The 51785-nt window shown below is 62.6% G+C and carries 43 protein-coding genes (1 of these 43 only partly in view); 19 read left to right on the top strand and 24 right to left on the bottom strand.

Annotation, left to right across the window (positions count from 1 at the left end; all coding sequences use genetic code 11):
* Positions 1 to 323: 323 nt before the first annotated feature.
* The 4 genes from E4T66_RS11065 to E4T66_RS11050 are packed head-to-tail and all read right to left on the bottom strand — an operon-like array spanning position 324 to position 5821.
* A complete protein-coding gene (locus E4T66_RS11065) occupies positions 324 to 614 on the bottom strand; it encodes a hypothetical protein (RefSeq protein WP_136849071.1) in 291 nt (96 codons plus the stop codon).
* Positions 611 to 1252, bottom strand: a complete 642-nt coding sequence (locus tag E4T66_RS11060; RefSeq protein ID WP_136849070.1) for a tetratricopeptide repeat protein — start codon at positions 1250 to 1252, stop codon at positions 611 to 613. The genes E4T66_RS11065 and E4T66_RS11060 overlap by 4 nt, the downstream gene beginning before the upstream one ends.
* The gene (locus tag E4T66_RS11055; RefSeq protein ID WP_136849069.1) at positions 1236 to 4109 is read right to left on the bottom strand and encodes a tetratricopeptide repeat protein; all 2874 of its coding nucleotides are present in this window, start codon (positions 4107 to 4109) and stop codon (positions 1236 to 1238) included. The genes E4T66_RS11060 and E4T66_RS11055 overlap by 17 nt, the downstream gene beginning before the upstream one ends.
* The gene (locus E4T66_RS11050) at positions 4106 to 5821 is read right to left on the bottom strand and encodes a hypothetical protein (RefSeq protein WP_136849068.1); all 1716 of its coding nucleotides are present in this window, start codon (positions 5819 to 5821) and stop codon (positions 4106 to 4108) included. Before E4T66_RS11050 ends, E4T66_RS11055 begins: the two co-directional genes overlap by 4 nt.
* 630 nt (positions 5822 to 6451) lie before the next feature.
* Here E4T66_RS11050 and E4T66_RS11045 point away from each other — a divergent pair.
* Positions 6452 to 6673, top strand: a complete 222-nt coding sequence (locus E4T66_RS11045; protein WP_136849067.1) for a hypothetical protein — start codon at positions 6452 to 6454, stop codon at positions 6671 to 6673.
* Between the two features lie 87 nt (positions 6674 to 6760).
* Positions 6761 to 8299, top strand: coding sequence for an OmpA family protein (locus E4T66_RS11040; protein WP_136849066.1), 1539 nt, complete (start codon positions 6761 to 6763; stop codon positions 8297 to 8299).
* A 398-nt stretch (positions 8300 to 8697) separates the two neighbouring features.
* On the opposite strand, the gene E4T66_RS11035 is transcribed toward E4T66_RS11040, so the two are convergent.
* On the bottom strand, positions 8698 to 11733 hold the full coding sequence (locus E4T66_RS11035) for an Rne/Rng family ribonuclease (protein WP_136849065.1): 3036 nt from the start codon (positions 11731 to 11733) through the stop codon (positions 8698 to 8700).
* A gap of 268 nt (positions 11734 to 12001) precedes the next feature.
* Between E4T66_RS11035 and E4T66_RS11030 the strand changes: the two genes are divergently transcribed.
* Together E4T66_RS11030 and E4T66_RS11025 are read left to right on the top strand one after the other, a co-directional pair.
* Complete coding sequence (locus E4T66_RS11030) at positions 12002 to 12991, top strand: RluA family pseudouridine synthase (RefSeq protein ID WP_136849064.1); 990 nt, start codon at positions 12002 to 12004, stop codon at positions 12989 to 12991.
* Complete coding sequence (locus tag E4T66_RS11025; protein ID WP_248679631.1) at positions 12988 to 13680, top strand: HAD family hydrolase; 693 nt, start codon at positions 12988 to 12990, stop codon at positions 13678 to 13680. The genes E4T66_RS11030 and E4T66_RS11025 overlap by 4 nt, the downstream gene beginning before the upstream one ends.
* Here the strand turns inward: E4T66_RS11025 and E4T66_RS11020 are convergent.
* Entirely contained in the window at positions 13665 to 14264 is a 600-nt protein-coding gene (locus E4T66_RS11020; protein WP_136849063.1) for a Maf family protein, read from the bottom strand. The two genes, E4T66_RS11025 and E4T66_RS11020, sit on opposite strands and share 16 nt — an antisense overlap.
* 105 nt (positions 14265 to 14369) lie before the next feature.
* Here E4T66_RS11020 and E4T66_RS11015 point away from each other — a divergent pair, with 105 nt between their 5' ends.
* Genes E4T66_RS11015 through plsX form a run of 3 tightly spaced genes read left to right on the top strand, consistent with a single transcriptional unit; the run spans position 14370 to position 16180 of the window.
* Positions 14370 to 14906 (top strand): YceD family protein, encoded by a 537-nt coding sequence (locus E4T66_RS11015; RefSeq protein ID WP_169577570.1) that lies wholly within the window; start codon positions 14370 to 14372, stop codon positions 14904 to 14906.
* Positions 14907 to 14910: 4 nt separating this feature from the next.
* The gene (rpmF, locus tag E4T66_RS11010; protein WP_136849061.1) at positions 14911 to 15111 is read left to right on the top strand and encodes a 50S ribosomal protein L32; all 201 of its coding nucleotides are present in this window, start codon (positions 14911 to 14913) and stop codon (positions 15109 to 15111) included.
* A gap of 22 nt (positions 15112 to 15133) precedes the next feature.
* Complete coding sequence (plsX, locus tag E4T66_RS11005; protein WP_136849060.1) at positions 15134 to 16180, top strand: phosphate acyltransferase PlsX; 1047 nt, start codon at positions 15134 to 15136, stop codon at positions 16178 to 16180.
* 15 nt (positions 16181 to 16195) lie between these two features.
* Here the strand turns inward: plsX and E4T66_RS11000 are convergent, their stop codons facing one another.
* From E4T66_RS11000 to E4T66_RS10965, 8 genes are all read right to left on the bottom strand, one after another.
* Positions 16196 to 16921, bottom strand: coding sequence for a sulfite exporter TauE/SafE family protein (locus E4T66_RS11000; RefSeq protein WP_367396756.1), 726 nt, complete (start codon positions 16919 to 16921; stop codon positions 16196 to 16198).
* A 283-nt stretch (positions 16922 to 17204) separates the two neighbouring features.
* The gene (locus E4T66_RS10995) at positions 17205 to 19424 is read right to left on the bottom strand and encodes a heavy metal translocating P-type ATPase (RefSeq protein ID WP_136849059.1); all 2220 of its coding nucleotides are present in this window, start codon (positions 19422 to 19424) and stop codon (positions 17205 to 17207) included.
* Positions 19425 to 19455: 31 nt separating this feature from the next.
* A complete protein-coding gene (locus tag E4T66_RS10990; RefSeq protein WP_136849058.1) occupies positions 19456 to 22653 on the bottom strand; it encodes an efflux RND transporter permease subunit in 3198 nt (1065 codons plus the stop codon).
* 10 nt (positions 22654 to 22663) lie between these two features.
* Positions 22664 to 23791 carry an efflux RND transporter periplasmic adaptor subunit gene (locus E4T66_RS10985; RefSeq protein WP_169577569.1) on the bottom strand — a complete coding sequence of 376 codons (1128 nt, stop codon included), beginning with the start codon at positions 23789 to 23791 and terminating at the stop codon, positions 22664 to 22666.
* Between the two features lie 2 nt (positions 23792 to 23793).
* Positions 23794 to 25086: a TolC family protein gene (locus E4T66_RS10980; RefSeq protein WP_136849056.1), complete on the bottom strand. Its 1293-nt coding sequence runs from the start codon at positions 25084 to 25086 to the stop codon at positions 23794 to 23796.
* Between the two features lie 86 nt (positions 25087 to 25172).
* Positions 25173 to 25571 carry a hypothetical protein gene (locus E4T66_RS10975; RefSeq protein ID WP_136849055.1) on the bottom strand — a complete coding sequence of 133 codons (399 nt, stop codon included), beginning with the start codon at positions 25569 to 25571 and terminating at the stop codon, positions 25173 to 25175.
* Positions 25572 to 25664: 93 nt separating this feature from the next.
* Positions 25665 to 26273, bottom strand: coding sequence for a hypothetical protein (locus tag E4T66_RS10970; RefSeq protein WP_136849054.1), 609 nt, complete (start codon positions 26271 to 26273; stop codon positions 25665 to 25667).
* Positions 26274 to 26277: 4 nt separating this feature from the next.
* On the bottom strand, positions 26278 to 26715 hold the full coding sequence (locus tag E4T66_RS10965; RefSeq protein ID WP_136849053.1) for a helix-turn-helix domain-containing protein: 438 nt from the start codon (positions 26713 to 26715) through the stop codon (positions 26278 to 26280).
* Between the two features lie 45 nt (positions 26716 to 26760).
* Between E4T66_RS10965 and E4T66_RS10960 the strand changes: the two genes are divergently transcribed.
* From E4T66_RS10960 to istB, 3 genes are all read left to right on the top strand, one after another.
* Complete coding sequence (locus E4T66_RS10960) at positions 26761 to 27057, top strand: helix-turn-helix domain-containing protein (RefSeq protein WP_211242865.1); 297 nt, start codon at positions 26761 to 26763, stop codon at positions 27055 to 27057.
* A gap of 228 nt (positions 27058 to 27285) precedes the next feature.
* Complete coding sequence (gene istA, locus E4T66_RS10955) at positions 27286 to 28824, top strand: IS21 family transposase (protein ID WP_136849052.1); 1539 nt, start codon at positions 27286 to 27288, stop codon at positions 28822 to 28824.
* Between the two features lie 10 nt (positions 28825 to 28834).
* Entirely contained in the window at positions 28835 to 29575 is a 741-nt protein-coding gene (istB, locus tag E4T66_RS10950) for an IS21-like element helper ATPase IstB (RefSeq protein ID WP_136849051.1), read from the top strand.
* A gap of 328 nt (positions 29576 to 29903) precedes the next feature.
* Here the strand turns inward: istB and gspF are convergent, their stop codons facing one another.
* From gspF to gspC, 4 genes are read right to left on the bottom strand one after another with little or no spacing between them, the layout of a single operon-like run.
* Positions 29904 to 31121, bottom strand: coding sequence for a type II secretion system inner membrane protein GspF (gene gspF, locus E4T66_RS10945; protein WP_136849050.1), 1218 nt, complete (start codon positions 31119 to 31121; stop codon positions 29904 to 29906).
* A 28-nt stretch (positions 31122 to 31149) separates the two neighbouring features.
* On the bottom strand, positions 31150 to 32631 hold the full coding sequence (gene gspE / locus E4T66_RS10940) for a type II secretion system ATPase GspE (RefSeq protein WP_136849102.1): 1482 nt from the start codon (positions 32629 to 32631) through the stop codon (positions 31150 to 31152).
* Between the two features lie 10 nt (positions 32632 to 32641).
* Positions 32642 to 34759, bottom strand: a complete 2118-nt coding sequence (gene gspD / locus E4T66_RS10935; protein WP_248679627.1) for a type II secretion system secretin GspD — start codon at positions 34757 to 34759, stop codon at positions 32642 to 32644.
* 2 nt (positions 34760 to 34761) lie between these two features.
* On the bottom strand, positions 34762 to 35643 hold the full coding sequence (gspC, locus tag E4T66_RS10930) for a type II secretion system protein GspC (protein WP_136849049.1): 882 nt from the start codon (positions 35641 to 35643) through the stop codon (positions 34762 to 34764).
* Between the two features lie 104 nt (positions 35644 to 35747).
* Here gspC and E4T66_RS10925 point away from each other — a divergent pair, with 104 nt between their 5' ends.
* The 4 genes from E4T66_RS10925 to clpA all read left to right on the top strand — a co-directional run bounded on the left by E4T66_RS10925 (position 35748) and on the right by clpA (position 41968).
* Complete coding sequence (locus E4T66_RS10925; protein ID WP_136849048.1) at positions 35748 to 37973, top strand: CHASE2 domain-containing protein; 2226 nt, start codon at positions 35748 to 35750, stop codon at positions 37971 to 37973.
* A 33-nt stretch (positions 37974 to 38006) separates the two neighbouring features.
* Positions 38007 to 39173: an acyl-CoA dehydrogenase family protein gene (locus E4T66_RS10920; protein WP_136849047.1), complete on the top strand. Its 1167-nt coding sequence runs from the start codon at positions 38007 to 38009 to the stop codon at positions 39171 to 39173.
* 155 nt (positions 39174 to 39328) lie between these two features.
* Positions 39329 to 39664, top strand: a complete 336-nt coding sequence (gene clpS / locus E4T66_RS10915) for an ATP-dependent Clp protease adapter ClpS (RefSeq protein ID WP_136849046.1) — start codon at positions 39329 to 39331, stop codon at positions 39662 to 39664.
* 24 nt (positions 39665 to 39688) lie between these two features.
* Entirely contained in the window at positions 39689 to 41968 is a 2280-nt protein-coding gene (clpA, locus tag E4T66_RS10910) for an ATP-dependent Clp protease ATP-binding subunit ClpA (protein WP_136849045.1), read from the top strand.
* A gap of 90 nt (positions 41969 to 42058) precedes the next feature.
* Here the strand turns inward: clpA and infA are convergent, their stop codons facing one another.
* The 4 genes from infA to E4T66_RS10890 all read right to left on the bottom strand — a co-directional run bounded on the left by infA (position 42059) and on the right by E4T66_RS10890 (position 44221).
* Positions 42059 to 42277: a translation initiation factor IF-1 gene (infA, locus tag E4T66_RS10905; protein ID WP_136849044.1), complete on the bottom strand. Its 219-nt coding sequence runs from the start codon at positions 42275 to 42277 to the stop codon at positions 42059 to 42061.
* Positions 42278 to 42344: 67 nt separating this feature from the next.
* Positions 42345 to 43061: an arginyltransferase gene (locus E4T66_RS10900; protein ID WP_136849043.1), complete on the bottom strand. Its 717-nt coding sequence runs from the start codon at positions 43059 to 43061 to the stop codon at positions 42345 to 42347.
* Entirely contained in the window at positions 43058 to 43804 is a 747-nt protein-coding gene (gene aat / locus E4T66_RS10895; RefSeq protein ID WP_136849042.1) for a leucyl/phenylalanyl-tRNA--protein transferase, read from the bottom strand. The genes E4T66_RS10900 and aat overlap by 4 nt, the downstream gene beginning before the upstream one ends.
* 81 nt (positions 43805 to 43885) lie before the next feature.
* A complete protein-coding gene (locus tag E4T66_RS10890) occupies positions 43886 to 44221 on the bottom strand; it encodes a hypothetical protein (RefSeq protein ID WP_136849041.1) in 336 nt (111 codons plus the stop codon).
* Between the two features lie 153 nt (positions 44222 to 44374).
* Here E4T66_RS10890 and E4T66_RS10885 point away from each other — a divergent pair, with 153 nt between their 5' ends.
* The 4 genes from E4T66_RS10885 (at position 44375) to crcB (ending at position 49170) form a co-directional block, all read left to right on the top strand.
* The gene (locus tag E4T66_RS10885) at positions 44375 to 46735 is read left to right on the top strand and encodes a DNA translocase FtsK (protein WP_136849040.1); all 2361 of its coding nucleotides are present in this window, start codon (positions 44375 to 44377) and stop codon (positions 46733 to 46735) included.
* A gap of 91 nt (positions 46736 to 46826) precedes the next feature.
* Positions 46827 to 47465 (top strand): outer membrane lipoprotein periplasmic chaperone LolA, encoded by a 639-nt coding sequence (lolA, locus tag E4T66_RS10880; protein WP_136849039.1) that lies wholly within the window; start codon positions 46827 to 46829, stop codon positions 47463 to 47465.
* Positions 47466 to 47530: 65 nt separating this feature from the next.
* A complete protein-coding gene (locus tag E4T66_RS10875) occupies positions 47531 to 48790 on the top strand; it encodes a replication-associated recombination protein A (protein ID WP_136849100.1) in 1260 nt (419 codons plus the stop codon).
* Positions 48787 to 49170 carry a fluoride efflux transporter CrcB gene (gene crcB / locus E4T66_RS10870; RefSeq protein WP_136849038.1) on the top strand — a complete coding sequence of 128 codons (384 nt, stop codon included), beginning with the start codon at positions 48787 to 48789 and terminating at the stop codon, positions 49168 to 49170. The genes E4T66_RS10875 and crcB overlap by 4 nt, the downstream gene beginning before the upstream one ends.
* A gap of 7 nt (positions 49171 to 49177) precedes the next feature.
* On the opposite strand, the gene E4T66_RS10865 is transcribed toward crcB, so the two are convergent.
* Positions 49178 to 49780 (bottom strand): lysophospholipid acyltransferase family protein, encoded by a 603-nt coding sequence (locus tag E4T66_RS10865; protein WP_136849037.1) that lies wholly within the window; start codon positions 49778 to 49780, stop codon positions 49178 to 49180.
* Positions 49781 to 49820: 40 nt separating this feature from the next.
* On the opposite strand from E4T66_RS10865, the gene E4T66_RS10860 reads away from it, so the two are divergent.
* Complete coding sequence (locus E4T66_RS10860; protein ID WP_136849036.1) at positions 49821 to 50612, top strand: tryptophan 2,3-dioxygenase; 792 nt, start codon at positions 49821 to 49823, stop codon at positions 50610 to 50612.
* Here the strand turns inward: E4T66_RS10860 and E4T66_RS10855 are convergent.
* Positions 50607 to 51785, bottom strand: partial view of a transglutaminase TgpA family protein gene (locus E4T66_RS10855; RefSeq protein ID WP_136849035.1) — the 3' portion only. Its footprint extends 774 nt past the window's final position; 1179 of the gene's 1953 nt are visible here — the last part of the coding sequence; its start codon lies off the right edge, out of view — the gene reads right to left on this strand; it ends in the stop codon at positions 50607 to 50609. The two genes, E4T66_RS10860 and E4T66_RS10855, sit on opposite strands and share 6 nt — an antisense overlap.

Raw genomic sequence — 51785 nt, 5'->3', positions numbered from 1 at the left:
GCCATGCCAGCAATGTGGACGTCGATATCCTGCGGACCAGGCGCCTTTGCCCAATCCCGCAAACTTGTTTCGGATCACCCAAGCAACCCGTCACCTCACCATCGCAAACGCCGTGCCAAGGTCGTCTGCATGCACTTCATTCGCTGTTGCGATCCTTCGATACGTACACGCACACAGCTTCATTGCATCGCGGCCGCCCCAGGCGCGATGGCTGAGCGCTCGAGCAGCAACGCAGCCCGGGCCGATCCACGCTGGGGCAGTCGTTGTGCAAACGTGCAGGGTCTGCGCAATCCCGGTGCGTGGACATGCGCGGATAGTCTGTGTCAGCGACTGCGCTGCAGACGTTCACGGCGATACGCCAGCCGTGCGTCGTCGTAATCGACCAGGCGCTGGAATTCCATCGGGTCCAACTGCGCCAGCGGCGGTGCGTACAGTCCCGGTGGACGGTCAACATCTGATGCGGTTTCGTCCTGCCATGGCGTCAGGTACAGACCGACTGCCGTGTCCTGCTCGCCGACGATCGTCGTTCCGGGCGCGGTAGCGCTGTCCTGCGCGGCTGCGGGCTGCCATCCAGAGATCAGAGCGAGCGCAAAAAGAGCGAGTCGAGCGGTCATTTTCCAGCCCCGGTGCTGCTGGCCACCGCAGTGCCGACTTGCATCTCAAGCTCCTTGACCCAGGCGGTGACGATCAGATCGTCTCCGTGATCGTGTTCGAGGTAGGCGCGATAGTGCGTCAGGGCGTCGACCGGGCGTCGCAGCGAGACCTCGTACAGAATGCCGAGATTCAGATGCGCGTCAGCCTGCGAGGGCTGAGTCTTCAGTGCTTGCAGGTAGGCTTGTTCCGCCCGTCTGAAGTCGCCGGTTTCCCGATAGAGAATGCCCAGCCAGTTCAGTGCGACAGCATTGCCCGGATTGGCTGCAACCGCTTTCGAGAAATTCGCGACCGCCTGCTCCCGATCATGGCCCTGGGCGTACAGGATGCCCAGATTGGTCAAGGGGCCGGACATGTTGGGAAATGCCTGCGCCAGCGCCTCGAACGCCTGGCGCGCCTCATCCGGTTGCATGTCCTTCATCAAGGCCAATGCGGCCTTGAAACGCTGGTCGGCTTCGTCTGCCGATGCAGCGGGGAGCGTGGGGCTCTGCTTCGGCGGTTGCGGTCGCGGCGTCGAGCCCTGGCGCACGCCGGGGCCACTGCAGGCGCTGATTCCCAACGCGAGGCTCACGGCGACGATCAGTTCAAGCCGGCGATTCATAGATCATCTCCCGATGTTCGTTCTTGCCATACTTCGCCGGCACCAGCTCGGATAGCGCTGAGACGCTGCGGCGAATCCAGGGGTCCCACAGACCCTGACCAATGCGTTTGAGGTTGGCCTCATGCGCCTTGATTGCCTTCTCCTCGAACGGGTAGGCCTGTTCCTCAAGCAGTAGGTCGTACTGTTCGCGTTCCAGATCCGACAGATTGCGCGGTCGCTCGGATTGCATCAGTGCCTTGCCGAATTCGCGATACACCGTTCCGAGCTCGAAGGTTGCGGCCGTGGTGACGTCGGCGAACCCGAATGCCGCAGCCTGATCCAGCAGCGCGATGGCGGTTTCGGTCTCAGCCTTGCGCCGCGGAAGGCTGGCATCGATCGGTGCGCTCAGCCGGATCGCCTGTGCATCGCTGGCATGCATGCGGCCCAGGGCGAGTAGTGACGTCGCCGCCATCTCACGCGAGTGTTCGCTGCGCTCGGTGCCGGCGCCACGGTCGGCATCGACGATCGCTTGCAGCCAGCGCGTCTGTCGTGTGCGGTCGTGCTGATCGTCGCGTGCCATGTCAGCAAGGCGCTGCAACGCGTCCAGAGTCGGTGCCAGCGGGCGCGGGAACGTGATGACGTAGTACTCGAAGGCGTTGATCGCCTGCGCAACAGCGCCAGAGGCATCGAACTGCTGTGCGGCCAGCCATGCGGCGCTGCGTCGGGTGTCTGCGGTTTCGCTGGTGCGCTGGGCAATGCGCAGGAAGGCTTCGGCAGAGCGCGCCGGCTTGTTGTCCTTCTGGTAGGCCACGGCAAGCTTCTTGTCGACGTCAGCGATCAGCTCATGCTGGGGATTGCGCTGACGGAAGCCTTCAAGCGTCTGTTCGACAGCCGGCCAGTCTTCCAGGGTGACCAGTGCGGCGGCCGCGTCGTAGTCCGCGGTCGCACGGATCGGTGCGAACGGCACCAGGCGTCCGATGCGCAGGAAGGTGTCGGCAGCGGTGCGCTGGTCGCCTGCGGCGCGCGCGACTTCTGCCTGCCGATAGATCGAGGTGGCCAATCGCTCAGACATTGCGGGGCGCAGCGGGTCGTCCACGTCGACCTGCTGCAGTAGTGCCAGATAGGCGGTTTCGGCTTCCGGATACTGTTGCAGCGCATAGCGTGCGTCGGCGATGACGCTGAGCGCGCTGCGCTGCGACGCGGGGGAAGGCTGTGCCTGCAATACCTGTTCGGCGATTTCGATTGCGCGTTCGTAATCCTGCAGCTCGAACAGATTCTCGGCCGTGCGCGCCAGTGTCGCGGCGCGCTGCGCGTGTTCCGGGAAGTGCTCGGCAAAGCGCAGGCCCGCATCGATGGCCTGGTGCAGCGCCGGCTGACGCTTGCTGCTGCCCGCCTGCCGATCGGCCTCGGCGATCAGGCGCTGATAGGTCTGCACCGACGCATACCCGGCGTCCGCTGCGCCGCTGTAGTCGGGATAACCATACGCTGTCTGCGCGTACTGCTCTGCCGCATGCAGGATCTGGCCGCTGTCGAGCAATGTGTCTGCGTAGAGCAGATTGATCGATGCGATCTGCGGATCCTGCGGGAACCACTGCAGCAGGCGACGGTACGCTTCTGCAGCGCGTGCAAACTGCGTCTTGCGAGCGGCATCGTCTGTGGATGCCAGCTGTTGCGCCTGCGCCTGATAGTGTTTGCCCAGCGTTTCAAGGTCGATGCGTACGTGCGTCAGTACGTCTTCCGACGGTGTCCTTTCATGCCAGTAGGCTGCGCCCGGCGCATAGTCGTCAACATAGCGCTCGGTTGCCGCGATCACGCGCTCGGTGAACCCGCCGTCGGCGTAGGCGTCGATTGCGCGTCGCTGAAATGCGGGTGACAGTGCATGCTGCGGATGCTGGTCGATGAATGCTGTGAAGGTTTCGGCCGCATCGCTGTAGCGCTGTTTATCCAGCATCAGTCGGCCGAGCGCGTCATACAGCAGAACGGTGTAGCGTGGCTCGCTGCCCACTTGTTTCAGATAGTCATTGATCGCCACGCCGCCGCCGAGCGACGCGAACGACAGGCTCACGACCCGCAGCGTGTCGCTGGCGAAGCCGCCATCGGCTTGGCTCAGCGCCGTGGCGGTATCGTCGAGCTTGCCCTTGGGCAGTTCGCGATCGAGTACCGCCATGAACACCGGTAATGCGTCGCTGTACTTGCCCTGCTGGAACAATGCCCAGCCATATTTGTACTGCGCGATGTCGTGGAAGTGGTTGTCCGGGCCGAATGCGACCACCGTGGCGTAGGCCGTGGCCGCGTCCGCGTAGTTGCCTTTCGTGTACAGCAGCTCGGCGGCGCGGAACATGCCGTCGGCGGTACGCTCGGAATCGGGATAGCTCTGGCCCAGTTCGCGGAGCTGTGCCGTCGCGCGATCGTTGTCGCCCGACAGCTGATAGGCGCGCGCGAGCTGGTACATCACGCGATCGTTGTGAGGGTAGGTGGGAACGTCTTTGAGAATGCGCTGATATGCGGCGATGGCCTTGTTCAGCTCCACGCCGTCGGTATCGTCTCCGGCATCGGCAATCTGTACCCGCAGATCGGCAGAGCGCCGCAGCGCTTCGGCCAGGGTCATGGGATCCGGTGCGAGTTGCAGAAGCTCGTCGTACTGCGCCAGCGCAAGACGCGTGTCCGGAGTGACCGGATCGGAGGTCTGGACATTGACCATGCTGGGCGTCTTGGCGACCAGATACTTCAAGCCGAATGTCGACGTCAAATCCTTGTGGGCTGCAATCGAGCCCGCAGTCGACGGCGGCGTCTCCTTGATGGACAGCGTCTGACAGGCGCTCAGTCCGATGACGCAGAGTAGCGCTGCTGACCCTTCACGTAGCCGATTGTGTTTCATTGGTCGCCCCTCGTCGACAGAGGGCTCTCGTCGTCAAGATTCCGATCGTGTATGCGTGCCAAGGTGAACCGTGCCTCGATCTGGTACCGGCCGGTGTGCTGCTTGAGCTGGTCAAGTTGCGCAATCGCAACGCTCTCAAGCTGGCTGCGCTGCGTAACAGTGTCCTGATTGACCGTGGTGAGCAGCGCAGCAACGCGTGACTGCAATGCGGCAAGGTCAGGGGCATTGCGGGAGCCGGTTTCTTGCAGGAGGGAATGCAGGCGCCCTGCATGCAGATTCAGCAGCGCATCCGCTTCGCGCAGATGTCGATAGCGTTCGAAGGCATCGATGAACGAGCGCCGCGAGATCAGATGACGTACGTATGCGCTGTCGTCCGCGTACGAGAGATCCGCAAGGGACCAGCGCCAGCCGTTGTCGGCGTCGGAGACGCCGGCGTCGATCGCCTGTACCAGTGCACCGCTGCGCACATGCTCAATCGCGGTATCCAGCTCGGTACGTGCGGCGTCGAGCTGCTGGATAGCACGTTGCAGATAGTGTTCGGATTGTTCGTGCGCACCGAGATGTCCGAGTGCGTAGGGCACCACCAACAGGCCCTCCTGAACCGCTGGATCGATTGGGTCACGGCCGATCAATTCGGTCCACGTCGCCAGCGCGTCCTTCAGATCCTCGCCGCGGCTGCCCATGGCGACCGCCCAGGCGTTGCGGAACGGGGTAGTGCGCCTTGCTTCCGGCGTGTCTTCGACCAGAGACGGGAACAGTTGATCGCCGGGTTGAGTCGGAGGGGCGTTTGTGCCGGGGCTGGCTTTTGCAGTTGGTGCGATGTAGGCCCAACCCAGTCCAAGCAGCGCCTGATTGCCGTAGGGGCCGGGACTGCGCACCCGCGACAGCACCGGGATCGCGGCCTTTCCGCTGCGCTGCCGCAGCAATTCGTAGCCCAGCGTCAGATTGGCAAGGTCGCGCAGTCGTAGCGACGTTGAGTCGTTCTGCGTACTTTGACCGATGGCGTCCAGGGCGGCGCGTCCCTGCTCGGCGTCGCCCTGACGCATCTGTTCCACCGCTTGGTTGAAGCGAGTGATCTGCGATGGCGTGACGGTTTCTGGGGTTATTACCGCTGCGGCGGATGTTTCGAGGGGCGGAAGTCCGTCGAGTTCGATGCTGGCCGTCAGCGTGCGACCGATTGACTGCAGCAGGTGTGCCGCGCGCTGCTGCAGCGGGCCGCGATCCTGGATCTCGCGCACGCGGATCTGCGGGGGTTTGCGGAATCCTCCCTCGGTCAGGGTCAGTTCCAGCGTCAGCGGATCCGCTGATTTCTGGATGAATTGATCAACGCTCGTGACGATGCGAGGCGTCGTCGGGCGCGCATCCACTTTGCGTGAAATCAGAACAGCGCGCAGGCGATGCTGTCCGGGCGACAGCGCCGTCATCAGTGCGTGGTGCAGGTCCCGTGATGCGAGTGCATCCGACTCGGCGGCGCTGTATTCATAGGTCGTTGCGGGCAGATCGTCGATGCGAAGCTCAATCTTGCGCAGGAGAAGATCTTCGACTTCTGTTCCGACATATAGATTGAGGCCGACGACCTCGGCCTGATCCATGCGGCGTTCAAGTGCCAGAGCATCGCGAGTCACCGAGTTCACCGCCGCGTCGAGCGCACCCGGTTCCGCGGCGACAGCGAGCAGCGGAATGCCCAGCACCAGTGCGGAAGCGAGCAACATGCTTGCGCAACGCCGTGCCGGGCCAACCTGAATGTGTCTGAGCTGTTTTGCGTACACCATTGAACTCGTCGTACAAAAAAAATCCACCTGCGCCCGTCGGGGCCAAGGTGGACGTCCTTATCCGTTGCGGGCCGCCGTTGGCCTGCGGACTGCGTCGATCAATAGATGCCGCAGTCGCTGAAACGGTACATCGCAACCATCATGCCAGCCGCTCCAGGCTCGGCTCGCGAGCGGCAGCGTGACAAGGTCATCACACATGTGTGCCACGGCTTGGTGCCGAGGGGTGCGATGCGTACGCACCAAGATCGCGCGCAGTGCGGCTTTGCAGTGCTCTTCCTAAGGTGGTCGTGGCACTCGGATGGCTGCGCATGTGCGCGAGGCTTCACACGTCGATTCCTCGCTGTTGGTCGACGGCTGTCTACGCTGACGAGAGGATGTGCCCGAAGATGCCGCCATGATCAAGGCGGGATCTCGAGTATTGGCCGAACACCGGATGTCGCTGGCATGATGATTGCTGCTTCTGGCTGCAAGGCGGAACCAACGACGGTTCTGATCGGATGAAGACGTCCACCTCGCTCAATTTGAGCGCAGGTGGATTTTTTTTGCCTTCAGAAATTTTTGAGGTGCGCGATGCAAGCAAGTCATGGGACAGCGGTGTCGACCGCTGCAGCTGCCAAGGCAGAGATTTCAACAGTGCATGGCGACGCATCAGGCGTGTTTGAGGATGCCAATCCCAACAACCTCGGGTGGCTTGGCACCGCTCCGATCACTTTCGGCGACATCGTGCTGGGTGTCTGCGCTGTCGTCGGCACGCTGGTCGTCATCGTTGACGCCTGGAGCGCGTGGATCTGAGATGGCTGCGTCGCGAAATCGAGTATCGGCGATGTCTACGCGGTTGCACTGGATGACTGCCGAGGACGCATCATCAGGGAAATCACGATGAAAGATTTCGGTGTCTGTACGCTTGCCGTCGGCGCACTGAGCGTGGGACTTGCCCACGCGGCGCAGGCGTATGACATCGACGATCGAGCCTATATCGTGCCGATGTTTTCGTACGTGCTGGCCGATGATGCGCGTGATGCCGACGATGGAATTGGAGGCACCCTGGCGATCGGCAAGCCTGTTTCGCCGAACCTTGAGATCGAATTGCGCGGTAGCTATCTGCAGTACAGCGCACATGACAATCGGCCCCGGTTTCTAGGGCAGCCGATTGGTCCCAAGCCGGAGGACTTTGAAGTCACCGCAGGTGGCATTGGTGCCAGTTATTTCTTCGAGTCACCGGGGCGGGGCTTCTTCTTGCACGGTGACGCGATGGTGGGCGACAGCACCCTTTACAACGCCGGCATCGGATTCGATTGGGGCAGTGAGGTGCGCGTACGCTTCGAGGCGCTGTACCACTGGGATACGGATCAGGCTGACTTCGAGGAGCCGCAATTCAATCTGGGTTTCCGGATCCCGATCGGCAAGCATACGCAGACAACGCCGCCACCTGCTTCGGTGCGGGTCGTGCCGCCGGTTGCGCCGCCGCCACCGGCTGCGCAGTGTGGTGACGGCGTCGACAACGATAGCGATGGGAAGGTCGATTTTCCGGCTGATCCGGGCTGCACTTCGTCTGACGATAACGACGAGGCCGATCCGCCGTGTGAATTGCCGTCGCCCGGGCAGGCGATGAGCCTGGACGGCTGCAAGACCGGTGACACGATTGTCCTGCGTGGCGTCAATTTCGAATTCGACAAGGCCAACCTGACGGTCAACGCCAAGGCGCTGCTGGACCTGGTGGTTGATGCACTGATCAAGCGGCCGGATATCCAGGTTGAAATCGATGGGCACACCGACAGCAAGGGAAGTGATGCCTACAACCAGAAGTTGTCTGAGCGCCGCGCAATGTCGGTGATGCAGTATCTGGTTGAGCATGGCATCGCTGTAGACCGTTTGAGTTCGGCCGGCTTTGGCGAATCGATGCCCGTTGCAGACAACGCAACCGATCAGGGACGTGAGCTGAACCGGCGGGTTGAGCTCAAGGTTCTGCAGACCGGTGTCGGGGCTGCGCCGATGGAACCCGCCGTCGGCGAGGGCACCGCAATTCCGGCGCCCGTACTGGAGCCGATTGCGGGCGCGATGACGGTATCTCCGGCCGTGCCAGGAACGATGGCTGAGCCTGCAGTGGAATCTGCCGCGGTCGATTCTGAGCCTGCTGCCGGCGAACCAACGCCCACTCCGCCCGCGTCGACGTCCGGAGCCGCGGTGTCGATCGGGTTCATGGTATTCGAGCCGCCCAATCTGACGGTTGCTCCGGGAACGACCGTCACCTGGACGAACACCGATGGCTCTAATCATGTCGTCAAATTCGCTGACCAACAGAGTCCGCGGCTGCGCCACGAGGCGAGCTACAGCCGCCGCTTCGACACTCCCGGCGTATATCCCTACGAATGCGCAATTCACGGAAAGCGCATGTCGGGAAGCATCACCGTGCGCTAGGCGACCTGTGCGGTACCGATGACCAGACTCCCCCCTTCCCCGTCGGGTTCTATCGCACCGGCGGGGTCTCTTATTGCGCGGCGGTAATCGGTGGGGGCGTGAGCAACCGGGACGTTCGCGTTGCGAACTCGTACGACACCTGTCGGGTTTCCGAAGTCATCGCTATCGTCGCGGTGAGCGGGTATCCGGACCGATACCCGTGGGGCGGCGCGTGCAGCGTCTACGGTCGCTTGGCTGTTACGCGTTCAACACGGTGTGCAAACGCTGACAGCGCTGTGTGGATGCGGAGGTGTGGCTTGCCCGGTTGAATCGGGCCCAACGAAAACGGCCCGATCAATTTGATCGGGCCGTAAGCGTCATCGCTCAGTGCTTGCGCGCTGCTGCGTGTTGCGACTGGATCAATGCGACGTATCGGTGTCCTGCTTTCCGTTCACATCGTCCGGTGATGCCGGCGCCGGAGCGGGACGGGTCGCTTGCTCGAACAGTTTGAGATAGTCCGATGCCGGGGCTGTTGCGCGGAACTGCGGACGAGCCTCGTCGCTGCTCTGCGCCGGTTGTGCCGCTTCCGGCTCGGCTGCGACAGCGGCCTCGGACTGTGCCGGCGGCGGCGCAGGCTCAACCTCAGCTTCGGCAGCTGGATCCACGGGTGTCGTTTGCGGCGTGATGTCGTCTTCCGGTGATGACATCGCTGACACCGGTTCTACTGCCAGTGACGAATCGGTATCGGGACTCGGTTCGTCGGTGACGATCACTGCGCTGGATTCACGTGCCGGCGCGTCCTCGAGCATCACAGCGACAGGTTCCACCGAAGTGGCATCAACGACAGCAGCAGCCACCGGCTCGAATGGCGCCGGATTGGCGAATTCGGTCGGCGCTACGACGGAGGGTTCATCTGCCGGAAGCGCGGCTGGCATCGGCGCGGCTGTTACAGGCTCGGCGGCAGGTGCCGTGGACGCAACGTCGTGTGACACGGCGTCGATCTCGGCTGAATTGACCATGGCGTCAGCGGCTGGCGCTGCGGCAGCGGTGTCGCCTGGCGTCTGGACTGCCGCTTCCAGTGCGGCGGCAGCGGCCACGCCGACAGTCACGACGATCGCGTCTGCGTCGACGCTTTCAAGAGCAGGAGACTGCAGCGAATCCGTCGGCGCCTGCAGTGAGTCCGCAGCGCCGTCAGTTTCTCCGGGGCCTGCGGTGGCCTCGCGGTCGCGGCGACCACGCCCACGTCCGCCACGGCGACGCCGACGACCGCCGCCCTCGCGGCCTTCACCGGTGCCCGTGGGTCGACTGTTGTCGGGCATGCCAGCAGCAGGTGCTGCAGCTTCGAGGGTTTCCGCCTCCACTGGGACTGCTGCGACCGGCTTGGGAGCCTCTGCATCCCGACGCGGTTCTTCACGCTTCTGCTGCGGCCCCTGCTGGCGATCCGCTGGCGGATTGGCGCGATCATCGCGACGCGGCTGCTGGCGCTGCGGTTTCTGCGGCTGTCCGCCGGATTCACCGGCGCCATCGCGTGGCTTGGCGGGCTGCTGTTGCTGTGCTTTGTTTCCGCCCTGTGGCTGCGCGTCCCGACGTTTGTCGCCATCCCTGGCACCGTCACGGCGCTTGTCATTGCCGCCACGACGCTGATCCCGACGCTGGTCGCCGCGCTGGTCACCGCGACGATCTCCGCGGCCATTGCTGTTGTTGCGGCGCGCGTTCGACTTGTTCTGCAGCGATGGTTTGGGTTCTTCCGGCGTCTTGTCGTTGCCGAAGCCGAGCCAGCGCATCACTTTGGCCCAGAATCCTTCGCCGCTGGTGGTCGGGGCCATCACGGTTTCGCGAATCACGATTGGCGCGGGTGCGGATGGCAGGATCTGCTTGACTGCGGCTTCCGGCAGCGCACGGGGTGCTGCTGCCGGGCGCGAGGCTTCTTCGTGCGCCTCGGCATCAAAGTTCTGAGCCAGCGTGTAGCTGGTATCAGAGTTGTTGTCCTGATTCAGATGATCGGCGCGGACGCGCCGGATCTCGTAATGCGGCGTGTGCATCGTCGGATTGGGCACGACCGCGACATGGACGCGGCAGCGCGCCTCGATCTCGCGCACTGCGAGACGCTTTTCATTCAACAGGAAGGTGCCGACATCGACCGGAACCTGCGCAATGATGCGCCCGGTACGGTCCTTCATCGCCTCTTCCTCGATCAAACGCAGGATCGACAGCGACAGGCTTTCGACCGAGCGGATCTGACCGCGGCCGTTGCAGCGCGGGCAGGGGATCTGGGTATGTTCGCCCAGCGACGGGCGCAGACGCTGGCGTGACAGTTCCAGCAGGCCAAAGCGGGAAATGCGTCCGATCTGGATGCGGGCACGGTCCATTTCAACCGCGTTCTCCAGACGCTTTTCGACTTCGCGCTGGTTCTTGGTCGAATTCATGTCGATGAAATCGATCACGATCAGGCCGCCGTGGTCGCGCAGTCGCAGCTGGCGGGCCACTTCGTCGGCCGCTTCAAGATTGGTGTTGAACGCGGTGTCTTCGATGCTGCCGCCGCCGGTGGCTTTGGCGGAGTTGATGTCGACTGCCGTCAGCGCTTCGGTGTGATCGATCACGATCGAGCCGCCGGAGGGCAGGCGGATGGTGCGCTCGTGTGCCAGTTCGATCTGCGATTCGATCTGGAACCGGGAGAACAGCGGCATCTCGTCCTTGTACAACTTGAGGCGCGGCAAGTGCTGCGGCATCACATGTTCGAGATGCGTGCGTGCCTGCTCGTAGACCTCTTCGCTGTCGATCATCACCTCGCCGATGTCCGGGCGCAGATAGTCGCGCAGCGCGCGCAGGATGATGTTGTTTTCCTGATAGATCAGGAACGGCGCCTTGCGTTCTGCGGCAGCCTTTTCGATCGCGGCCCAGATGTCGGCCAGATAGTTGGCATCCCACTGCAGTTCTTCGACAGTCTTGCCGACGCCGTTGGAGCGGATGATCACGCCCATACCGCTGGGAATGTCCAGATTGTCCAGCGCTTCCTTGGCTTCCTCGCGCTCGTCACCCTCGGCGCGGCGCGATACGCCACCGGCGCGCGGATTGTTCGGCATCAGGACCAGATAGCGGCCGGCCAGCGAAATGTAGGTGGTCAGGGCGGCGCCTTTGTTGCCGCGCTCTTCCTTTTCGACCTGGACGATGACTTCCTGGCCTTCCTGCAACTGCTCGCGCAGATTGCCTGAGCCGCCCTTGAAATAGGACTTGACGATCTCCTTTGCCGGCAGAAAGCCGTGGCGCTCGGCACCGTATTCGACGAAGCAGGCCTCGAGTGACGGCTCTACGCGTGTGATGCGGCCTTTGTAAACGTTGCCTTTTTTCTGTTCGCGTGCAGCGGTTTCAATATCAAGATCGCTGAGCTTCTGTCCGTCGACAATGGCCACGCGCAGCTCTTCGCGCTGCGTGGCGTTGATCAAAATGCGTTTCATGCAGGGGTTCCAGGTTGGCGCTGCGGCGCACAATCGGGCAGGTCGGCAGGACGGCAGTCATCGTGCGAGTCGTGTGATGGGCCCGGGGGCGCGCATGCGCGGTTTATGTAGTAACAGCCGCTCGCAAAAGGCCAGCGGCCTGAACTCTTGAACTCTTGGGCGGCAAGGCGGGCTGCTAGAATGCGCGCTGCCTCACCGCTTTATTTCTCTTCCGTAACCGTAGATTCGGGAACGGATTTTTCCGCTTGAATCCTCGGAACGTCATATTTTGACACAGAATCGCCCCCAAGTCCGCAAGATTTCCATCACTGCCGGTGAAGACGGTCAGCGGGTGGATAATTTTCTTTTAAAACAAATGCCTGGCGTTCCGAAATCGCATGTCTACCGGCTCTTGAGGTCGGGTCAGGTGAGGGTGAACGGAGGGCGGGTCAAAGCCGAGCGCAAGCTGGTGACCGGCGACGAAGTCCGGATCCCTCCAGTGCGGATGGCCGAGCCCTCGGAGGCGGTGCGTCCTCCGGATACGGTGCTGAATCGACTGCGCGAAGCCATCATTTATGAGGACGAACACTATCTTGCGGTGTCCAAGCCGGCGGGACTGGCGGTGCACGCAGGCAGTGGGGTGCCGTACGGCGTGATTGAAACCGTTCGCGCATGGAACCGCTATGACTTCATCGAGCTGTGTCACCGCCTCGACCGGGATACCAGCGGCGTGCTATTGCTGGCCAAGTCGCGCCCGGCGCTGCTGCGGGCCCAGCGGGCGTTCAAGTACGGCGAAGCGGACAAGCGCTACTTCGCGCTGCTGATCGGTCCCTGGAAGGGGGAGGACCACGATGTCGATGCAGCGCTGATGCGCAGTCGTCTGGCCAGCGGCGAAAGCAGGGTCGAGATCGATGAGGAAGAAGGTAAGCCGTCGATGTCACGGTTCTCGCCGAAAGCGAAATATCGTGATGCAACGCTATGCGAGGTCATGATTTTTTCCGGCCGTACGCACCAGATTCGCGTGCATGCTCTGGCACTGGGATGCGCTGTTGCCGGCGACGAAAAGTACGGCGAGCGCGAAACCAACCGTGCGCTGCGTGAGCTCGGCCTCAAACGCATGTTTCTGCATTCGCACTATCTGAAGTTGCCGGCGCAGGACGACTTTCCGAAGTTGCTGCTGTCGGCGCCGATGCCTGATGAGCTGCGCAGTGTGCTCGACCGCCTGTCCGCACCGAAGCCTCCTCGCTCCGGCGCGCCGGGTCGAAGGCGGACGCGATGAGCGGATCGATGCGCGATGTCCGGCTGCTGATTTTTGACTGGGACGGAACGCTTGCGGATTCTGCCGGACAGATCGTGGGCGCCATGCAGAAAGCGATCACCGGTCTGGGATTGCCGCCCCGCAGCGACGAATCGATCCGCGAGTTGATCGGCCTGGGGCTGAATGAGGCGCTCCAGCGCCTGTATCCGGAGCTGGAGGTGGACGGACTGCGCGGTCTCCTCGATGGTTATCGCGCACGCTGGCTGTCAGAGGGCGCTGGGGAGGCGCCGTTGTTTGACGGCGCGCTCGATGCCCTGCGTGCACTGCATCGCAAAGGCTTGCGGATCGTCATCGCCACAGGAAAGTCGCGACGTGGACTGGATCGTTCGCTGGCGCACCATCATGAGTTGGCGGCGCTGGTGGTGAACTCGCGTTGCGCCGACGAGACAGCGTCAAAGCCCGATCCACGAATGTTGCATGAGCTGCTCGACGCCGAACGGCTTGCTGCGCATCAGGCCTTGATGATCGGCGACACCGAGTACGACATCGGCATGGCGGCGGCCATCGGGATGCCCGGACTCGGCGTGGCCTGCGGGGTCCATGATCCCGGTCGACTGCACCGTGCCGGTGCGCAGGCCGTGATCGAGGCGGTAGCGCACTTGCCCGACTGGCTCAGCGCGCGCCAGATTCCTGGTCAGATTCCGGGATAGCCAGCTTCGCGAAGCAGCCGCGCGACGGCGATTAGCGGCAGCCCGATCAGGGCGGTGGGATCTTCGGCGCGGATGTGTTCGAACAACGTGATGCCATAGCCCTCGCATTTGAAGCTGCCGGCGCAGTCAAATGCGGGTTCGATCTCAATGTAGCGTCGGATCGACGCGTCGCTGAGCTTCCGGAATTGAACTTGGGTGACATCCAGGGCGTGGGCTGGCGGCCGGTACGGTAGATCCAGTGCCACGGCGGTCAGGAAGTTCACGCTGCGGCCCGATGCCGCGCTCAGCTGCGCATGGGCCGTTGCGGCGTTGCCGGGTTTTCCCAGCACTCGCCCGTCGAGCACGGCCACTTGGTCTGAGCCAATGATCCAGGCCTGCGGAAACCGGTCGCGCAAGGCCGCGGCCTTGTCGTGTGCGAGGCGCAAGGCCAGAGTGTCGGCGGCTTCGCCGGGCTGCTGGGTTTCGTCCGCCTCGGATGTGATGGCCTGAAACGGCAGACGCAGGCGCTGCAACAATTCGGCGCGGTAGCGCGATCCTGAGGCCAGGAGCAGCTCCGGCGGTGCCGTCAGATGGCCTTTAAGCATTGAATTTCTTTGACATTAAGGGGGCGCGTCACTATGATGCGCGCCCCTCGAACAGGCAAGCCGGTTCGGTTGGGCCGCAAGCGCGTCGCAGGAGGTCGCACGGCGATGAGTATTCCGCACGAGGTGCGCGCATCAGTAGCAGTGACGCAGGAGCAGCATTTCTGTGGCGATCTGCCGCTCGCGGCGATGCCGCGGTTGAGTGAAGCGCTTGCGGACGATGCGCAATCGGTGTCGGTCGACTTGATGGCCGATACGCGCAGTGGCTGGCCGCGACTGCACGGTTCATTGAGTGGGACGCTGCAATTGCAGTGCCTGCGCTGCGACCGGGTGTATGCGTGGCCATTGAATGCCCAGCTTGATCTGCGATTGGTCGAAAGCGAGGCGGACGAGGACAGCGACAGCATTGGTTCGGCAGACCCGTATTGGGCGCGCGCTGACCGCTTGCCGCTGCGGGAATTGGTTGAGGAAGAGGTGTTGTTGGCTTTGCCGATGCTGCCACGCTGCGAAACGTGCGAAAATGCCGTTCTCGCTGCGTTGCCCGCACCGGGGGTCGAGCCGGTCGCCAAACGGGAAAATCCGTTTGCGGCGCTCAAACAGCAGTTGAAAGCGAAACAGGATCAGGGCTCGGGCCCAACGGAGTAGAGCAATGGCAGTTCAGAAGTCACGCAAGTCGCGCTCGGCGCGTGGTCATCGTCATTCGCAGTGGGCCGCCAAGACCAAGGCACCGACCCTGTCGACCGACCCGACCTCGGGCGAGACCCATCGTCGTCATCACGTGACGGCCGACGGTTATTACCGCGGCAAGAAGGTGATCGAAAAGGCGACAACGGCTGAAGCCAGCGAGTAAGCAGTCGGATTGACGCGTGCCCATGCGGGCACCAGTCCATCTTGCAGTCGACGCGATGAGCGGCGACCACGGCCATGAAACGGTCGTGGACGCTGCTCTTTCCGTGTTGGCGGAGCAAAGTGGCTTCAATCTGATTCTGGTCGGTGACGAGACCGCGCTGCGCGCATCGCTACAGCAGCGCAAGGCGTCCGACCATCCGCGCCTGCAGATTCAGCACGCCAGTGAAGTGGTGGGCATGCATGAGTCGCCGTCCAAGGTTCTGCGCGGCAAGAAAGACTCGTCGATGCGCGTGGCGATCAACCTGATCAAGGAAGGTCGCGCACAGGCGGCAGTATCAGCCGGTAATACCGGCGCCTTGATGGCAACCGCCAAATTCGTGCTGAAGACACTGCCGGGAATCGATCGTCCCGCGATTATTTCGATGATTCCGTCAGTCAGCGGCCATATCCACATGTTGGATCTGGGGGCCAATGCCGAGTGTTCCGCCGAACACTTGCTGCAGTTCGCGGTGATGGGATGTGCCCTGGTGACCGCGACGCGCGGAATTGAGCGTCCGGAGGTCGGCCTGCTGAACATCGGTGAGGAAGAGATCAAGGGCAACGAGGTCATTAAACAGGCCGCGCAGCTGCTGCAGGCGTCCTCGCTGAACTACGTAGGCTTTGTGGAAGGCGACGGCGTCTTTCTGCGCGACATCGATGTGGTTGTCTGCGACGGCTTTACCGGCAATGTCGCCCTGAAGACCGGCGAGGGCGTGGCCAAGATGATCTACCACTTCATCAAGGAAGAGTTCACGCGCTCGATTTTCACCAAGATGGCGGCGCTGATGGCGATGCCGGCGCTGAAGGCGCTGGGTGGCCGCATGGACCCGCGCAACTACAACGGGGCCAGCTTTGTCGGCCTGAACGGTATCGTGATCAAGTCACACGGCAGCGCAGACGCACAGGCGTTCGCATCGGCGATCCGCGTTGCCCTGCGTGAGGTCGACAATGATGTGCCAGCGCGGATTACCCGGCTGATGTCGAGCACGCTCCCAGCGGTGCTGAAACCGTCTGTGATGGCCGCGCCGTAGTCGCGCGCGACGCTGTCAACCGCCGCGCGTCAGCGCGGACGAAAAAACACCCTCGTACACCAGACTGGCTCCCATCAGCAGGGTCAGGGTCTCGTACGCGCGCTTGATGAACCGATTGCCTCGCAGCAGTCCCAGGTGCGCCCCGGCGTACCCGCCAAGGAGACCGCCGACGATCAATGCCGGAATCCACGGCCACTGCACCGGTCCGCTCCAGCTGGCGGTGATCGCGCCAGCACTGTTCCACAGCAGGCCGACGATGATCATGGTGTAAGCAACGGCCTGCCGGTAATCAAATCCAAACCAGGTCAGAAACAGCAACGTGGTAAAGACGCCCGGGCCGGACGGAATCAAGCCTGTCAGGCCGCCAACCGTGATCACCAGAACGCAGCCGATCCTGAACCCGCGGCCTTCGCGATTGCGCGGTTGAGGTGTCAGGCCCAACTGGGGGCGCACAATCGAGTAGATGCCCAGGCCGATATTCACCAAGCCAAAGGCGATCTTTCCGGGGCGGTCAGGGATCGTCAGCGCCAGACGCGTGCCGAACACCACGCCGGGCAATCCCAGCAGCGTCATCAGGCCCAGCCAGCGCCAGTCGATACCGCCCTCGCGGACATGGCGCAGTGTGGAGCCGACACCTAGGGCGACAACGGCAACTTTGTGTGTCGCCACAGCAGCGGCGAAGGATAGTCCCAGCAGGATCAGCGCCGGAAACTGCAGCAGCCCGGCACCGCCTCCGGCCAGTACAGAACGCCAAGTAGTTGAGCAGTGATCGCCGGCAAAGTTGCGCAGTCGTGCCTTACGAGCTGACCAGCTGACGCCAACGAGTTGAGCAGTGCAAAGGTTGGTGTGTTCGTACTGGTAGACGAATGAGCTTCTGGAAGTGGGCTTCCGGCCTATCGCTTCCAAGGTAAGCGAACGCGGCAGCCCAATCGCTTGCACACCGTCGAGGACAGTGGTTCAGGGAAGCCCGAAAGCAAGGATTGCGACGGAGTGGCCTCACTGGCCTGATACTGCTCCGCGAAAGCTAGGTTTTGCAGTCGTCGGACGGTGCCCGCAACAGGCGAAGGCCGTTTCCGACCACCAGCAGGCTGGCGCCCATATCGGCAAACACCGCCATCCACATCGAGGCGTTGCCGAATACCGCCATCACCAGGAACACCGCCTTGATGCCGAGCGCGAGCGAGATGTTCTGCCAGAGCACGGCGTGGGTTTTCCGAGACAGCCGGATCGCGACGGCGATGTTGCGGAGGTCATCGTTCATGATGACGATGTCGGCGGCCTCCATGGCCGTATCCGTTCCCATGCCGCCCATCGCGATGCCGATGTCGGCTTTGGCCAGGGCCGGCGCGTCGTTGATGCCGTCGCCGGTCATTGCCGTTGGGCCGTACTGGCTGCGCATCTCGACAATGGCCTGCAGCTTGTCTTCCGGCAGCAGGTTGCCGCGCGCGTCGGCAATACCTGCTTGCTCGGCGACGGTGCGTGCAGTGGCCTGATTGTCGCCGGTCAACATCACTGGCGTGACACCCAATGCTTTCAGTTCGGCGATCGCGGTTCGGGAAGTTTCCTTGATGGTGTCGGCAACGGCAAACAGCGCCAGAACCGCTCGGCTCGACGCCAGCACGGTGACCGTACGCCCGGCTTCTTCCTGAACCTTGAGCTTGGCTTCAAGCGCCGGGCTGCACAGCCCAAGTTCCTCGATCAGGCGGTGATTGCCCATCACGTAGCGTTCGCCGCTCATCTGGCCTGACACGCCTCGTCCCACGATTGCCGTGAATCCAGTGACCTCCTCGGCTTCGCGGTTCAAGCCGTCGGCGATCGCCTTGGAAACCGGATGGTTGGATCGAGACGACAGGCTGTCCGCGACAGTTAGCAAGGCCTCGCCATCAGAGCCGTCGAGGATCTCGGTCTCAACGAGCTTGGGCTTGCCTTCGGTGATCGTGCCGGTCTTGTCGAGCGCGATTGCGCAGATCTTCCGCGCTTCCTCGATGTACGTACCGCCCTTGATCAGGATGCCGCGGCGAGCAGCTGCTGCCAGCGCACTGACCACGGTCACCGGTGTTGAAATCACCAGCGCGCAAGGACAGGCGATGACCAGCAGGACCAGCGCCTTGTAGAAGGAAGCCGTCCACGTCCATCCCGCCAGCCACGGTGACAGCAACGCCACCACAAGTGCCAGTACAAATACGCCGGGCGTATAGATGGCCGCGAATCGATCGACGAAGCGCTGCGTCGGTGCCCGCGTGCCCTGCGCGGCTTCCACCGCATGGATGATCCGCGCCAGCGTGGTGTTGCTCACTGCCGCAGTGACGCGGAATTCAAGCTCCGCCGACTGATTGATGGTGCCTGCAAACACCGGATCGCCGATGGTCTTGTCGACCGGAATGCTTTCCCCGGTGACGGGCGACTGGTCGATAGCGCTGTTGCCGGCGGTCACCACGCCATCCAGGGGCAGGCGTGCGCCGGGACGAATGCGCACGATGGCTTCGAGTGGGATTTCCGTGGCCGGCAACATCATCCAGCTACCATCCGGCTGACGCATCTCGGCCTTGTCGGGCGTCAGTGCCATCAGACTCTGGATCGCGTTTCGCGCCCGATCCAGCGAGCGGGCCTCGATCAGTTCGGCTATCGAGTACAGCGCCATCACCATCGCCGCTTCCGGCCATTGCCCGATCAGGAAAGCGCCAGTGACGGCTACGGTCATCAGCGCTGTGATGTTGAGGCGACCACGGCGCAGCGACGCGAGCCCTTTCTTGTAGGTATCGAAGCCGGACAGCCAGATCGCGCCGAGGGCGAGGACCATCTCGGCGACGGTCGTCGCGGTTCCTTCGGACAGGAAGTACGCGATGGCCTCCGCAGCCACGGCAAGCACCAGCGCCAGAACCATCTTGCGTAGCGGAGTGACCAGGCCCGGAGGCGCACCCATTCTGGAACTCGCACCAGTCACACCCGGCGCCGCAGCCGGAATTGGTAGAGGATCGAAGCCCGCCTTGCGAATGGCGGCCACTGCCTGCTCGACTGCAGCAGGTGGTGCTTCGATGGTCATCGTGCGCGCACCGAGCTGGAAGCTCATCGAACCGATGCCGGCAATGCCATTGACCGCATGGCGAATCTCCGACTCTTCGCTGGCGCAATCCATCGTCGGAATCCGGAACTGCTGGCGGCTGCGGTCGACTGCCATGGGTGTCGGCTCCAGTTCGATAGCGTTGCAGCTGCCGCAGGCATCCTTAGCAGGGGACTTGGTCATCTTCCGCACTCCGTATTCGATCTGCCGGACATCAGTTTTCGTCCGGCACGATCAGTTTCTTCGAGAACACCGGGTACAGCGCCGGCAACACGACCAGGGTCAGCAAGGTCGACGAGAACAGACCGCCGACCACGACGGTGGCCAGCGGTCGCTGGATTTCCGAGCCGATGCCTTGCGCCAGCAGCATCGGGATCAAGCCTAGGGCGGCGATGAAGGCGGTCATCAACACCGGTCGCAGGCGCGAGAACGCTCCCTCGGACACTGCGCGCGCGGCATCGCCTGAGTCGGCCAGCCGCTGGTTGATCGCCGTGACCATCACGACGCCATTCAGTACCGCCACGCCGAACAGCGCGATGAAGCCGATCGACCCCGGCACCGACAGATACTGTCCCGACAGAAACAAGGCGACGATGCCGCCGATCAGACTCAGCGGCACGTTGACCATGATCAAGGTCGCTTGGCCGATCGAGCTGAAGGCGAAGAACAGCAGCAGGAAGATCAGGCCGAGCGCGAGCGGAACGACGATTGCGAGCTTCGCCTGCGCGCGCTGCTGGTTCTCGAACTGCCCGCCGAACACCACCGAATAGCCCGGCGGCAGTTTCACTTCGCGGGCGATGCGTTCGTCGAGTTCCTGGACCACGCTGCCCATGTCACGGCCTTCGACATTGGCCTGGATCACGACGCGCCGCTGCACGTCATCGCGGCGAATCTGTGGCGGGCCGGCTTCGATGTCGAGGTCGGCGACATCGCCCAGCCGCACCTGGCTGCCGTTGGTGCCTTGCAGCACCAGGGCCTTGATCGCTTCGGTGTTGGCGCGGTTGGCTTCCGCCAGTCGAACGGTGATGTCGTAACGCTCGTTGCCTCTGATGACCTGGCCGGCGGTCTTGCCGCCAATGGCGTCAGACACCAGGTTCATGACCTGGGCGACCGGGATGCCGTAGCGTGCCAACCGGTCGCGATCCGGCCGGACCACGAGCTGTGCCTGCCCCTCGATCTGCTCGATCGCGACATCCTTGGTCCCGCGCACGCTGCGCGTCAGTGCTTCGATCGCTGCCCCTTTTTCCGCCAGAACCGTGAGATCAGGCCCGAACAGTTTGATCGCCAGCTGGGCACGGACACCGGACAGCAGTTCGTCGACCCGAGTCGCGATCGGCTGACCGAAGGCGACCAGCAGACCGGGAAAGGCTTCGAGCTTTTCGGCGATCAGCGCTTCCATCTCGGGGCGATTCTTCGCCGACTGCCATTGATCGGCCGGCTTCACGCCGATGTACCACTCCAGGTTGTTGACGTCCTCGGGATCACCACCGAGTTCCGGCCGGCCGATGCGGTTCAGCACATAAGTGATCTCGGGGATCTCCATCAGCTTCGCTTCGACCTTTTTCGACAGGCCGACGGAGGTCGGCATATTCACCGACGGTGCCAGCGTGATGCGCATGCCCAGCGTGCCTTCCTCGAGGATCGGCACGAACTCGGTACCGAGCTGCGGTACCAGCGCCAGGGCACCGACGAACATCGCACCCGCCGCACCGACGATGGTCTTGCGATGACCCAGTGCCCAGTCCAGCACGTTTCTGTAGGTGCGCTCCAGGAAGCGCAGCACGAAGTTGTCCCGGTGATGTACCGCACCCCGGAAGAAATAGCTCGACAGGGCCGGAATCACGACCAATGCCACTGCCAGCGACGCCAGCATCGCCAGCACGATGGAAATGGCCATCGGCTGGAACAGCTTGCCTTCGACCCCTTCCAGCGAGAACAGCGGCGTGAACACCACGATGATGATCAACACGGCGAAGAACACAGGCCGGCCGACTTCGCGGGCGGCAAACATGATGCGGACCGCCATGCTGTGCCGGTCGTGAGCGGAGTCGTAGGGATCGGGGTCGCCCGGATTGACTGACTTTGCATGCGCCGCATGTTCCGAATCGGGTTCGGACAAGTGCTTGAAGATGTTCTCCATCATCACCACCGAGCCGTCGACCATCATGCCGATGGCGATCGCCAGGCCACCCAGCGACATCAGGTTGGCCGACACACCCCAGTACGACATGGCCGCCAGCGCCAGACCCAGCGACAGCGGGATCGACAGCAGCACCAGAAGCGTCGCGCGCACGTTCATCAGGAACAACAGCAGCACGATGACGATCAGCACGAAGGCTTCGAGCAGCGCCTTGGTGACCGTGCTGACCGCCTTGTTGACCAGATCGGCCTGGTCGTAATAGGGCACCAGTTCCACGCCCTTCGGCAGCGCTTTCTGGATGATCGGCAGCCTCGCCTTGACGCCGTCGATGGTCGCCTTGGTGTTGGCACCGAGCCGCTTCAACACGATGCCCGTGACCACTTCGCCGAGCGCACGGGGCGTGCCGTAGGCATTGCGGACCGACATCGACACCGCGCCCTGGCGTACTTCCGGACCGTAGGCCACCGTTGCCACGTCGCCGACCTTGACCGACACGCCGTCGGCGTTCTTGATCGGGATGTTGGCAATATCGCGCAGGCCTTCCGCGCCGCTGCGCACCCAGCCGACGCCGCGCAGGACCAGTTGCTCGGCACCGCGATCGACATACCAGCCGCCGGCATTGCGATTGTTATCTTCGATCGATTTCGCCACTTCTTCGACCGACAGCTTCTGGGCCAGCAGGCGCGCGGCATCGACCTGCACCTGGTATTGCCGGACATCGCCACCGAAGGACAGGATCTGGGTGACACCGGGCGTCGGGGCCAGCAGCAGCTTCACCACCCAGTCATTGAGACTGCGCAGCGCCATGATGTCGTACTGCTTGGGGTCATCGGCTCGCAGCGCGTACTGGAACACCTGACCGAGACCGGAGGTGTTCGGCCCCATCTCGGGCACGCCAACGCCATCGGGAATCTGCTCCCGAGCCGCCTGCAGGCGCTCGAAAACCAGCTGGCGGGCGAAGTACAGATCGGTGCCTTCCTTGAACACGACAGTGACCACCGACAGGCCGACCTTCGATACCGAGCGCACTTCGGCAATATCCGGCAGTGCATACATCACCGATTCCACGGGGTAGGTGATCAGCTGCTCGACTTCTTCGGCGGCGAGGCCCGGCGCCTGGGTGTTGACCACGACCTGGACGTTGGTCACGTCCGGAAACGCGTCGAGGTTGAGCTTGGGGATCAGCAGCGCACAGGCGAGCAGGACAGCGGCCAAGGCGAGCAGGATGAACAAGCGGCCGCGCACGGCCGCGTTGACAATGGCATTGATCATGGCGCGAACCTCAATCAGCGTCGCCGAGACTGCCTTTCGACAGTTCGGAGTTGAGGAAGAACGCCCCCTGGATCACGACCATCGCACCGGCGGCGACGCCGCTGATCTGCTTGGCGTCGCCCAGGTCATCGACGATCTCGACTTTTACCCGACGGAAGCTGGTCGGGCTTTCCTGCACGAACACCGCCCAGTTGCCGTCGGTGCCTTGGTACAGGGCATCGTTCGGAACCGTCAGCGCGCTTTCGATCCGACCGACTTCGATCCGGCAATCGACGAACTCCCCGGTATGCAGGTGATCGCTGGTCGCCTTGACCTCGATGCGCACCGGGATGGTCCGCGTGCTCTCGTCAATCAAGTGATGCTTCTGGATAACCTTGCCTTCGAGCCATTGTCCATCGACCAGCACCCGCGCCCGCCCGCCCTCGACGACCTTGTTGGCATTCGCCGGTGACAGATTCGCTTCGACCCAGGTGGCCGACTCGTCGGCAATGACGAACAGCGCGCGGCCGGGCTCGATGCGTTCGCCTTCGATGAAGGCATCGCTCAGCACGGTGCCGGCCCGGGGGGCTGTCAGCGTGAACTGGCCGAGCGGCGAACCGGCACGGCCGGCGGCATCGGCGGCGCTGAGACCATAGGCGATCAGCTTGGCGCGGGCCTGTTCAGCCGCAACGCGGGCTTCGCTGTAGCGCCGCCCGCCCGATACCGCTTCCCCCAGCTCTTGCAGGCGCGCCCAATCGCGCGCCTTGAGCTGGGCTTCACCCTGCGCTTCGGCGACCTCAACGCTGGTCAAGGTCACCAGCGGCTGGCCGGCTTTGACCAGATCGCCCAGCTTGGCCAGACGGCGCACTACCTGGGCGGGGACGCGCGGCGTCACCTGTGCCGAGCGGTAGTCATTGGCCTTCACTTCGCCGGGGGCCTGCAGCAGGCGCGGGATGGTCTTGGCGACCAGCGCTTCGACCTTGATGCCGCCAAGGGCAGCGCCTTCCGGCTTGAGGGCGACGATCTCGTTTTCCGGCGTAGCTTCGGCAGGGGTCGCCGGTGCTTCAGCGGGCGGCGGTGTCTCCTTGCCGCAGCCGGTGACCGCTTGTGCAGTGATGAAAAAGACGGACAGCAGGATCAGCTTCTGGTTAAGACGCATGTTCATTTCCCCGACGAGGCGGTGGGATTGAGGGAGTCGGATGAGGCGGCGGCATCGAGCCAGGCCTGCCAGAGTCCGGAGGCGTCGAGCCATTCGGCCCAGGACGCCCAGGTTTGTGCACGCAGCTCGGCACCGGCGGCGCGGCCGTCGAGCAGTTGCCGGAGCTGCAGCAGGTATTCGGCGGTACTGATTTCGCGCACGCGCCAGACCTTGTCGAGCAGTTCGACGCTGGCATCGATGCGGGCCGACGACAGTCCGCTCCAACGCTGCCAGGCCGTGTAGGTCCGGCCGTATTGGGTCGCGGCCGCCTTCATGCGGGCGACGGCAAGCCGATAGCTGGCATCGGATTCGATGCTGGCAGCCGAGGCCTTGGCATCGGCTGCGGCGACCTGCGCCCTGAAGTTGTTACGCAGGAACAGCGGAATCGTCAGCTCCAAACCGACTAGCGACCCGCCGCTGCCGCCGCCACGGTTTTCCTGAAAGCCGCCACGAACACCCACGGTTGGATCGCTTCGGGTTTCGCTGCGCGCAATAGCAATGTCGGCGCGTGCTGCCTCTGTCCTGGCGAGGGCTGCGCGAACGCCGGGAAGTGCGGCGGCCAGGGCGTTGTAATCCGCATTCAATCGTCCGGACTCCGGCAATTGATCGGGCAGCGCCGGTGGCGGGTAACCGGGATGGCGGGTCGCGGCATCGAGGGCCTGTTGTGCTTTCAGCAGATTCAGTTCGATGCGACCGGTCACCGCAATCGCTTCCGCACGGGCCAGCGCGGCAAGATCACGATCGAGCACGCCGATATCGCCGGCCTGGTACTGCCGATCGGCGACATCGGCAAATCGTTCCAGCAGTTCCAGCCGCTGCTCTGCCAGCGATGAGGCGGCGATCTGGCCGTAGAGGTCGGCCAGTGCCTTCAGCACCTCGGTGGCGATGCGCTGCCGTTGCTCGGTGCGTTCGGCAATCGCGATGGCCAGTTCGGCTTGGCCACTGGCTCGACGCGCCTCGCGCTTGCCGGACAGGTCAAAGGTCTGGCTCAACCCGGCTTCGAGCGACTGGCTCTGGCCGTGTTCGCCGCCGACGCCGAATTCGGGGTTGTAGACAGGCCGTCCGAGGCCTTGTGCGCGAGCCTCGGCGGCTGCGACTTCCGCATCGGCCACCTTCAGCGCCGGGTGCGCGCGGAGTACATCGTCAAGATAGGACTTCAGATCAGCCGAGACGGGCTCGCCAGCATGGGCCGGCATCGCCGCGGACAACAGAGCGCCAGCCGCAATGCAGCCGGCACGCAGAACAGACAGGAACATCGGGAATCTCCTTCGGAAGGCCGCCTGCGCAGGGCACAGACGCGGCGTTCGATACCCGGTGGCAGTTGCCACCGAGCGCGTTCAGATCACGCGTAGGAGAAACGAGGCGGACCGCGCAGCGGCGGCCGCAGATGCAGCGGGGCATGAACAAGACGCGGCGCGGTCCTCGGTCGCGGAACCGGGTGCCGTCCCCATGGGAGCAGCAGCACAACCACGAACAGGAAACCCGCGAGAACTGGCAGATCAACCGACGTCAATTTGCTGACCGCATCGGCGGTCAGATCGGTATCGATATCGTCATGACCAGAACTGTCCGGAGAATGACCGACTGTCGCATTCGACGAATGCAGATCGAAATCGGCGAAATGAATCTCGTTCGGAGGCTCCGAGCCATCGAAACAGCGGTGCAGGTGGGCGCCGCCCAGCTGCATCAAGAGGAATGCGAGGCAAGCAAACAGGAGCAGCAAAGTGCGGCGTTCGGTCACCTGTCAAGGGTACCAAACATCGGGGCGAGCAGGACGATCACGGGCCAGTGCCCTGGCACAGTCGCCAGCGGGATGACTTTGCGAAGCGCTACTTCAGATGTCATAGAGACTGCTCTCCCGCTCCTTGCGACGCCTGAGCAGCCAGGGCTTCACGTACAGCCAGTGCAGCGCAAAGCAGAACCCGAGCAAAGCCAGGAGTGCGAGCGCCGGCTTGATCGCCCTCTCAGGTGCCGCGAGCAGATTGGGCCATGCTGCGAGTAGCAGCGCGAGGAAAAGCAATCCGAACACTGCGATCTGAACGCCGCCCCAAAGTGCGATCCAAGGGCTGGCGGTGAGCATCACGCCGAATGGTGACCGACGAAGATTGCCCGTGTGCTGGAACAGCTTGATCTCGTGATCGGTGAGGTCGTAACGCTTCTTCAACTTAATCAGTCCGATCCGGTCCCGGCGATTCCAGCGGAAGCCTGGTCCGAAGCGGCGGCGAAACTTGTCCTCGTCGCGGATCGCCTCGTCATCGGAATACTCGCTGTCCGCCGGCTCGGACTGCGAAAGAATCCGACGCAGTTCTTCCAGACGAGGATCGAGAGGTGCTGTCGCCTTGGGATGCAGCGGCACGACCTTGCCGCTGAAATTCGGGACAGGGCCATCACGCTTCGGAACCTCGGCAACGGGCAGGCCGTCGTCGTCGTGACGGTCATCCATCGGATCAGGCCGCCACCGACAGCATCTCGCGCAAATGCGTGGTGTCGATCCCACCCTTGGCGACACAGTGCTCGTAGCCGAGCCGGATGACCCGAGCCTTCTTCTCGGGCTTGAGCGTGCGGCGATGCTTGACCAGCCATTCTTCGATGAGCCGGATTACGCCTTCCATCAGGTCCATGTCGAGCACGCGCTTACCGAATTGAACCGGGTCCTCGCCAGGGCCGGTGAGTTGCCAGAGTGGGTCGATCCGGAAGGTGTCGACCAACGACTTGAATAGGGCCGTGGGCATCTCGCGCTCGCCCCGCTCGTAGTTCGCGTAGGCCCTCAGCGAAAGGCTGAGCTTGTCCGCGAAATCGGCCTGAGTGAGGCCGCTGGAAACTCGGATCGCCATCAGGCGGCGACCCATGATGAGATTGTCGTCGTCGTTTGACAGCTTACTCATAACTGCCTATTGTGAGTCTCAGGACTTCCCTCGAAGATATCACGCATGCGCCTAGCGCTGGAACAACACGAGCGGATCAAGATGCGCCTGCGGATCGCCGGTAGTTCGCTGGCGGAAGTGGCGCGTGAACTCGATGTGGCCGGAACCACGGTGACCAGCGTGAGCCAGGGCTATCGGCGCTCCCGAAGAATCGAGACTGCGATTGCAGTGAAACTGGGGGTTTCACCAGCCGATCTGTGGCCAGACCGTTATCCCGGCGGCAGCGACGGCGACGTTGGCCCCGCCCTGACGCGCCCCCTCGATTGCCTCGGAGGTGGCGTGCCCAGGGTCGTCTTTTGTTGATCGCAATAGCTGAATTTCGGGCGGCATAACGAGAAAACCCACGCCTGCCAGGGCGTGGGTCTCGTGCGGCTTTCAACTGAACCTTGAGACTGCATTCTCGTTTCTGCTTCCGATGGTGTCAAGGCAAGCGGCCCGGCCTGGGCTGCTCGAGTGCTCTTTTGCCTGACGCCGGAGTGAGGTTCGTCCTCACGCCCTTTCCCCGGATGTGCAGGACAACGAGAACGCAGGATGAACTTGAAGGAAGTATGTCGCCTGCTGCTCACCACCGACTTCTCCAACCGAGAGGTCGCCATGGCAGCAGATATTGCTCCCAACACGGCTGGGCGGTACCGAAACCGGCTGGCCGAAGAAGAGCTGGATTGGAACAGCGTCTCGGGGCTGACAGACCGCGCACTCGAAGATCGCCTGAATAACGGGCGGCGCATGGCGCGCAAGCCCTTCGTCGAGCCAGACTTCGCCTACGTGCAGGCCGAACTGTGTAAGGCCGGCGTGACAATCCTGCTATTGCACGAGGAGTACGCCGCTGCCGCTGGCGACGGGGCGATGTCCGAGACTGAATTTCGTCGCCGCCTGGACACCTATCAGCGCTCGCTGGGCATCGTCATGCGCCAGCCTCACGCACCAGGCTATCGCCTGTTCCTCGACTACTCCGGCAAGCGCCCTAGCATTCTTGATCCGGCGACCGGGGTCCGCACCCCGGTGGAACTGTTTGTCTCGGTGATGGGTGCCAGTCGCAAGACCTTCGTCTACGCGACTGCGACCCAGCAGCTCCATCACTGGTGCGAAGCCAACGTCCGCGCGATGGAGTTCTATGGAGGTGTCCCGCGACTACTGGTCCCCGACAACCTCAAGGCAGCGGTCGACCGTATTACCGCCGCCGAGGGGCACGTCATCAATTACACGTACTCACGGCTCGCGCAGCACTATGACTGCATCGTGATGCCGACACGGGCTCGCAAGCCCAAGGACAAGGCGGCTGTAGAAGTGGGCGTACGCTTCGCGCAGCGCTGGATTCTGGCGCGGCTACGCAATCGGGTCTTCACATCCATCGACGAACTGAATGTCGCTATCGCGGAGATGCTGGTCCGCATGAACGACAAGCCCATGCGGGCGCATGGCGGAAAAAGCCGGAACCAGCTCTTCGACCAGCTGGACCGTCCGGCATTGAAATCACTGCCAGAGCTGCCATACGAGTACTGCGATTGGAAGCTCAACGTCACGGTGCCGCAGGACTACCACGTCGTCTACGAGCAGCACTATTACTCGGTGCCCTACAGGTACATCGGCGCGAAGGTGCGGATCAGCGCGACCGCCCGCCAGATCGAGGTCTACGCCAAGGACGACAACTTCCCGATCGCCACGCACCTGCGGAGTAGCGTCCCGGGAGGCTGTAGCACGCTCGCCGAGCATCAACCGGCTGCGCACAGGGCATATTCGCAGAGCGATGGTGCCGAGCTGATTGCGTGGGCCGATCGGTCCGGAGCCTGGATCAGTGCTTTCGTGAAAAGGCATATCGAAGCCAACCGGCGGCCGACGGTCTCCATGCAGGCCATTCGGAGCCTCCGGACCATGGAAATCGAATTTGGCCTGGAACGGTTGAACGCTGCCTGTCACCGCGCGATTCGGATTTCAACGAATTCCGTCGTTTCCGTGCGCTCGATGCTGGAACGACGCATGGAAAGCACGCCGCTACGTGGCGATAAAGATGACGACACCCCAATGCCGGGCCACGGGAACGTGCGCGGCGCGGAAAGCTACCAACACTGAGGACACCCATATGACGATCATGAATACCGCTCAGCAGCTTCGTGATTTGCGCCTTCTCGGGATGGCTGAAGGCCTTGACCAGCAAATGTTGCAGTCGGCCTTCCTGGGTGCTTCCTTCGAGCAGCGCTTGCAGATGCTGGTCGACGCCGAGACCAGTCACCGCGACTCGCAGCGCTACAAGCGCATCCTGCGGAACGCGAAGCTGAAGGTACAGTCGATCCCGGAGGACATCGACTTCCGGCCGAGCCGTGGCATCGAGAAAGCAACCTTCGCCGACCTGCTCACCTGTGCCTGGATCTACAAGCAACTGAACGTGCTGATGACAGGCGCCACCGGAACCGGCAAGACATGGCTGGCTTGTGCGCTTGCCGTACAGGCTGCGCGCAGAGGCATCACCGTCGCCTATCGCCGTGTCGGCCGCTTGCTGGAGGAGATGGCGATCGCGCATGAGGATGGGTCGATCACCAAGATGCGCAACCAACTGGCCAAGGTGCAGTTGCTGATCCTCGATGATTTCGGCCTGAGCACCCTCACCAACCGGGGGCGCTCGGATCTGATGGAGCTGCTGGATGATCGCGTCGGTAGCCACTCGACCATCATCCTGGGACAGATGCCAGTGAAAGAGTGGCATTCCTTTATCAATGACCCGGCACTGGCCGACGCGATTCTCGATCGCCTGGTGCATTCCAGCCTGAAGATCCCACTCAAGGGGGAGTCGATGCGCAGGCTGAAGGGCGACGGTGCGCAGTAGCTTGGTGCCGATGCGCAACAACCTGGCGGCGGTGCGCAGGACGCTGGTGCTAGTGCGCAGCCTGTTGGCGCCACCGATCAGCGCCTAGGCGGTCATGCGCAACTACGGTGGCGTCATTGTGCAAGTCGGCTGGCATCCTGCGCTCAACTTATAAGGCGCCGGCGCGCATGTGGCCGCCGTTTTGTAGCCAGTGCGGAAAAGAAGCTGGCGGCAAAGCCCAGCAGGGCTAGCAGGAGTGTGTTGAGCGGGTCGAACACCGTGGGTAAATCGCTCGGCTAACCGGTCAATATGCGCGTTCGGATGCCGTGACTACGGCGGACATGCACCGTTACTTGACCAGCTGATTCAGATCAAAGATCGGCAGCAGAATGGCCAGCACGATCAGCAACACCACGCCGCCCATTACCAGGATCAATACGGGTTCGAACACGCCCATCAGTGCCGCAACAAGAGTCTCGACTTCGCGTTCCTGATTTTCAGCTGCATGATCGAGCATCTCGTCCAGGCGGCCGGAGGATTCGCCGCTGGCGATCAGATGCACCGTGATCGGGGGAAACAGCTTGCTTGCCGCCAACGAACGACTGAGCGCGCCGCCCTCGCGGACTTTGACAGCAGCGGCTTCAATGGCTTCGCGCATGGGTAGATTGCTGACAACCTGGGTGCCAATGCGCATGGCGTCGAGAATTGGCACGCCACTGCCGAACAGGATGCCCAGCGTTCGGGTGAATCGTCCGGTATTCGCGCCGCGAGTCAGCCGGCCGACCAGAGGGATGGTGAGCTGGAATCGATGCACTTTTCGTTTGAACGCTTCGCCTCGCATCATTCGCGCGAATACGATGGCGCCGCCAGCGGCCAGAATCAGCAAGACGATGCCGTAGTCGCGGAGAAAATCGGAGACCGCAATCAGTCCAGTTGTCAGCGCGGGTAGCTCGGCGTCAATGCTGTTGAAAACTTCGACAACCTGCGGCACAACGTAGGTCAGCAGCAGCATCACCACGGAAATCGCTACGAAAGTCAGGATCGCCGGATAAAAGGTTGCCAGCATGATCTTCTGCTGCATTGCCTGGCGTCCTTCGACGTATTGCGCGAGTCGCTCCAGGATGTAGTCGAGCTTGCCGGACTGTTCTCCGGCCTCGACAGTTGCACGAAACAGGGGTGGAAAGGCTTTGGGAAATTGATTCAGCGACTGCGCCAGCGAATTGCCTTCGATGACGCCTGCGCGTACGCCCAGCGCGACACGTTTCACGCGTTTGCTTTCGCTCTGTTCGGATACCGCAGTCAAAGCTTCATCCAGCGGCAGCCCGGAGCGCACCAGAGTGGCCAGCTGCCGGGTGAACAGCGACAGTTCGGTATTGTTGATGGCGCCGCCGCCACGCGAAAACACCGATTGACGGTTCAGCCGCTGTTCCGAGACTTCGTTGATATCGATCGGCGTCAGTCCACGTTCGCGCAACTGCTGGCGCGCCGAGCGTGGAGTATCGCCTTCGATCAGGCCCTTGACCTGGCGGCCCTTGGCGTCGAGTGCAGCGTATTCATAGGCGGACATCGTGCGATCCGTCGGCGCGGTGGCGCGCCTATTCCTCGATCGTCACGCGCAGGACTTCGCGCAGCGTGGTCAGTCCAGCCAGCACCTTGTTGCGGCCGGATTGCAGAATGCCCGGGCTGGCCTGACGGGCGTAACTCTCCAGTGCCTGTTCCGACACGCTGTCGTGGATCATCGCTTCGATATGGCGATCGACTTCGATGATCTCGCTGATCACCGAACGACCATGAAATCCGGTGTGACGGCACAGCGGACAACCAACAGGCTGATACAGCGTGACTTCACGCTTTGTATCGATGCCAAGCTGTTCTTTCTCGACCGTACTCGCCGCGTGCGGCTGCTTGCAGTGTGGGCACAGCTGGCGAACCAGACGCTGCGCGGTCAAGCCCACCAGCGATGACGACAGCTGATAGGGTTCGACGCCCATGTCGCGCAGACGCGTGACTGCGCCTACCGCAGTATTGGTATGCAGTGTCGACAACACCAGGTGGCCGGTCTGCGACGCCTGTACCGCGATCTGGGCTGTTTCGAGATCGCGAATTTCGCCGATCATGACGACGTCAGGATCCTGGCGCAGGATTGCACGCAGTCCGCGTGCAAAGGTCATGTCGACCTTGGAGTTGACCTGTGTCTGGCCGACACCGTCGATGTTGTACTCAATCGGGTCTTCGACCGTCATGATGTTACGGGTGCGATCATTGAGAACCGACAGCGCCGAGTACAGGGTCGTAGTCTTGCCTGATCCAGTGGGCCCCGTCACCAGCAGAATGCCGTAGGGACGGTGGATGATCCGCTTCAGGGTCGCGACCTGCACTTCGTCGAGGCCGAGTTGCTCGAGATCGAGCCGTTCGGCCTGCTTGTCGAGAATACGCATGACCACGCGTTCGTTGTGCTGGCCAGTGGGAATCGTCGACACGCGAACATCGATCTTGCGGCCGCCAAAGGCACGCGAGATGCGGCCATCCTGTGGCAAGCGTTTCTCGGCAATGTCGAGCTTGGCCATGACCTTGATGCGCGAAACGAGTCGTGGACCCATATTCTTGGGCGGGGACATCACTTCCCGCAGCACGCCATCAACCCGGAAACGGACCTGCAGGCGGCTTTCGAAGCTTTCCACGTGGATATCTGAGGCGTTTTCCTTGATCGCCTCGACCAGCAGTGCATTGATGAACTTGATGACTGGCGCGTCGTCGTCGGATTCGAGCAGATCCTCGTTTTCGCTGAGCGCCATCGCCAGCGCGTCGAGGTCATCGTCCTGATTCAATCCGTTGATCAGACTGGCGCTGGCAGCGGTCTGTCCCTCATAGGTCCGAGACAGCAAGGCATCGAATTCGTCGACGCTGACAGTCTTCAACCGCAATGGTCGGGCGGTGAAGCGTCGTGTTTCCTGCACGGCATCGATTGCCACGCCGGGGCGCGCAACCACGATCACGTGATCGCCGGTGTCCTCGGTGACAATCAGGCCATGGCGTTTGGCGAACGCGAACGAAGGTCGCCGGATCTCGGTGGCCATCAGCGAGAAATCAGTTGGCAGCGGGCGAGGGTGAGTCTGCAGGCACTTCGGCGGCACCTGGCGCGATGCTTCGTCTTTCAGCTGCATCACCTGAATCGGAGGCATCTTTCTCCGTGTCCGCCGGTGCGACTGAAGGCGCGTCAGGCGTCTGCAGCGTCGGTGGAGGCAGGTCCGAGCGGAATGTGTCGAACGGTTCAAGCTGTGGCCGGCGACCGGCCCCAATCAATGACAGAGGAGCGTTGATCGCAGAATCGATCTGCGCTTCGCGCACCGAGTCGTACTTCTTGCGCGTGTAGTAGTCGCCGTCGCTCTGCTTGCGCAGCACGGTTGGACGAATGAACAGCATCAGATTCTTCTTGGTCTTGTCGATTGCGCGATAGCGGAACAGTGAGCCGAGAACCGGGATGCTGCTGAGCAGCGGAATTCCGCGCTGCTGATCCTGGATCTGATCGTCGATCAAGCCGGCGATGACGAGCACCTGACCATTTTCAACGCCGACGACGTTGGACAGAGTGCGCTTGTTGGTAATCAGGTTTGAGCCGCCAGCAGTACCGCTGGAGATGCTGGAGATCTCAAGTTCGAGCTTCATCTTGACGGTACGCCCGTCGCCGCCGCTGATCTGCGGCGTCACCGACAGGGTCAGGCCGACGTCCTTGCGCTCGATTGTCTGGAACGGATTGACCACACCGGTCGTTGTGGTGGTTCCCGTGCTGCTGAACGAGCCAGTCTGGAACGGCACTTCCTGGCCGACCGAGAATTTGGCTTCTTCGTTATCCATCGTTACCAGGGTGGGCGTGGATAGAACATTGGAATCGCCATCACCCTTGAGTGCTTTCAGCAGCAGACCGAAGCTGGTGCCGTTGCTTCCGCCGTCGACACCGCCAACCAAATTCAGTCCCTGGCCGATTGCGCTGAGGCCGGCGGTTGCGCTTCCTGTTGTCGCTACGGAGGCTAGGGCCGACAGCGTAGTCGGATCGAGAATGCCTGCGGCGGCGATACGGTCGCCATTGAATACCGCCCAGTCGACACCGAGCTGGCTGGATTTGTTGGCGCCGACTTCGGCGACAATCGCCTCGACCAGAACCTGAGCGCGCTGGATGTCGAGTTGCGCGATGACATCGCGGACCTGCCGCATCGTCTTCGGCGGTGCTGTCACGATCAGTGCGTTGGTGTCGGTGTCGGCGAGGACCTTGGTGTTTTCATAGGTGCCGCCGCTGCCGCCGGACGCGGCTGCCGGAGGCGCGCCGCCCTCACCAGCGTTTTTCGATTTACCAACCTGCTGTGCGTAGCCTTCCAGGATCGGCGCGAGATTCTCGGCGCTGGCGTATCGCAGATAGATCACCTGCGTTGCGCCGTCATCCTTCAGGGGAATATCAAGCTGCTTGATGACGTCAATGAATTTCTGCCGTTCACTCTTGTCGCCACCCACCAGAATGCTGTTGCTGCGCTCATCGGCAATGATGGTGGCGGGTTTGTTGGTCGGGTCGACCTGCTTGTCCTGGGTCGTCATCGACGTCAGGATTCGGACCACTTCGCTGGCCGAAGCGAACTCCAGGTGGACATACTCGATCTCGCGATCGCCAGCCTGATCCATCTGGGTAATCAGTTCGCCGATGCGTTCGACGTTGGCTGCACGGTCTGAAATGATCAGCGCATTGTTCGGCTGGTATGCGGCCAAGTGGCCCCATTGCGGCACCAGCGGACGCAGGATCGGTACCAGCTGTGCGGCATTGATGTTCTTCAACTGGTAGACGTGCGTGACCACATCATCGATTGCAAGATTCGGGCGCTTGCCGAACACGCTGCTGCCTTCGGTGCGTGCCGACGCTTCCGGGATGATCTTGTAGGCCTCGCCGGACGGGATCACGGCATAGCCGTTGACGCTGAGAATCGCCAGAAAGGTTTCGTACAGGCCGGCTTCGCTCATCGGCGCGGCGCTGATGACGGTGACCTTGCCTTTGACCCGGGCATCGACGATGAAGTTTTTGCCGGTGACCTCGCTGACGGTGGCGATCAGCGTGCTGATGTCGGCGTCCTTGAGGTTCAGGGTGACATCGGCTCGTGCAGGGAGCATGACTGCAGCCAGCGCGAGCGCCGCCGTATGAATGATCAGGGAGCGGATAGTCATCATCAGTTGAAATTTACGCTCAGGGTTTGTGCCTGGCCGCCGCGCTCGATGGTGAGCGATACCGAGCCTGCCTGACTAAGGTCGCCGAGCAGCTGCAACGCCTTTTGAGGGTCGTCCAATTGTACGCCATTGACCGAGGTGACCAGATCGCCCGGGCGCAGGCCCAGCTGCTTGAACGCCTCGCGCTCGCGTCCGGGATAGATGCGATAGCCCTTGAGCTGGCCGTTGACATTCGACGGCTGAACTCGCAGGTAGTTGGACGCCTTGGTGGGGTCGGCCAGGATCTGCGTGCGGATATCTGACAGCATCGCCGTGGTCGAGGCGTCAGGACTGCTCGTGTCGGGACCACTTGTCGGGGCGGGCGCCCGACTCGGGGCGTTCTTGTCCAGCCGCAGTGTTTCAAACTGGCCTTGTCGCGACAGCAGCACGCGATCGGCGTAGATATTCTCCAGTTTGACCCCGGAAGTGACGTCGTCTCCGATGGAAAACGATTTTTCCTCGCCGTTGGATGAGGCAATCAGCGCTCGCGATTGTTCCGGACTGGCGTCCGCGACGACGCCCATCAGGGTCAGCGACAGGCGAGTGTCGGGCGCGTTTTCGGCTTTCGCGATCGCCTGCTCCGGCGCCTGATAAGCCCCAAAAAGGTTGCGATCGATCAAGGCACTGAGGTCGGTCGTCGAAGTCTTGGCTGCGGCCTGTGGTTGTGGCTGCACCGGGGCGGGAGTCCAGCGCGCCGCTTCCGGGATCGGGACCAGTGCCCACACCAGCTGTGCCGCGAGTAGCGCAACCACGATCGTGAGCACGACGTTCGCCGTCGCAGTGATGCGACCGACGTAGCGTTCGTACAGGGCAGCCAGCTGCTGGACGGTTTGCGTCTGGGTCATAAGAATATCAATGATACCGTGTGGTGCGAGCCCGACGATAGGACACCGGAACCTCGGACCCGTCGGCGTCGGAGATCGCTGAGCGTGCGGCGGGGGACGCAGTCATGCAAAAACGGAGTCTGATCAGGCTGGGCATCAGTGTGGCGCTGTTCGCAGTGTTTGTGCTGCACAGTGGCCGTTGGCTGCCAATGCGTCTTCTCGATCTGGTCGAGGCGTTCACGTACGACACGCGAATCCTGCTTACGGTTCCGGGAACCCCCGATCCTCGGGTGGTTATTGTGGATCTGGACGAGCGCAGCCTTGCCGCGGAGGGCTGGCCGTGGCCCCGCTACAAGTTTGCCAAGCTGGTCAATCAATTGTTCGATCGTTACGGCATCGCGGTGTTGGGTTTTGACGTGGTGTTCGCCGAGCCGGATGACGGCGCTTCCCGTTTGTGGGAGCGGCTGTCGTCAAAGGAGTTCGCCGACATCCCGGAAATTGCCGCGCGATCCGAGCAGATTCACGCCGAGCTCGACTATGACGGCCAGTTTGCTGCCGCGCTGAAGGGGCGCTCTGTGGTGCTGCCATTTTTCTTCAAGCCGACGGTGCATGAAGACGAGCCGGCCAGTACCGGTGAATTGTGCGCGCCGCTGATCGATGCCCAGGCGGCACGGCTGTATGCAGTGGATTTCGTCCAGGCGGCCGGGGCCGGCGGCAACGTGGCACGCCTGCAGCAAGCGGCGCCGAATTGCGGCTTTTTCGACAATCCCCTGGTTGATGCTGATGGCGTCTATCGTCGGGTTCCGCTGCTGCAGGCCTACGACGGTGCCATTTATCCGTCCCTGGCGCTGTCAGTTACACGTCTGGCCATGGGTAATCCTGCGGTCGATCTGGAATTCGACCCGCCGGACATCCGCACCTCGCTGCATCTGGAGCGTTTGCGTATCGGAACACTGCAGGTTCCGGTTGACGACCGCGTTGCGGTTTACGTGCCCTACCGCGGGCCCAATCGTACGTTCCGATACATCTCCGCGGTCGACGTGTTGCGCGGCACCGTCGCAGATCCTGCGGCTTTGAGCAATGCGATTGTGCTGGTCGGTACCACCGCTGCAGGCCTGCTGGATCTGCGCAGTGCCCCGGTCGGGCGGGTGTTCACCGGGGTTGAGGTTCACGCCAACATCGTTTCCGGCATGCTCGACGGTCGCATCCGGCAGAAAGCACCGTATTACGCTGGCATCGAAGTACTGCTGCTGCTTGCCGTTGCGTTGACCCTGGCCTGGGCGTTCTCCCGGCTGACCGCTGTTTTCAGTGCCGCCGTTGGTCTTGCGCTGGTCGTGGCGATTGTTGTCTTGGCATTCGCAATGTGGAGCGGTGCCCGTTTCATCATGCCGATGGGTGTTCCGGTTGCCTTCACTTTCTTGCTGTTCGCAGCGCATCTGCTCTACGGCTATTTCATCGAGTCGCGCGGCAAGCGTGAGATTTCGCGTCTGTTCGGACAGTACGTTCCGCCGGAGCTGGTCGAGGAAATGGCGGCACGCCCCGAGGCGATCTCGATGGATGGTGAAAGCCGCGAAATGAGTGTGCTGTTCTCGGACGTGCGAGGTTTCACCAGCATTTCCGAGAAGATGGAAGCGCGCGAGCTGGCCGAACTGATGAACCGCCTGCTGACGAAGCAGACCGGCGTGATCCAGAAACATCGCGGCACCATCGACAAATACATGGGCGATGCGGTGATGGCGTTTTGGGGCGCGCCGCTGCCGGACGAAGCCCATGCCTTGCATGCGATGACGGCGGCGCTGGATATGGTGCGTGCAGTGCGCGAACTGGACGCGGAATTCCTGGCGCGCGGCTGGCCGGTGTTGCGTATCGGTGTCGGCATCAATTCCGGCAAGATGAACGTGGGAAACATGGGTTCGGAGTTCCGCATGGCCTATACCGTCATGGGCGATGCGGTCAATCTGGGCTCACGCCTGGAAGGCCTGACCCGAACCTATAGCGTTGATGTCATCTGCTCCGAATTCACCCGCAATGCGGCACCGTCGGATTGGTCCTTCCGCGAGATCGACCGGGTGCGGGTCAAGGGGCGCGCGGAACCGGTGACGATCTATGAGCCGATGGGGCCAAAGGATGCCCTCGACCCGGGTGTGCGCGAAGATCTCGCGCGGCAGCGCGGCGCCATGCAGCTGTATCGGGCACAGCGCTGGGAGCAGGCGGAGGTGGAATTCCGGCGCCTTCGCGATGGCGCGCGTTCGCATCCGCTGTACGGGTTGTTCCTGGAGCGGATCGCATGGCTGCGTACGCATCCGCCGGGCGCCGATTGGGATGGCGCCTTTACCTTCACCACGAAATAGACAGAGCCGCAGCGGCGGCGGCTGGAGATGGCAATGCAAAATGAACAATGGCGCGACCTGCTGCGCCTGGAAGACGCGCTGGACGCCGAGGAGCGCTTGCTGCGCGATGTGGCGGCAGACTTTGCGAACAAGACCCTGCAACCTCGGGTGGTTGCTGCATTCCGCGACGAGACCTTCGATCGTGGTCTGTTGCAGGAATTCGGTTCGATGGGGTTGCTGGGTATCGGCCTCGATGGTCCGGGCTGTCCGGGCGGCAGTCAGGTCATGTATGGACTGGTCGCACGCGAGATCGAGCGGATCGACTCTGCCTATCGTTCAGCGCTGTCGGTGCAATCCAGTCTGGTGATGTTTCCGATCCAGGCCTACGCCGAAGAGTCCTTGCGGGCGCATTGGCTGCCACAACTGGCCAGCGGAACGGCCGTTGGAGCATTTGGTCTGACCGAGCCGGATCACGGCTCCGACCCGGGTGGAATGCGGACGCGCGCGCGCCGGCGTGGTGATGACTGGGTGCTGAGCGGCAGCAAGACCTGGATCAGCCATGCGCCAGTGGCGGACGTTTTCGTGGTGTGGGCGCGCGACGTGGAGGGCGGCACCCTGCGCGGTTTTGTGCTCGAGCGCGGCATGGTCGGACTGATGACCCCGAAGATTGACGGCAAACTGAGTCTGCGGGCGTCGATTACAGGCCAGATCGTGCTTGACGATGTCGTGGTGCCGGATCGGCAGCGTTTGCGGGTCGATGGGTTTAAGGGCCCATTCAGCTGTCTGAACAAGGCGCGATACGGAATCAGTTGGGGCGCGATAGGAGCTGCGGAAACCTGTTGGTGGACGGCACGCGACTACACGCTGCAGCGCCAGCAATTCGGGCGCCCGCTGGCGGCAAATCAGCTTGTACAGAAAAAACTCGCCGATATGCAGACCGAAATCTCGCTGGGGTTGGCTGGCGCCCTGCAGCTTGGACGCATGCTGGATGCGGGTACGGGGTCGGCCGAAGCTGTGTCCTTGATGAAACGCAACAACTGCCGCAAGGCGCTGGAGATCGCGCGCACCGCCAGGGACATGCTGGGCGGCAACGGCATCAGCGAAGACTATCCGGTGATGCGGCACATGATGAATCTGGAGACGGTGAATACCTACGAAGGCACCGAGGACGTGCATGCTCTGATTCTGGGGCGGGGACAAACCGGTCTGCCGGCTTTCTGACGCTGTCAGACATCGCTCCCGGTTGTTCGGTGGCGCCAAAGCGCCATCTAATGGAGACAACTTCGAAAAATTAAGCGCTGACCGCTCAGTCGCTTGCCCTTGTATGGTCGTCTGATGACCCCCAAGTACAGGGTCGGCGGCGCTACACTGGAACTATGAGTAACGAGGACACCCACGATCCGCGGCAAGGCAATCCGGGCCAAGGCCTGGTGCTGGAGGAGGCCAAGCCAAAAACCAAGCAGCCGCCGCTGTACAAGGTCGTCATGCTGAATGACGACTATACCCCCATGGACTTTGTGGTCCAGGTTTTGCAACAGTTCTTTTATCACCCGCGTGAAAAGGCGGTGCAGATCATGTTGCAAGTTCATTCTCACGGTCGCGGAGTAGCTGGGGTCTTTCCGGCGGAGATCGCCGAAACCAAGACCGCGCTGGTCAATGCATTTGCACGCCAGAACCACCACCCGTTGTTGACGGTCATGGAAAAAGCCTAGCGAATTTGCCGGAGGCGTATCGATATGTTGTCCGAAGATCTGCAGAAAGCCCTGGATTCCGCATTCGTTTCGGCGCGGATGGAAGGCCATGAGTTGCTCACGGTCGAGCATTTATTGCTGGCGCTGTTGTCGGATACGCAGGTGGCAGAAGCCTTGACCGCCGCCGCTGCCGATGCCGACAAGCTCGAACAGGGCTTGAAAGACTACATCCGCAGCAATATCCAGACGGTCAAGGACATCGAAAAGCACGAAGTGCAGCCGACCTTGTCGTTCCAGCGGGTATTGCAGCGCGCGATTTACCACGTACAGGCCGCCGGCAAGAAGCAGGTGACCACGCTCAATGTCCTGGTCGCGATCTTCTCGGAGAAGGACACGCACGCCGTCTATCTGCTCGGAGAGCAGGGCGTGTCGCGCCTGGATATCGTCAATTTCATATCGCACGGCATCGCCAAGAATGGTGCGGCGCCGGACAAGGCGGCCGAAGCCGAGGAGCGCGAGGACGGTGAAAAAGGGCCGTCCGGAGCCAGCGCGCTGGAACAGTACGCCGTCAATCTGAACGAGCGTGCCGCGCAGGAACTGATCGATCCTCTGATCGGGCGCGAGCTCGAGGTCGAGCGCGTGATGCAGACGCTGTGCCGCCGGCGCAAGAACAACCCGCTGCTGGTCGGTGAGGCCGGAGTCGGCAAGACCGCGATTGCAGAGGGCCTGGCCTGGCTGGTGGTCGAAGGGCGGGTTCCGGACCTGTTGAAAGGTTCGGTCGTCTACAGCCTCGATCTTGGCAGTCTGATCGCCGGTACCAAGTACCGTGGCGACTTTGAAAAGCGCTTCAAGGCAGTGATAAACGAGTTGCAGAAGCGCCCGGGATCTATTGTTTTTATTGATGAAATTCACATGATCATCGGGGCGGGCGCGGCCAGCGGCGGGGTCATGGATGCGTCCAATCTGCTGAAGCCGATGCTGGCTTCGGGGCAGCTGCGTTGCATCGGTTCGACCACCTATCAGGAATACCGCGGCATCTTTGAAAAGGACCGCGCGCTGGCGCGGCGCTTCCAGAAGATCGACGTGGGTGAGCCGACCGTCGACGACACCATCAAGATTCTCGAAGGTTTGCGTCAGCGGTTCGAAGAGCACCATCAGGTGCAGTTCACGCGCGGCGCGTTGCGTTCGGCGGTCGAGCTGTCGAGCCGACACATCACCGACCGCTTCCTGCCGGATAAAGCGATCGATGTCATCGACGAAGCGGCGGCGCGTCTGCGCCTGCTGCCGGAATCGCGCCGCCGCAAAACGGTGCAGGTGCGCGATATCGAAGAGACTGTCGCACGGATCGCGCGGATTCCACCCAAGAGTGTGTCTTCGAACGACCGCGACCGCCTGGCTACGCTGGAGCGGGATCTGAAACTGGTGATTTTCGGACAGGATCCGGCAATCGAGCAGCTGACGTCGTGCATCAAGTTGGCGCGCTCCGGACTGGGCAATCCCGACAAGCCGATTGGTTCGTTCCTGCTCGCGGGTCCGACTGGCGTCGGCAAGACCGAAGTGACCCGCCAGTTGTCAGAGCTGCTCGGGATCGAGCTGATCCGTTTTGACATGTCCGAATACATGGAGCGGCATACGGTATCGCGCCTGATCGGTGCGCCGCCGGGCTATGTCGGCTACGACCAGGGCGGTTTGCTGACGGATGCGGTGATCAAGCATCCGCATGCCGTGGTGTTGATGGATGAGATCGAAAAGGCCCATCCGGATGTCTACAACCTGCTGTTGCAGGTGATGGATCATGGCCGCCTGACCGACAACAACGGCCGTCACGCCGATTTCCGCAACATCATCCTGGTGATGACCACCAATGCCGGCGCAGAGGAGTCCTCGCGGCGCTCAATGGGTTTCTCCGAGCAGAACCATCAAAGCGATGCGATGGAAGTGATCCGCCGCCTGTTTACTCCTGAGTTCCGCAACCGTCTGGACGCGATCGTGCAGTTTGCGCCACTGACGCAGATTGAAGTGCTGCGCGTGGTCGACAAGTTCCTGATGCAGCTGGAGGAGCAACTGGGTGCCAAGGGTGTGCATCTGGAAATCGACGAGGATGCGCGTGCATGGATCGCCCAGCGCGGCTATGACGTGCGCATGGGTGCACGGCCGATGGCGCGCATCATCCAGGAGAGCATCAAGCGACCGCTGGCCGAGGAACTGCTGTTCGGCAAGCTGTCCAATGGCGGGCGTGCGCTGGTACGGCTCAACGACGAGGGTGATGCGCTGCGCTTCGAGCTCGAAGGCCGCGAAAAGACCACGCAGCTCGAACCTGTCTGAACCGCGTCACAGCCAGAAACGACGAAGCCCGCAATTGCGGGCTTTTTCGTTCCTGAACCCGCAGTTGCGGGGGCGACTGTCTACTGCAGACTATTTGTCGCGGAAAGTGATTCGGCCCTTGGTGAGATCGTAGGGCGTGAGCTGAACGGTGACCTTGTCGCCGGTCAGGATTCGGATGTAATGCTTGCGCATACGGCCGGAAATATGGGCGACGACGACGTGTCCGTTTTCCAGTTTTACGCGGAACGTCGTATTGGGCAGTGTTTCCATCACTACCCCGTTCATTTCGATGTGATCTTCCTTTGCCATATGCCTCGCCGGCTGATAAGAGGTGCGCATTATCTGGAAACACCCCTGTGCCATCAAGCCGCGCGTGTCAATTGGTCTCCGCGCGGGTGCCCCAGCCGCGCGGTCCCAGGGTCTCCAGCGGCCGAAAACGCTGCTTGTATTCCATTTTGGGGCTGCCGGGGACCCAGTAGCCGAGATAGACATGCGGCAGACCCAGCTGCTGGGCCTGTTCGATCTGGTGCAGCACGGCCAGCGTCCCTAGGCTGCGTGTGTTTACTGTGGGATCGAAGAACGTATAAACCGCCGACAGCGCGGTCGGCAGGTGATCAACCACCGCAACGCCGAGCAGGCGCGAACCGGCGCGCAGGCACCAGTAACGCACCGGCAGCCACGGGCATTCCAGGAACGAGTGGAAGGCATCGCGATCCTCCGGGTTCATGCCGCCGTTCTGATGACGGTGGCGCAGATAGTCCCGGTACAGCGCGTAATGCTCGTCGCTGAGGCTGTGCTCGATCGACAGCTGAACGTCGGTATTGCGCGCAAGACAGCGGCGTTGGCTGCGATTGGGGATGAAGCGATCGACCGGAATCCGCGCCGGAACGCACAGGGTGCATTGGTGGCAATGGGGGCGGTAGGCGTGACCACCGCTGCGGCGAAAGCCCATCTCCAGCAGGCGCTGATAGCGCAGCGCGGTGAGCGTCCATTCCGGATCAACAAAAGCGCTCCGGGCCGCACGACCTTCCAGATAACCACAGGCGTGCTCGGCACTCAGGTACAGCCGAACAGGGTGTGCAGCGTCGTTCATGCGGTCGGCAGATGTCCAGCCTCGGCCGGATGTTCGACCGTGAATTGCCACGGCTGCGGCGGGTGAGGGGTATTCATCGCTACCGCCAAGTGGTGCAGGAATTCGGTTCTGGGCATCGCGGTGGCGCCTAGGCTCTGCAGATGTGCGGAGCTGACCTGGCAGTCAATCAACTCGAACCGCCATGCCCCCAATTGCTGGCACAGCCAGTACAGCGCGATCTTGGATGCATCGTCGGCACGCGAGAACATGGACTCGCCGAAGAACACTCGGCCCATGGCGACGCCGTAGAGTCCGCCGATCAGGTTGCCGTCGCGCCAGACCTCGACACTGTGAGCATAGCCATGTGCATGCAACTGGCCATAGGCGCGGCGCATGTCCTCGCCCAGCCAGGTTCCGGTACCGCTGGCTCGGGGTGCGGCGCAGGCGTTGAGAACCGTATCAAACACGGTGTCAAAGGTGACGGCATAGTCTGCACGTCGCAGCGTCTTGCGGAATGAGCGGGAGACCTTGAGGCTCTCGGGACGCAATACCGTGCGTGGATCCGGACACCACCAGAGAATCGGTTCGTCCGGGTTGTACCAGGGAAAAATGCCCTGGGCGTAGGCGCGCAGCAGCCGGGACAAGGACAGGTCGCCGCCGATCGCCAACAAACCATTCGGCTCGCGCATCGCAAGATGCGCGGGCGGGAATGGCTGATGCGGATTGCGTGGATCCAGCCAGTGCAGGCGGACGGGACTATCCATCTCCGACGACCCTCGGAAGCTCAATGCAAGGATACGCCAGCGTCCGACGTCGGGGGAATCGTCCCGGGTGACTTGTGGCGATCAGTGGAAGGTCGGGCCGACGGCCGGCACATCGCGCAGGGCCCACTGGACCACGGCGTCGTGCTCGAAGCGGGAAATCGGCTCTGAACCCTTGGCTGGACCGGCTTCGATCAGGCGTCCTTCGCTATCGAAGCGAATGCGAGCGCCTGCCGTCTGGATGCGCAACTCGCCGTTCTTGCGACTGTCATCCATGGTCAGCTGCAGATAGCGCACGTCGTGTCCGGCAAATTCGGGAATGCTGTTGGACCCGGCAGCGATCAACGCTGCCTGCTCCGGAGAAAATTCACGGATATCGCCCTCGGGCGTGAGAACGAAATGACGAGTCTGTGTGCTCATGATCTGTCCCACCTGATGTTCGTACCTAGTTTGACCTGATCTCTATATGAAGGTTTACGGCAGGATTTCAAGTTCATTGAGCGATTTGTGACAGCGGCCGGGATTCGGCCGGCGCTCCGTTATACTTGCCCGATCTGTTTCAATCATCCTCGCATGTTCATACGCGCCAAGTCACACGCCACCGACGAGGCTGCCGGACCCAGCTGGCTGGAGCGCTTGCCGCGCGAAGCCGCAATGCTGACGTGTCTGGGGCTGTCGTTATTTCTGCTGGTGACGCTGATCAGCTTTCACCCGAACGATCCCGGCTGGTCGTCGTCCGGCACCGGCGAGCCTGTCCACAATCTGGCGGGCCATGTTGGCGCCTGGATTGCCGACGTGCTGCTGTCGCTATGCGGCTACGTGGCCTATCTGGTGCCGTGGGCGGTATTGCTGATCGGGCTGCGCATCTTCCGCAATGCCGAGCCCGAGGACGAGCACATTCCGCGCGGGGTGCGCATCGGGGCCTGGCTGGTGCTGCTGGCCAGTCTGGCCGCGCTGGCGGCTGAACACGTGGGAGCGTCGCCAACCTGGGCGCCGCAGGGCAGCGGTGGCATTGCCGGGCAGGCGCTGGAACAGGCGCTGGTCGATGTCCTGAGTGGCTTTGGCGCCAGTCTGGTGCTGTTGACCCTGGCGGTTGCCTCCGCGCCGCTGGCAATGACGTTTTCGTGGCTGGCCGTGCTCGACCGACTGGGGGGCTGGGTCCTCGGATTGATCGAGCGGCGTCGCGCCCGCGGCGGAGAATCGCGCACCGATGGTGAAGTCGCTCAACGCGAAATTGCACCGGCAGTTGCACGGGAACCGCGTCGCGAGCCGGACGTCGAGAAGCCGCCGAAGGAATCCAAGCGCAAGCGCAAGATGCCGTCGCTGCTCGGTAGCGCCGAGGAACAGCTCGACCTGCTGCCTCCCGTACCGGAAAAGCGCGTACAGACTGCCAAGAGCGGCCTGTCTGCGGCCGTTGGCAACGCCGTGCCCGCATTCGACGGCGACCCTTTGCCGCCGCTGGATATTCTCGATACGGCCCGGCCCAGCGGGCACCACTACACGCCGGAGGAGCTGGAACACCTGTCGCGCGAGGTTGAACGTCACCTGGCGTCCTTCGGTGTGCAGGCGGAGGTCGTCGCAGCGACACCGGGGCCGGTGATCACGCGGTTTGAAATTCAGCCGGCACCGGGCGTCAAGGGCTCGCAGATCACCAATCTGTCGCGTGATCTGGCGCGTTCGCTGTCCGTGTCCAGTGTGCGCGTGATCGAAGTGATCGAGGGCAAATCGGTCATCGGCCTGGAAATCCCGAATCAGCGGCGCGAAATGGTGATGCTGCGCGAAATTCTGGATTCCAACATGTACCGCAATTCCAGCTCGCCGCTGACGGTGGCGCTGGGCAAGGACATTGCCGGGCATCCGATGTCATTCGACCTGGCAAAGATGCCGCATCTCCTGGTGGCGGGTACCACTGGCTCTGGAAAATCGGTGGCGATCAACGTGATGATCCTGTCGATGCTGTTCAAGGCAACGGCGGATCAGGTGCGTTTCATCTTCATCGACCCGAAGATGCTGGAGCTGTCGGTCTACGAGGGCATTCCGCATCTGCTGACGCCGGTCGTGACCGATATGAAGGATGCGGCAAACGCTTTGCGCTGGAGCGTGGCGGAGATGGAGCGGCGCTATCGCCTGATGTCCGCGCTCGGGGTGCGTAATCTTGCCGGCCTGAACAAGAAAATTGCCGACGCCGAGGCCGCTGGCACGCCGCTGGCCGATCCGCTGCAGAAGGCGCCTGAGCTGTTCGACGCCGAAGCGCCACCGCATGTTGAGACGCTGGAGGCGCTGCCCAATATCGTCATCATCATCGACGAGCTGGCCGACATGATGATGGTGGTCGGCAAGAAGGTTGAAGAGCTGATCGCGCGTATTGCGCAGAAGGCGCGCGCCGCCGGCATCCATCTGATCGTGGCGACGCAGCGCCCGAGCGTCGACGTCATTACCGGACTGATCAAGGCCAATGTGCCGTCCCGACTGGCGTTCCAGGTCGCGTCGCGTATCGATTCGCGCACGATTCTCGACGAGATGGGTGCGGAGACCTTGCTGGGCCACGGCGATGGCCTGTTCCGGCCGATTGGCGCCAGCCGTCTTGACCGTGTGCACGGCGCATTTGTCGATGACCACGAAGTGCACAAGGTCGTGGCCTATCTGAAGCAGGTGGGTGAGCCTCGATATATCCAGGACATCTGCGCAGACGAGCCTCCTGCCAATGCCGGGGGCGACAACGGCGCCGACGCGGAAGCGGACCCCTTGTACGATCAGGCCGTGGCAATGGTGCTGGAAACCCGCAAGGCCTCAGTGTCTTGGGTACAGCGTCGCCTGAAGATCGGCTACAACCGTGCTGCGCGGATGGTCGAGCAGATGGAGGCCGCGGGCATCGTCGGTCCGAGCGGCCCTGGCGGCAATCGCGAGATTCTGGCGCCCGGCGGACGTGATTGACGCCGGCGCGATGGACGCCGGGGTAGTTCAGACCGGATTCAGCGCCGCCGCGCAGACTCGGACGTCCTTCCTGCTCAAAGCTGAAACGAACATGACCTTGCTGCGAACCCTGATCTTGGTGGTCGTCACTTTCGTGGCCCGGCCGGCAGCGGCGGCCGATCCGCAGCAGCTGTTACAGCAGTTTGTCGACGGCGTGCGCAGCCTCAGTGCGCAGTTCGAGCAGGTGCAATACGACGAACGCGGCGCAGTACTGGACCGTCGCAGTGGCGATTTCGCGTTGTCGCGCCCCGGGCGCTTCCGCTGGAATTACACCCAGCCGTACCAACAGCTGATGGTCTGCGATGGCGAGCAGATCTGGAATTACGAACCGGATCTGGATCAGGTCACGGTGCGTCCAGCCGGGCGGGTTCTGCAGGACACGCCGGCGGCACTGCTCGCGCAGGGCAGTCAGCTCAGCGAGCGCTTCCTGCTGGAAGACGGGGGGCGCGACAAGGATGCGCAGATCGTGCGCCTGAAGCCCAAGGCCGCCGATACTGATTTCAGCCTGATCGAGCTGTGGCTGAAGGACCGCGGAGTGCCGCAGCGCATCCGCTTCCATGACGCGCTGGGCGGTACCACCGATGTGCAGTTCACGGCAGTCAGCACTGCAGCGATCAAGGACACGTCGCGCTTCACCTTCACACCACCGGCGGGCGCCGAGGTGGTCAAGCTGGAGGATAGCGGCGGGTGAGTGCCGCTGCGCAAGCTGGCGGGAATCGTCGCGGTGCGATCGGACCGCGGCCGCTGGCCGAACGCATGCGTCCGCGCACGCTCGACGAGGTTTCCGGGCAGATTCATCTGCTGGGTCCCGGCGCACCGTTGCGGAGTCTGCTCGAAGCCGGCAGCGTGCCGTCAATGGTGTTCTGGGGGCCGCCCGGGGTCGGCAAGACCACCTTGGCACGGTTGATTGCGCAGTACACCCAGGCCCAGTTCCTGACCTTGTCGGCGGTGCTCGCCGGGGTCAAGGATATTCGTGAGGCGGTGGCGCAAGCGCAGGCGCTGGCGGGCGGATTGAGTCCGCAGGGCACGGTCCTGTTCATCGACGAAATTCATCGTTTCAACAAGTCGCAGCAGGATGCGCTGTTGCCCTATGTCGAGGACGGCACGCTGACCCTGATCGGTGCGACCACCGAAAACCCTTCGTTCGAGCTGAACGCGGCATTGCTGTCGCGGTTGCGTGTGTTCGTGCTGCGCAGCCTGGAGCTCGATGACATCCTGGCGTTGCTGCAGCGCGCACTGGCTGACACGGAGCGCGGTGTCGGCGGCGAGTTGCCGGAGGCGTGGCTGCAGCGGATCGCCGAAGCGGCAGATGGTGATGCGCGCCGTGCCTTGGTGCTGCTGGAGACCGCCGTCGAGCTGGCGCGAGCGCAGGACGGCACCGATGCGCAGGTACTGGAGCGGCTGATCGGCAAGGGTCTGCGCCGCTTCGACAAGCAGGGCGAAAATTTCTACGACCAGATTTCGGCCATGCACAAGTCGGTTCGTGGCAGCGATCCGGATGCGGCGATCTACTGGCTTGCGCGCATGCTCGACGGCGGCTGTGATCCGCATTACATCGCGCGCCGCGTGTTGCGTATGGCGATCGAGGATATCGGCCTGGCTGACCCGCGCGCGCAGACACTGTGTCTGGAAGCCTGGCAGGCATATGACCGCCTCGGCAGTCCCGAGGGCGAATTGGCGCTGGGACAGGCCGTGCTGTATCTGGCCTGCGCGCCGAAAAGCAACGCCGGCTATACCGCCTACAACCAGGCGCGCGCACTGGTCGAACGGACTGGCAGCCTGGAAGTGCCGATGCACATCCGCAATGCGCCAACGCGTCTGATGAAGGATCTGGGTTACGGCCAGGGCTATCGTTACGATCACGACGAGGCCGGTGGCAATGCCGCGGGTCAGCAGTTCCTGCCGGATGCACTGGTGGGCACTGAGCTGTATCAACCGGTTTCGCGCGGGCTCGAGATCAAGATTGGCGACAAACTCAAGGCGCTGCGGTCGCGGCGCAAAGGGGAGAGCCAATGATGCAATGGCTGGCGGTCGCTGCCGGGGGCGCCTTGGGTGCCATGGGCCGCTATGCCGCCGTGCGCGCGGTGACGGCGTGGCTGGGCCCGGGCTATCCGTACGGGACTTTGACCGTCAACGTGGTCGGCAGCTTCATCGCCGGTGCGCTCTATGTGCGTCTGGTCGAACAGGGTGGAGTGGCCGCTCCGGTGCTGGGTCTGCTGATCGTGGGATTCCTCGGGGCATTCACCACGTTTTCCGCTTTCTCGGTCGAGACGCTGCGCCTGTTCGAGGATGTCTCGATCTATGCGGCGCTGCTGAACATCGTGCTGAACGTCTCGCTGTGTCTGGTCGCCTGCGGAACCGGGCTATGGCTGGCGCGTCAGGCACTGTCGACCTGAAGTCTCGCTATAGCGCCTCGGTGGTGAAATTTTGCGGATTCTTCGCGCGTACGCCGCGATAGAACGCGAACACCGGCTTCATGTCGGGTGCCCAATCACCAGTGGGCAAAAACACCGGGCCGATGCCAACCGTGCGCGTTGCGTAGTCGATATAGGCGGCGACGATTGGAACCTGTGCCGCCAGCGCCATGTGATAGAAGCCGTGTTTCCACTGCTCGCGCCGTGATCGGGTGCCCTCTGGTGCCAGCGCAATGATCAACTGTGCGTGCTCCGCAAAGGCGCGCGTCGTCTGAGCAACCGCGCCACCGGCGGCGGAGCGATCGACCGGCAGGCCGCCGAGCCAGCGGAAGAAGCGCCCGTGAAGGCCGGAGAACAGGGTGTGCTTGGCGTACCAGTGCAGATCCACCTGCAGGCTCAGCACCGCGGCCATGCCGAACACGAAATCCCAGTTCGACGTGTGCGGCGCGGCGATGATGACCATCTTCGGCAGGTCCGGCAGGCGTACATCAATACGCCAGCCTGCACTGCGCAGGATCATGCGCCCGAGCCAGTACAACAGACGATTGCGTCGACGCGGAATACTCGCGCCAAGCTCGATCCGATCAGCCATGGTGTATTGTTTTTCTCCTCACGAATGCACAGGAGTCGTCATGTCGACACCGCCGCTGACGTACGGCCGTTACCTGCAGATCGAAGCGTTGCTAAAGCTGCAGCAACCTTTGTCCGACGGGCCGGAACACGACGAAACCCTCTTTATCATTATCCATCAGGTTTATGAGCTGTGGTTCAAGCAGCTGCTGCATGAACTCGATGCGCTGAACGCTGCGCTTGACGCCGCGCGCACGATGGCGGCGCTGGCGACCTTGAAGCGAATGCTGACGATTCTGAAGACGCTGGTGGCCCAGGTCGACGTGCTGGAGACGATGACGCCGCTGTCGTTCAATGCGTTTCGTGCGCGTCTCGATGCGTCCAGCGGATTTCAATCCGCACAGTTTCGCCTGCTGGAATTCCGGTTGGGCCACAAGCGTCCCGGCATGCTGACGCACTATGGAGAGGACGGTGCTGCCGGCGCGCAGCTGGATGCGGCACTTCGTGCTCCGGCCTTGTACGACCACCTGCTGGGATATCTCCACGCGCAGGGACATGCGGTGCCGCCATCTCTTTTGTCGCGCGATTTCTGCCAGCCATACGCCGGCTCGTCCGCGATGCAGGACCTGCTGGTGAGCCTGTATCGCCATGACGATCCTGCAGCGCAGGTCTGCGAGCGCCTGGTCGACCTCGATGAAGGTCTGCAGGAATGGCGCTACCGTCACGTCAAGATGGTCGAGCGCACCATTGGCAGCAAACCCGGCACCGGTGGATCAAGCGGTGTGGAGTATCTGCGCGCAACCTTGTTTCAGCCGCTGTTTCCGGACCTCTGGGCAATCCGGGCTCGGCTATAAGCGCAGCGCGCTGACGGCCTGCCGAAGATCCGCCACGGTAGCGTCGCGGTTATCCAGATATCGATTGTTCAGGTAGAGCATCAGTATCCGGTTGGCGCGCTCGCTCAAGTCGGGGTGCAATTCATTCACGCGATTGATGAAGTCACGCGGCCCTTCATCCGTTCGCTGGACCAATCCCAACTTGCCCAGCTTGCGTGTGAATCGTCGCCACTCGCGCAGTGCGGGGTCCCTGATGGGCGCCGGCAACGATTGCCGCAGCAGCACCAGCCCAACGGCGGCCATGGCCAGGGTCACGATCACGGTCAGCGCCAGGATCATGCTGCGCAGATCGTCGAGACCGAAGCGCGACAGGAATTGCTGCTGCAGCTCCGGGCCGTAGGCCAGCACCATTGCGTTCCAGCGGGCGTTGATCCAATCCCAGCGCGCTTCGAAGTAAAAGCGCAGACGGGTGCGGTTGGATAGATAGCCAGGCAGGCCCTCGCCTGCGCTGATCGATCCTTCGATGCCACGTTCGATGCGTTCAGGGGCAACTGCCGCGGTCGGATCGACGCGGACCCAGCCGCGGCCGGAGAGCCACACCTCGCTCCAGGCGTGGGCGTCCGATTGGCGCACGACGTAGTAGCCGCCGATCTCGTTGAGCTGTCCACCCTGATAGCCGGTGACGACGCGCGCCGGAACGTCCGCGGCACGCATCAGGAGGGTGAAGGCGCTGGCGTAGTGTTCGCAAAATCCGCGGCGGGTGGTGAACAGAAATTCGTCCGCGCTGTTACGGCCGAGCGGTGGCGGACGCAAGGTGTAGACGAAGGGCTGTTCACGGAACATGCGCAGCGCGGCATCAACGATACGGGCATCGTTGCCCAGTGACTGGCGCCAGCGTCGCCCCAGCTCCAGGGTCTGCGGGTTGAACTTGGCAGGAAGCGCAAGATTGCGCCGGACCATGCGTTCGGTTGCGGTTGGCTGCAGACGGTAGTCGGTGTCAGAGACCAGGCTATAGCGCCGTCGCTCGATGACCGACTTGGTCGCCATCAGCTGCGCTTCACGCGACATGATGGCGTCACCTGGCAGGTGATCGCGGCGCGGCAGATCGAGGCCGAACAGCCAGCGCATGCGATGCGGTTCCAGCGTGATTTCGTAGACGACGCGCTGGCCGAGTCGTTCGATCTCCGGTTCATA

The sequence above is a fragment of the Sinimarinibacterium arenosum genome (genome assembly GCF_005047655.1).
Lineage (GTDB): Bacteria > Pseudomonadota > Gammaproteobacteria > Nevskiales > Nevskiaceae > Solimonas.
Note: the sequence above shows the minus strand (reverse complement) of the source record. Positions and strands in the feature narration are given on the sequence as shown.

Excerpts from the sequence above, each read along its gene's own strand:
- aat (WP_136849042.1), bottom strand. The coding sequence starts at position 43,804 with ATGGATAGTCCCGTCCGCCTGCACTGGCTGGATCCACGCAATCCGCAT.
- gspC (WP_136849049.1), bottom strand. The coding sequence starts at position 35,643 with ATGACCCAGACGCAAACCGTCCAGCAGCTGGCTGCCCTGTACGAACGC.
- clpS (WP_136849046.1), top strand. The coding sequence starts at position 39,329 with ATGAGTAACGAGGACACCCACGATCCGCGGCAAGGCAATCCGGGCCAA.
- E4T66_RS10960 (WP_211242865.1), top strand. The coding sequence starts at position 26,761 with ATGCGCCTAGCGCTGGAACAACACGAGCGGATCAAGATGCGCCTGCGG.
- E4T66_RS10965 (WP_136849053.1), bottom strand. The coding sequence starts at position 26,715 with ATGAGTAAGCTGTCAAACGACGACGACAATCTCATCATGGGTCGCCGC.
- lolA (WP_136849039.1), top strand. The coding sequence starts at position 46,827 with ATGACCTTGCTGCGAACCCTGATCTTGGTGGTCGTCACTTTCGTGGCC.
- E4T66_RS10980 (WP_136849056.1), bottom strand. The coding sequence starts at position 25,086 with ATGTTCCTGTCTGTTCTGCGTGCCGGCTGCATTGCGGCTGGCGCTCTG.
- E4T66_RS11065 (WP_136849071.1), bottom strand. The coding sequence starts at position 614 with ATGACCGCTCGACTCGCTCTTTTTGCGCTCGCTCTGATCTCTGGATGG.
- E4T66_RS10920 (WP_136849047.1), top strand. The coding sequence starts at position 38,007 with ATGCAAAATGAACAATGGCGCGACCTGCTGCGCCTGGAAGACGCGCTG.
- E4T66_RS11035 (WP_136849065.1), bottom strand. The coding sequence starts at position 11,733 with ATGAAACGCATTTTGATCAACGCCACGCAGCGCGAAGAGCTGCGCGTG.
- E4T66_RS10900 (WP_136849043.1), bottom strand. The coding sequence starts at position 43,061 with ATGAACGACGCTGCACACCCTGTTCGGCTGTACCTGAGTGCCGAGCAC.
- istB (WP_136849051.1), top strand. The coding sequence starts at position 28,835 with ATGACGATCATGAATACCGCTCAGCAGCTTCGTGATTTGCGCCTTCTC.
- crcB (WP_136849038.1), top strand. The coding sequence starts at position 48,787 with ATGATGCAATGGCTGGCGGTCGCTGCCGGGGGCGCCTTGGGTGCCATG.
- E4T66_RS11040 (WP_136849066.1), top strand. The coding sequence starts at position 6,761 with ATGAAAGATTTCGGTGTCTGTACGCTTGCCGTCGGCGCACTGAGCGTG.
- E4T66_RS10995 (WP_136849059.1), bottom strand. The coding sequence starts at position 19,424 with ATGACCAAGTCCCCTGCTAAGGATGCCTGCGGCAGCTGCAACGCTATC.
- E4T66_RS10985 (WP_169577569.1), bottom strand. The coding sequence starts at position 23,791 with ATGCGTCTTAACCAGAAGCTGATCCTGCTGTCCGTCTTTTTCATCACT.
- E4T66_RS11015 (WP_169577570.1), top strand. The coding sequence starts at position 14,370 with ATGAGTATTCCGCACGAGGTGCGCGCATCAGTAGCAGTGACGCAGGAG.
- E4T66_RS10925 (WP_136849048.1), top strand. The coding sequence starts at position 35,748 with ATGCAAAAACGGAGTCTGATCAGGCTGGGCATCAGTGTGGCGCTGTTC.
- E4T66_RS10890 (WP_136849041.1), bottom strand. The coding sequence starts at position 44,221 with ATGAGCACACAGACTCGTCATTTCGTTCTCACGCCCGAGGGCGATATC.
- E4T66_RS11020 (WP_136849063.1), bottom strand. The coding sequence starts at position 14,264 with ATGCTTAAAGGCCATCTGACGGCACCGCCGGAGCTGCTCCTGGCCTCA.
- E4T66_RS11025 (WP_248679631.1), top strand. The coding sequence starts at position 12,988 with ATGAGCGGATCGATGCGCGATGTCCGGCTGCTGATTTTTGACTGGGAC.
- rpmF (WP_136849061.1), top strand. The coding sequence starts at position 14,911 with ATGGCAGTTCAGAAGTCACGCAAGTCGCGCTCGGCGCGTGGTCATCGT.
- E4T66_RS10885 (WP_136849040.1), top strand. The coding sequence starts at position 44,375 with ATGTTCATACGCGCCAAGTCACACGCCACCGACGAGGCTGCCGGACCC.
- E4T66_RS10990 (WP_136849058.1), bottom strand. The coding sequence starts at position 22,653 with ATGATCAATGCCATTGTCAACGCGGCCGTGCGCGGCCGCTTGTTCATC.
- E4T66_RS11060 (WP_136849070.1), bottom strand. The coding sequence starts at position 1,252 with ATGAATCGCCGGCTTGAACTGATCGTCGCCGTGAGCCTCGCGTTGGGA.
- E4T66_RS11050 (WP_136849068.1), bottom strand. The coding sequence starts at position 5,821 with ATGTTGCTCGCTTCCGCACTGGTGCTGGGCATTCCGCTGCTCGCTGTC.
- plsX (WP_136849060.1), top strand. The coding sequence starts at position 15,134 with ATGCGGGCACCAGTCCATCTTGCAGTCGACGCGATGAGCGGCGACCAC.
- infA (WP_136849044.1), bottom strand. The coding sequence starts at position 42,277 with ATGGCAAAGGAAGATCACATCGAAATGAACGGGGTAGTGATGGAAACA.
- E4T66_RS10860 (WP_136849036.1), top strand. The coding sequence starts at position 49,821 with ATGTCGACACCGCCGCTGACGTACGGCCGTTACCTGCAGATCGAAGCG.
- E4T66_RS10865 (WP_136849037.1), bottom strand. The coding sequence starts at position 49,780 with ATGGCTGATCGGATCGAGCTTGGCGCGAGTATTCCGCGTCGACGCAAT.
- gspE (WP_136849102.1), bottom strand. The coding sequence starts at position 32,631 with ATGGCCACCGAGATCCGGCGACCTTCGTTCGCGTTCGCCAAACGCCAT.
- gspD (WP_248679627.1), bottom strand. The coding sequence starts at position 34,759 with ATGACTATCCGCTCCCTGATCATTCATACGGCGGCGCTCGCGCTGGCT.
- gspF (WP_136849050.1), bottom strand. The coding sequence starts at position 31,121 with ATGTCCGCCTATGAATACGCTGCACTCGACGCCAAGGGCCGCCAGGTC.
- clpA (WP_136849045.1), top strand. The coding sequence starts at position 39,689 with ATGTTGTCCGAAGATCTGCAGAAAGCCCTGGATTCCGCATTCGTTTCG.
- E4T66_RS11045 (WP_136849067.1), top strand. The coding sequence starts at position 6,452 with ATGCAAGCAAGTCATGGGACAGCGGTGTCGACCGCTGCAGCTGCCAAG.
- E4T66_RS11055 (WP_136849069.1), bottom strand. The coding sequence starts at position 4,109 with ATGAAACACAATCGGCTACGTGAAGGGTCAGCAGCGCTACTCTGCGTC.
- E4T66_RS10875 (WP_136849100.1), top strand. The coding sequence starts at position 47,531 with ATGCGTCCGCGCACGCTCGACGAGGTTTCCGGGCAGATTCATCTGCTG.
- istA (WP_136849052.1), top strand. The coding sequence starts at position 27,286 with ATGAACTTGAAGGAAGTATGTCGCCTGCTGCTCACCACCGACTTCTCC.
- E4T66_RS10970 (WP_136849054.1), bottom strand. The coding sequence starts at position 26,273 with ATGGATGACCGTCACGACGACGACGGCCTGCCCGTTGCCGAGGTTCCG.